Genomic DNA, 57,671 nt, shown 5'->3' on the forward strand with positions numbered 1-57,671 from the left:
GCGACAGCCCTGGGGGTCGCGACGTTGGTATTGGGAGTGTTGCCCGGTGCGGAACCGCCCAGGACCATGGGCGCGGTAACGGGAGGTGGTGCCGCGACGGCCGGGCCTGCGCGCGACGCCGCGAGTTCGGCACGAAGCGAGGCCACCGCGCCCTCAAGCTGCCGGAGCCTTGCCTCCAGATCCGCCTCGCGAGCGGTCTGCGCCTGCGCGGTCGCCGGTATCAGGAAAGCGGCCGCCGCGCCGACCGCGAGACTTCGCGTCATTCCCATATCCGATGTCCTCTCCTGCTCGCCGCCGTCCTTGTATCTTCGACGTGCGTTCGCGGTGCAGGTTGGCGGATGGCGCATTCCCCCTCAACATCGACCATGGTCCTAGTCCCCAGCCGATCGGCGACGCGATATCGAGCGCCGCACGAGGAGAGGTCCGTCATGCCGAAAGAGCTGTATCCCGTTCCCGCCGACTGGGCCGCCCGCGACGCACTCGACGCGCCTGCCCGGGACGCGCTCTACGCCCGTTCGATCGCGGGGCCTGACGACTTCTGGCGCGAGCAGTCTTGCCGCCTGGAATGGATGACGCCCTTTACCGAGGTGAAGGATGTCTCGTTCGACGCGGCGGACTTCCGCATCCGCTGGTTCGCCGACGGGCGGTTAAACGTCGCGGCCAACTGCCTCGACCGTCATCTCGCGACGCGCGGCGACAAGCCGGCCATCATATGGGAAGCCGACGATCCCGCCGAGCCGTCCCGCACGCTGAGCTATGCCCAGCTTCACGCCGAAGTATGCTGTTTCGCCAATGTCCTGAAGAATCAGGGAGTGGCGCGCGGCGATCGGGTGACGCTGTACATGCCGATGATCCCCGAGGCGGCGGTGGCGATGCTGGCCTGTGCGCGGATCGGCGCTGTTCACTCCGTGGTCTTCGGCGGCTTCTCGCCCGACAGCCTGGCGGGGCGGATCAACGACTGTGACAGCCGGATCGTGATCACCGCCGATGAGGGCCCGCGCGGCGGCAAGCGCGTTCCGCTGAAGGGCAATGTCGACCGCGCGCTGGAGGCCTGTCCGGGCGTGGAACGGGTGATCGTCGTGCGGCGGACGGGCGGTGGTGCCACCATGCGCGATGGCCGCGACATCTGGTATCATGAGGCGATGGCCGATGCCGATCCGGTCTGCCCTCCCGAACCGATGGGCGCGGAAGATCCGCTGTTCATCCTCTATACCAGCGGATCGACCGGCACGCCCAAGGGCGTGCTCCATACCACCGGCGGCTATCTGCTCTGGGCTGCCATGACGCACGCGATGGTGTTCGACGCCCGCGACGACGACATGTACTGGTGCGCGGCCGATGTCGGCTGGGTGACCGGGCACAGCTATGTCGTCTATGGCCCGCTCGCCAATGGCATCACCAGCGTGATGTTCGAGGGCGTGCCGACCTGGCCCGACGCGAGCCGCCTGTGGCAGATCGTCGACACCCACCGCGTGACGACATTGTACACCGCGCCCACCGCGATCCGTGCGCTGATGCGTGAAGGGGATGGCTTCGTCACGCGGTCGAGCCGCGCCTCGCTGCGCCTGTTGGGCAGTGTGGGAGAGCCGATCAATCCGGAGGCCTGGGACTGGTATCACCGCGTCGTCGGCGACGGCCGCTGCCCGATCATGGACACCTGGTGGCAGACCGAGACTGGCGGCCACATGATCGCGCCCCTGCCCGGCGCGACGCCGCTGAAGCCGGGATCGGCGACGCTGCCGCTACCCGGCGTCAGGCCCGAACTCGTCGATGCTGAGGGGCAGGTGCTGGACGGTGCGACCGAGGGCAATCTCGTCATCGCCGATAGCTGGCCGGGGCAGATGCGCACCGTCTGGGGTGACCATGATCGCTTCTTTCAGACCTATTTCTCGACCTATCCGGGCAAATATTTCACTGGCGACGGCTGTCGCCGCGACGCCGACGGCTATTACTGGATCACCGGACGCGTCGACGACGTCATCAACGTATCGGGTCACCGCATGGGCACGGCCGAAGTCGAGAGCGCGCTGGTCGCCCACCCCAAGGTGGCCGAGGCGGCGGTGGTCGGGATGCCGCATGCGATCAAGGGACAGGGCATCTATGCCTATGTCACGCTGAAGGTCGGCGAGACCGGCGACGAGGCGCTACGCCATGACCTCGTCGCCTTCGTGCGGCGCGAGATCGGCCCGATCGCCAGCCCCGACGTCGTGCAATTCGCACCCGGCCTGCCCAAGACCCGCTCGGGCAAGATCATGCGCCGTATCCTGCGCAAGATCGCCGAGGGCGACACGAGCAATCTGGGCGATATTTCCACACTCGCCGATCCGTCCGTGGTGGACGAACTGATAGGAAACAGGCCAGACTTGGCGGCATGAGCCGGACTGTCCTGATCGCCGACGACCATCCCCTCTTCCGTCAGGCGTTGCGCCTCGCGGTGGAGGGCGTGATGGCCGACGCGCAGATCGTCGAGGCCGGGACCCTGGAGGACGCCGAACGCGCCGCCATCGCGACGGACGGGCTGTCGCTGATCCTGCTCGACCTCAGGATGCCCGGTGCAATCGGCTGTTCAGGCGTAGCGCTGCTCCACGCATGTCGTCCCGCGACGCCGATCCTGGTCGTCTCCAGCGCCGACCCGGACGGCGCATTCCGCGCCGCGCTGGACTTCGGCGCGGTCGGCTATCTGGGCAAGGACCAGCCGCTGCACGTGATGGAACAGGCGATCGCAGACGCGGTCGCGGGCCATGTCGCGACCTTCACCGATTCCACGAACCCCCGCCAGGACATGGCCGAGCGCATCGCCTCGCTTGCCCCGATGCAGTTGCGCGTCCTGCTCGGCGTGATCGACGGCAAACTGAACAAGCAGATCGCGCATGATCTCGGCATCAACGAAGCGACGGTGAAGGCCCATATGACCGTCGTGATGCGCAAACTGGGTGTCGCCAACCGCACCCAGGCGACCGCCGCCATGCGCGCATTCGGAGCCGGTCTCGATCCCATAGCCTGACCGATCCGCCCATCGCCGACGAGGCAGCCGGTGAACGGGTGATGGCCTTTACAGTCGTCTTAAAGCCCGGTGGTTGCACGGGGATGGGCCGGAAACGGGCTAGGCCGGATCAGTCTGACCCTTCTCCCCTCTGCGCGGGGCAACGGATGAAAGAGATGGCCTGAGCATCGTCTGCTCAATAGCCAATACTGACGGCATTTCCCCATCGTCATCCCAGCCCTCCACGAAACGCTGGCCAATAATGCGATTCATTCGCATAAATTGATTGCACCATCAACACGCACCCCTTAATGAGAATGATAGGCAATAGACAAAGGGGTTAACCATGCTTTTGACGCTGGCCGCATTGGCAGCGCTAGGCGGAGCTGTGCGCGACGAAGATACGAATGACCAACGCGAAGTCGTCGTGACTGCGACGCGCGCGCCCATCCAGGCGCAGGACGCCCCGGTAACCGTTTCGGTCAAGACGGCCGACGAAATCGCCGACGAACTGGCGACGGATATCAAGGATCTGGTCCGCTTCGAACCCGGCATCAGCGTGCGTCGGGCCCCCACCCGCTTCGGCGCGGCGCAAGGTACGACCGGCCGTGCGGGGAACGAAGGGTTCGTCGTACGCGGCATTGGTGGCAACCGCGTCCTGATCCAGGTCGATGGCGTCCGTGTGCCCTATGGCTTCACCTTCGGCGCGCAGGATGTCGGGCGCGGCGACTATGTCGACCTGGGCCTGATCAAGTCGGTCGAGTTCCTGCGCGGCCCTGCCTCGGCCCTGTATGGCAGTGACGGGCTGGCAGGCGCGGTCAGTTTCACGACCAGCGATCCGGTCGACATCCTCGGCACCAAGTCCTTCGGCGGATCGCTGCGCACCCAGTATAGTTCGGCGGACGAGGAATATACCCAGTCGGGCGTGGTCGCGGGACGATCGGGCGCGGTGTCGGCGATGCTGGCCTATACCCGTCGCGATTTTGCCGAACTGAAGAACCGGGGCACGGTGGAAGGGACCGGCATCACCCGGACCGCCCCCAACCCGCAGGACGGTCAGTCCAACGCGCTGATGGGCAAGCTGGTCTGGGATGTCGCCCCCGGCCATCGTCTGCGCGCAACCGGCGAGTATCTCAACAACCGGGTCGCGACCGACGTGCTGACCGGCATCAACACCACGGTGGCGGGGTTGCAGGCGCTGGATACCGGCAAACGCTGGCGCGGTGCGCTTGACTGGACCTATGACGGGGCTGGCCTGATCCAGTTCGCGCGCGCGGCCGTTTATGTCCAGGATGCCGAAAACCGGCAGTTTACCGCCGAGGACCGCCGCACGCTGGCCGACCGCACCCGGCTTAATACGCTGGAAAACCGCGTCTATGGCGGCTCGGGCGAGGTGCGGCTGGGCTTTGTCACCGGCGGGATCACCCACCGACTGGTGACGGGGGCCGATATCAGCGTGCTGCGCCAGCGGGGCCTGCGCGACGGCACCGTGCCCCCGGCGGGCGAAACCTTTCCGACCCGCGCCTTCCCCAGCACCGACTTCACGCTGGCAGGCGCGTTCATCGGCGACGAGATCGGCCTGGGTCCGCTGACGCTGCACCCGGCCGTGCGCTACGACTGGTATCGCCTGTCGCCCGACCGTGATCCACTGCTCCCGCAATTCACCGGCGCGGGCCAGTCGGCCGACCGGGTCAGCCCGCGTATCGGCGCGGTCCTGAAACTGGCCCCGACGGTGCGGCTGTTCGCCAGCTATGCCCGCGGCTTCCGCGCGCCGGAGCCGGGGCAGATCAATCAGTTCTTCTCCAACCTCGCCTTCGGCTATACCTCGGCCCCCAACCCCCATTTGCGGCCCGAAACCAGCGAGGCGATCGAGGCGGGCCTGCGCCTGAACAGTGAGGCGGTCGACATGTCGGCCAGCGTCTTCCGCGCCGATTACCGCGACTTCATCAGCCAGGAGGTGGTGAGCGGCGGCTTCACCCCGGCCAACCCGGCCGTCTTCCAGTTCATCAATCTCGACCGCGCCAAGGTGAAGGGTGCAGAGGCGCGACTGGACGCGCGCGCGGGCAACGGCCTGACCGGGCAACTCGCCATCTCCTATGCCGAGGGCGACCAGATCACCCCGAACCGCACGACCCGGCCGCTGTCGACCGTCGATCCGCTGAAGCTGGTGATGGGCGTGGGCTGGCGTGAGCCGGGGCAAGGCCGGTTCGGCGGACAGATCATCATGACGCACAGCGCGCGCAAGTCGCTCGGCGACACGACGGGCGTGTGTTCCACCGAATGCTTCCGTCCCGCCGCCTTCACGATCCTGGACGCGACCGTCTTTGCCCGGCTGACCCAAGCGCTGACCTTTCGCGCCGGGATCTTCAACCTGACCGACGCCACCTATGCCTGGTGGTCGGACGTGCGCGGCCTGTCCGTGCCCCGTCCCCTCCCCACCGGTGCCGCCGATGTGCCCCCGGTCGCCTTCACCCAGCCGGGCCGCAACGCCAGCGCCTCGCTGACTCTCCGCTTCTGAAGAAAGGCCAGACATCATGAAGAACCGTTCGATGCTGATCGTCGCGGCGCTCGCGCTGCTGCCCGTGCCTGCGCTGGCCGATGGTCCGGTGAAGCAGACCGCCGCCGAGGCCCAGGCCGCCAAGGCCGCCGACCGTGCCGAGATCTTGGCGATGGCGGGCAATTACAAGGTGCGTTTCGACATGCAAGAGACGACACCTTGGGCGGCGGGCTACACACCGCTCGACCGCAAGATTTCCGGCGGGAACGAGGTGGTCCGCGTGATCGAAGATACGCCCGACCATATCGCGCTCCAGCACCTGCTGGTCGTCGAGCATGACGGCAAGACCCATGTCATCAAGCATTGGCGTCAGGACTGGGATTACCAGCCGTCCCGCGTGCTGGTCTATGCGGGCCAGGGCAAATGGGTGTGGGAGGCGGTGCCCGAGCGGATGCGCGCCGGACGCTGGTCGCAGACCGTCTATCAGGTCGATGACAGCCCGCGCTATGCCGGTTGGGGTCAGTTCGAGACGCAGGCCGGTGTTCGTCGGTGGCGCTCCAACTGGACCTGGCGCCCGTTGGCGCGCCGCGATGCCGTACGCCATCCGGTCTATGACCGCTATTACGCGATCAACCGCCACCAGCCGACGCCGACCGGCTGGATTCACTGGCAGGACAATATCAAGATGGGCCTGAAGGACGGCAAGCTTGTGCCGATCGTGCAGGAAATGGTGCTCAACACGTATCAGCGGTTCGACGGCTATGACGTGAAGGCCGCCGACGACTATTGGGCAAAGACGAAGGATTACTGGGCCACCATACGCGCCGCCTGGGCGCGCGTCGCCGACGCCAAGGGTGGCATCGCGATCCCCGAACAGGCCGAAACCGGCACCGTGATCAGCGGCCGCCTGCTGGCGATCGCCGACGACATCCAGGCGGGCAAGACCTCCACCGCCGCCGGAACCGCCGAGGCGACCGCGCTGATCGACCAGCGAACCGGCCCGATCGGCTGAGCAATTCCTTTAGCGCGCATTCCCCGTCTGTCATGCGGCAGGCGGGGGCAAGACGCGTCGGGCGCGCACCGCTCGCTCCCGCAGGGGATGCGGTCGGTTTCGATGGGTCAGGTTTTAAATGGAGCGGGTGAAGGGAATCGAACCCTCGTCGTGAGCTTGGGAAGCTCCTGCTCTACCATTGAGCTACACCCGCGAGCCTACGGCGAACCGTGGTTTGTGGGCTCTAAGCGGACCGGGCGGGGACTGTCAAGCGATCCGCATGGGCGCGTCCGCTGCCATTCTTGTCGAAATCGCCAATCAACGGAAACCGCTTAACGGCCCATAAAGCGTATCCGTTACATAACCGGCAAACCAGGCTGCGAAGTCCCCTGCGGCCTGTGCTCTGGTCCGTCGCCCTCGGAAAACTGGTAAACAGCGCTTAAACCTTTCCCCTGAACCGCCGTGCAATGGCTTGGCCGCCACCGTCTCCCTCGATTTCGAGGAGATCGGCATGGTTTCTTTATCTGTTCGAACGACGACCCAGTCCGCGCTGCTGGCGTTGGCGGCGGCGACGTCGTGCGCCACGGGCGCGCAGGCAAAGGATTTGCCCGGTGGCTTCATCCAGCCGGGTCAGGCGACCGCCGCGCCCAGGGGATTTGTCGAGATGTGCGAGAGTGGGGTGGAGCCCGGCTTCTGCTCTCCGACACGACCCATCGTGGCCGGGGCCGCGCTGATCACGGCGGGCTTGAGCGATCGCGCGACGCGCGATGCGGTTGGTCCGGTCGGTATGGCCGTGCCCGTGCTGTCGATCGTGACTCCTGTGGCGCTTCCCGTCCTGCGTCCGCCACCCGATTGCCTCGACACCCCGACCGACCCGCGGTTGGACGCCTCCCGCGGCCTGACTGCCCCGCTCACGCCCCCCCTCGCCCCGAACGTCGAATGCTCCGCGCGCGCCTTCGCCGAGACCGGCGCGTCGTGGCAGCGCTTTACGCCGCCTGCGCTCGTCGCGGCGGTCGCGTGGCGCAAGGATGGTCCGTCCCTGACGACCGGGTCCCGAGACATGATCGCGCCCAGAACCGTGAACGCGGCCCTTTGGGTGCAAGATGGCCCATGTACGCCGAGTGCCGTAGCGAGCATGTTGCTGTCGGTGACGACGCAGCTCTGCTCCTTCTCCCTGCCCGACGTTCCCCCGCCTGTCGTCCAGCCGCCAACGGCCGAAGCGAAGCCGACCGCGCTCCCCGAATCCGCGTTGAAGGCCCTGTTGAAGCAGGTGAACCATCATGTGAACAGCCGCGTGCGCCAGCGCACCGACGCCGAAATCTATGGCGTGGGCGAGTTGTGGCGGCGCAGCGGCGACGGCAAGGGCGCGGTCGGCGATTGCGAGGACCTGGCGATCGAGAAGCGGGCGGAATTGATCGACGGAGGTTTCCCGCCCGATCGGCTGGCCTTCGCAGTCGTCTATTCGCGCGCATCGGGCTTGCACACGGTGCTGGTCGCACGGACCGATGTCGAGGATGTCGTCCTCGATGGCCGCTCACCCTATGTCGTGGGGTGGACCAAGGCACCGTATAGCTGGCTCAGCGTCCAGTCGATGCACGATCCGATGCTCTGGTATGCGCCCGATCGCGCGCAAACCGCCTGACCGAGGCGAAGGTCCGGACGGCGGACGGATGCACCGCCGCCCGGACCGGTGCCATCAGATGCGGTAATGATCCCTGTACCATCGAGCAAAGCGTCCCAGCCCCTCGTCCAGTCGCACCTGCGGGTCATAGCCCGTCAGCGCGTTCAGCCTGGACACATCGGCATAGGTGGCGGTCACGTCACCAGGCTGCATCGGCTTCATGATCTTCAATGCTTCGCGCCCGATCGCCTTTTCCAGCGTCGCGATCATGTCCATCAGGCCGACCGGATGGCTGCCGCCGATGTTGAACAGCCGGTGATCGCCGCGCGATGGCGGCCGATCGAGCGCACCGACGATCCCGTCGACGATATCGTCGATATAGGTGAAGTCGCGCGCCATCCGGCCACCGCCGAAGACCTCGATCGGCTCGCCGCCCAGGATTTTGCGGGTGAACGAGAAATAGGCCATGTCCGGCCGACCCCAGGGGCCATAGACGGTGAAGAAACGCAGCCCCGTCTGCGGAAAGCCGAACAGCGCGGCATAGGACTGGCTCATCAACTCGCAGGCGCGCTTGGTCGCGGCATAGAGCGAGACGGGCGACACCGATGGTTCGTCCTCGCGAAAGCCCGCCCCGCCCATCGGCTTGTCGCCATAGACCGAGCTGGACGAGGCATAGACCAGATGCCCGAACCCCGGCTGGTGGCGACATGCCTCCAAGACCGCGAGATGCCCGGCGGTGTTGGAGCGTTCATAGGCAAAGGGATTGTCGATGCTGTGACGCACCCCGGCCTGTGCCGCGAGGTGGACGACGCGCGTGATGCCGTGATCGGCGACCAGTGCGCGGACCGCGCCTGCATCGGCGATGTCCATGCGGTGGAAGGAGAACCGATCCTGCCCGGCCAAGGTCGCCAGCCGCGCTTCCTTCAACGCCGGGTCGTAATAGTCGTTGACGATGTCGACGCCGATCACCGTCTCGCCACGCTGAAGCAGACGATGCGCCGTGGCGTGACCGATGAAACCAGCGGCACCGGTGACGAGAATAGGCGTCCCGGCCATGGTCAGCGGACTTTCGTCATCAAAACGCACTTTCCTTCGCGGCACGGCTTCAAAAGGGGGCAGCCCGTCATCCTATCGCGCAAATGCTAAGGAAGGCTTCCCGCCCGTCAGATGCCGCCCTGCGCGACGTGATGCCCCAGCGCCTCGAGCGCGACGGTCAGGTCGTGCAGGCACGCCTCGACCATGGCCGCATCGGGACTGCGCACCACGAAATTGGCGCCGGTGCGACCTTCGCGGAAAAAGGGATAGCTGCCGATCGCGACGCCCTCATGCGACTTTTCGGCCGAGCGGAGCAGTTCGGCGACCTCGCTTTCACCGACCCAGCAACCGATGGTGCCGGATACGACCGGACGCCCGCCCTCCAGCGTACCGGTCAGCGCGTCGAGCATCCCCGCCGTGATGTGCGGCACCCCCGCCATGATGAAGATGTTCGCGATGTGGATGCCCGGCGCGCCCGACACGCGATTGGCGATCAGCGACGCCCCTTCCGGCGTGCGCGCCATCCGCGCCCGCGCCGGGGTCACGCCGCCGCGATCGACGTAATAATGGTCCAGGATCGCCCGCGCCTCGGCGTGCTCGATCACCGGCACGCCCAGCGCCTCGGCAATCGCATCGACGGTGATATCGTCATGCGTCGGACCGATGCCGCCGGTCGTGAAGAGATAGTCGTTGCGTGCCCTGAGCGTATTCACCGCCTCGACGATCGCCTCCGTCCGGTCCGCCACCACACGCACTTCGGCCAGGCGGATACCCTGGACGTTGAGCCAGGTCGCGACCTGCGCGACATTCTTGTCCTGGGTACGGCCCGACAGGATTTCGTCGCCGATCACGACCAGTGCGGCGGTCCAGATACGCTCGGGGGTGGCAGCGGATGTCATGGCGTGGACATAGCCTCGCATAATCGGACACGCCACGCTATATCGCGGCCATGACCGATTATGTGACCGTTTCCGCCGACGCGCCCCAGGGGCGGACCGGCGCGATCAAGCTCTGGGGCCGCGAAGCCTTTGACGGCATGCACAAGGCGGGCCGTCTGGCTGCCGAGACGCTCGACATGCTGGTGCCGCACATGGTGCCCGGCGTGTCGACCGCCGAGATCAACCGGCTGGTCCATGACTTCATCGCCGAGCGTGGCGGGGTCCCGGCGACGCTGGGTTATCGCGGTTACGCGCATTCGACCTGCATCTCGATCAACCATGTTGTCTGCCACGGCATTCCGTCCGACAAGGCCTTGAAGTCGGGCGATATCGTCAATGTCGACGTGACCCCGATCGTCGACGGCTGGCACGGCGATACCAGCCGCATGTACCTGATCGGCGACGTTCCGCTAAAGGCGCGAAAGCTGGTCGAGGTGACCTATGAATGCCTGATGCTGGGCATCGAGCAGGCGCGGCCCGGCAACCATATGGGCGACGTCGCCAACGCCATTCAGCGTCATGCCGAAAAGCATCGCTACGGCGTGGTCCGCGATTTTTGCGGCCACGGCCTGGGCCTGCTGTTCCACGACGCGCCCGAGGTCGTCCATGTCGGCCGCCCCGGCACCGGCCCCGAGTTGAAGCCCGGCATGATCTTCACCATCGAACCGATGATCAACATCGGCCGTCCGGACGTGAAGCTGCTCGACGATGGCTGGACGGCGGTGACTCGCGACCGCTCTCTGTCGGCGCAGTTCGAACATTCGATCGGCATCACCGAAGAGGGTTGCGAGATCTTCACGCTCAGCCCGGCGGGCTTTACACAACCGCCCTACGCCTGAGACCATGGTGCTGGGCGCGATCCGGGTGGCGGCACGCGACCGCGGCCGCCTGGCCGAGGTCATCGCGACGGCGTCGCGCTTCGGCCTCGACGTGCTGCTCGCGCGGTGGGGACTGAACCCGGCACGGCATGACGCCGACGCGCTGCTCTTCGACCTGCCTGCGCGCACGCGCCAGGCCATGGAGGCACTGGGGCCAGTCTGGGTAAAGCTGGGCCAGATCCTGGCGACCCGCGCGGACCTGTTGCCGCCCGACTGGATCGCCGAGCTGGAGCGGCTGCACAGCGAGGCCCCCCGCCTGCCCTTCGACGCGTTGCGCGAACAGGTGGAGGAGGCGCTCGGCGAATCACCCGAAACCGCCTTCGCCCGGTTCGATACCGAGCCGCTGGCCGCCGCCTCGATCGCGCAGGTCCACCGCGCCGCGCTGGCCGACGGCACCGAGGTCGTCCTGAAGATCCGCCGCCCGGGCATCCGTGCGGTCATGCAGGCCGATTTGCGGCTGCTGACCCAGTTGGCGGCGATGGTCGAGGCGACGAATGCCGAGGCTCGCCGATACGGCGTCGTCCGTATGGTGCGCGAGCTTGGCCGCGACATCCTCGAAGAATTGGACTTCACCAATGAGGGGCGGAACGCCGACCGCCTGCGCGAGGATTTCGCCGGCGATCCGCGCGTCATTGTCCCGGCCATTCACTGGGCACAGTCGTCCGAAACGCTGCTGGTCATGGACTTCATCGCGGGCGTGCCGCCGCGCAACGCAGATGATCTGCGCGCGGCCGGAATCGACCCGGCCGCGATCGCGTCGGCGGGTGCGGACATCGTGCTCGACATGACGCTGATCAACGGGCGGTTCCATGGCGATCCGCACCCCGGCAATCTGTTGTGCCTGCCGGGCAATCGCATCGCGATGCTCGACCTGGGGCTGATCGGTCACGTTTCTCCACGACGGCGCGAGGAGGTGATCGCCTTCACCCAATCGATCGCCAATAGCGACCCCGTGCTTTTGGCGGATACGTTGAAGAGCTGGTCGCAAACCGATGATATTGCATCCGAACGTTTTCAGGTCGTCGCCGAGCGGCTGGTCGCCCGACATGGTGGCGGCACGTTGCAACTGGCCGCGATCCTGGGCGATATCTTCCCCATCCTGCGTCAGGAGCGCATCGTCCTGCAGCCCGACATGCTGCTGCTGTTCAAGGCGCTGATCACCATCGACGGCGTGTTGAGCGGTATACAGCCCGATTTCGACCTGTCCGCCGCGCTCCGTCGGGCAAGCGTCCGGATCGTCGAGGCACGGCTGTCACCTGATCGCTGGACGAAGCGTGCGACCGCGCTGGCGTTGGAGCTTGATCGGCTGGGCGACGACCTGCCCCGTCTGATCCGCGCGACGACCCGCAAGCTGGAGAGCGAAAGCCCCGCGGTGTCCACCACCAGCATCGAAGCCGCGATCCGCACGGGCGCAGGCTGGATCGCGGGCGCATTGGCGCTGTCGGGTGTGGCGATCGCGGTCGCGATGCGGCTGGGTTAGAGCTGATCGACATTCAGGCGCTCCGCAAAAATCCTCCCCTGACAGGGGAGAGATCAAATGAATGTCGACTGGCCCTACTCCAGCCTTTTCAACTGCTCGCCCATGCCAAAGGGTCGTCGGCGATAGTCGGACCGCCAATCGACGCCTGCCTGTTCCAACATCTCCGCCTCCATGGCACCATAGACGTAGAACGCATTGCGTTTCTACATTTTTAGACCCTGATCGCGGATAGCCTCGAGGCTTGTCGAAAGGCCTGTCCAATAGTCGCGGCCATGGGCACGCATCGCCGCATCACCTTGGCGGGCGAGCGTCAACTCGGTCCAGCGCGCGACGCCCTCCTGCCCCACCTGAAACTCGTAATAGCGCCGGTCGGCCTCGCTCACCCTGGCCAGCGCCGCGTCGCGTGCGACGACATAGGCCTTGGTCGCCAAGCGCCGGTCGGCGGGCGACTTGGCATGAAGGAACGCCAACCCCGCCTCCCCCATCGTCCGAAACGCTGCCCCGACATTCGGATCGGCATAGGGAAAGGGATGGTTGAGCATCCAGCTGCCATCGCTTCCTTGCGCCAGACCAAGCGCGTCCACGGCCTGCGCATAACCCGGCAGATGCGACTGATAGAGATGGAAGGCCTCGTGGAGAACCGTGGCCTTCCAATAGGCCGGGGTCATTTCCAGCGCCTTGGGATAGCCGATCGCGATCGTCTGCCCGCCGGGAAAGAAATCCGCCGATGCCGCCAGATCCACCGCCATTTGCCGCGCGCGGCTCTGCAAAGCGCATCCGGTCATAGGATCGCGCCCGGCGGGGATGAAGCCCTTGACCATGCCGTGGCAGAACAACGTCTCGCGCTTCGGCCCGATCAGCAGCAGGTCCAGGGAAACCTGCGCGAACCCCGGCCACATCCGATTGCCTGCGCCGCGATAGAGCGTCCGGACCTCACGCAGCATCGCCCGTTCGGGTTTGGGCGGCAGCGAAGCACCCGCCAGAGCCGCGCCCATCATCATCGTCAGGATCATCGCGTCGTCCCCCCGCCTGTCGTCCCGTGCCAATCATGGCGCATCAATCCCAACACCGATAGTGACGAAGCCGCGACACCACGTTAAAGGCGCGGGCCATGACCGAGATCACGCCCCAGATCGTCGCCGACCACGGCCTGTCCGAAGAAGAATATCAGCGCGTCCTGACCGCGCTGGGCCGTGAGCCCAACATGGTGGAGCTCGGCATCTTCTCGGTCATGTGGTCCGAGCATTGCAGCTATAAATCGAGCCGCATCCACCTGAAGAAGCTGCCCACCGAAGGGCCGCAGGTCATCTGCGGTCCCGGCGAGAATGCGGGCGTCATCGATATCGGTGACGGCCAGGCGGCGATCTTCAAGATGGAGAGCCATAACCACCCGTCCTATATCGAACCCTATCAGGGTGCGGCGACGGGCGTCGGCGGCATCCTGCGCGACGTGTTCACCATGGGTGCGCGGCCGGTCGCGAACCTGAACGCGCTACGCTTCGGCCGTCCCGACCATCCCAAGATGCGCCACCTGATCTCCGGCGTGGTCCACGGCATCGGCGGTTACGGCAACTGCGTCGGCGTGCCGACCGTGGGCGGCGAGGTGAATTTCCACCCGGCCTATGACGGCAACATCCTGGTCAATGCGATGACCGTCGGCGTCGCCGATCAGGACAAGATCTTCTATTCGGCCGCCAGCGGCGTCGGCAATCCGATCGTCTATGTCGGCTCGAAGACCGGCCGCGACGGCATCCACGGCGCGACCATGGCCTCGGCCGATTTCGGCGAGGATGCCGACGCCAAGCGCCCGACTGTGCAGGTCGGCGACCCCTTCACCGAGAAGCTGCTGATCGAGGCGTGCCTCGAACTCATGGCCTCGGACGCGATCGTCGCGATCCAGGACATGGGCGCGGCGGGCCTGACCTCTTCGTCGGTCGAGATGGCGTCCAAGGGCGGCGTCGGCATCGAACTGATCATGGACGATGTGCCCCAGCGCGAAGAGGGCATGACCCCTTACGAGATGATGCTGTCGGAGAGCCAGGAGCGGATGCTCATGGTCCTCAAGCCCGGCCGCGAGGACTTCGCCGAGGCGATCTTCCGCAAGTGGGAACTGGACTTCGCCGTCATCGGTCACGTCACCGAGACCGGCCGCATGGTCCTGCGCCACAAGGGCGAGATCGTATGCGACATTCCACTCGGCCCCCTGGCCGACGATGCCCCGCTCTACGACCGCCCGCATGTCCCGACCGAGGTTCCGGCCGCGATCGCTTCGCCCGGTTGCCAGGACCCGGCGGTGGACCTGCTGAAGCTCATGGGATCGCCCGACATCGCCTCGCGCCGGTGGATCTGGGAGCAGTATGACCACATGGTCGGCGGCGACACGGTGCAGCGCCCCGGTGGCGACGCCGCCGTCGTCCGCGTCCACGGCACGCAAAAGGGGCTCGCGATGAGCACCGATTGCACGCCGCGCTATTGCTATGCCGATCCGGTCACCGGCGGCATGCAGGCGGTGGTCGAGACGTGGCGCAACATCACGGCGGTCGGTGCCAAGCCGCTGGCCATCACCAACTGCCTGAACTTCGCCAATCCGCAGCGCCCCGAGATCATGGGCCAGATCGTCGGCTGCCTGGAGGGCATGAGCCTGGCGTGCCGTGCACTCGACTATCCGATCGTGTCGGGCAACGTCTCGCTGTACAACGAATCCAAGGCGACCGGCGGCGGCTCGGCGATCCTGCCCACCCCGGCGATCGGCGGCGTCGGCCTGATGGTCGACTGGTCCAAGTCGGCGACCATCGCCTTCAAGGGCACCGGCGACGTCATCGTCCTGATCGGTAGCCCCAAGGGCGAGATTGGCCAGTCGCTGTGGCTCCGCGAGGTCCATGGGATCGAAGGCCGCGATGCCGGTCCGCCCCCCTCGATCGACCTGGACGCCGAGCGTCGCACCGGCGACCTGGTGCGCGACGCGATCACCGCCGGACACCTGACGGCCGTGCACGACGTGTCCGACGGCGGCATCGCGGTGACTCTCGCCGAGATGGCGCTGGCGGGTAATATCGGGGCACTGGTCCAGTTCCCGGAAACGGGCGAGGCTTGCCGCCAGCTCTTCGCCGAGGATCAGGGTCTGTACATCGCCACGGTCGAGGACACCGCGCTCATGGACTTCCTGGCGAACGCGCATCAGGCGGGCGTCGAAGTCGAGCGGATCGGTCGCACCGCGGGTGCGCGCCTGATCTTCGAGCGCGAGGACGGCGATTTCGTCGTGCCGCTCGACGAACTGCGCCGCGCGCATGAGGGCTTCTTCCCCACGCTGATGGGTGCGGACGCCGCGCTGGCCTGATCCCTTATGCCGGAGCCTCGGCCGGGTGCCGGGGCTCCGCGCAATGGCGTAACACCGCATAGCCGATCCCGGCCGCCAGGATCGACGCGATCAGCACGCCCAGCGACGCCGCTTCGCGCATCTCGCCATCGCCGAACGCCAGCCCCGCGATGAACAGCGAGATGGTAAATCCGATCCCCGCCAGCGCGCCGATGCCGATGACCATCGGCCAGGTGACCCCAACGGGCCGCTGCGCCAGCCCCATCGCGCTCGCCCCCCATGTAAAGCCCAGGAACCCCAGCGGCTTGCCCAGCGCCAGTCCTGCGACCACGCCCAGGACGAGCGGGCTGCCGATCATCGCCAGCAGCTCCGGCGAAAAATGGATGCGCACATTGGACATCGCGAACAGCGGCAACACGACATAGTTGACCCAAGGGGTCAGCAACTCGATCAATCGCCCACTCGCCTCGCGGGTGGCGGATGCCATTTCGTGCAGATAGCCCAGGCGTTCCTCGGTACGGTGGCGCAGTTTTTCTTCCTGCGCGTCGTCCTGCGCCTGCTCGGCGGCATCATATGCATGGCGGAACTGATCGACCCGGTGCTGGACGCGCTCGGCGAAGTCCTGCTGGCCCAGCCGGGGTTTTACCGGCACGGTGAGGCCGATCAGGACGCCCGCGATCGTGGCGTGGATGCCCGACGCCAGAACACCGCCCCAGATGATCACGCCGAACAGGACATAGGGCACGGTCGAAACCCAGCCGATCCGCCGCAAACCGATGATGCCCGCCAGCGCGACCCCCGCGACCAGGATTCCCACCGGGGCGATGGCACCGCTATAGGCGAAGGCGATGATCAGCAGGCCGCCGACATCGTCGACCGCAGCAAAGGCCAGCATCAACGCGCGCAACCCGGCGGGCAGGCTGGTGCCGAACAGCGCAATCAGCGCCAGGCCGAAGGCGGTGTCCGTCGTGATGACGCTGCCCCAACCCGCCGCCCCCGGCGAGCCGCCCGCGACAGCCCAGAACAGCGCGACCGGCACGACCATCCCGCCCAGCGCACCCGCCAGCGGAAACGCCGCCGTCCGCCATTGCGACAGTGGCCCGGCCACCATCTCGCGCTTCACATCGGCGCCGACGATCACGAAGAAGATCGGCAACAGGGCATGGTCGATCCACTCGGCCAGCGCGTGCGATATGTTGCGCGCGCCGAAACCGATCGTGACCGGTGTATCCCAGAACCGCTCATACCCATGTGCCCACGGGCTGTTCGTCATCACCAGCGCCAGGATGGTGGCGAGCAGCAAGGGGCCACCCGTCACCTCGTTGCCCGCAAAGAATGGCTCGAACCGACGAAGAAACGCCGACGCGGCGGGTGAATGATGCGCACGCGCCGAAGCACGGCCCGTGAGGCGAGGTGACAATCCCATGACAGGGCAATGCTTGGCCCCCGCGCCAGTTGCATCGCGGGCGGCAATCGGTAAGTCCCCACCGGCCTGAACGGAGCTTTGCCTTGGCCGACGGTCCCGCCCCCTCCCCGCTGTCCGGCGGCACCCCGCCCGCTAACCGGCTGCTGACGCTCGACGCGCTGCGCGGCGTGGCGGTAATGGCGATCCTGCTCGCCAACCTGCCCGGCTTCGGCTTGCCGGATCCGGCTTATTCCAATCCCCTGGCCTGGGGCAGCGGGCGCACGAGCGACCTGATCGCCTGGGCCTTGACCGAAATCTTTGTCAATGGCCGGATGCGTGGGCTGTTCTCGCTGCTGTTCGGCGCATCGACGCTGTTGATCCTGACCCGCGCCGACGAGGCCGGGCGGAACGGCGCTTCGCTTCACCTGCGCCGCATGGCTGTGCTGTTCGTGTTCGGCATGGCGCACCTGACCTTCATCTGGACCGGCGACATCCTGGCGCATTATGCGTTGGTCGGCGTCATCGCGCTGGCCTTTGTCGGATTGGGCGTCCGGCCACTGGTCTGGACGGCGATCGCGATGGCGGGGCTGTCGATGGCCATGGGCGCGCTGGAATGTATCGGGCTGTTCGAGGCGGCCGCGCGAAATACGCCGCAGAAGCTGGCCCTATGGGACCTCTATCAGGACGCGTTCGGAACGCCGGGGGCGGCGCGCCTGATGCCGGAGGTGCAGGCCATGCGCGGATCATGGGCGACCTCGACCGCCTTTCGTATCGCCAACAACGGCAATCCCCTGATCGACGTTATCCAGATCGGCCCCGATACGCTGAGCGCCATGCTGCTCGGCATGGCGGCGCTGAAATCGGGTTTCCTGACAGGGCATTGGCCCCGCCACATCTATCGACGCTGGGCCGTGGGCGGGCTGTCCGTATCGATCTTGGCCTATGCGGGCATGGCGGCGGCAAGCTGGAGCAGCGGCTTCGACGTTCGGATGGTGGCGCTGGTGGAACTGTGCCTGAACGTGCCGTTCCGACCGATCGGCACGATCGGCTATGCCGCGCTGATCCTCCTGGCCTTGCGTCCCGGCACATGGTGGACGCAGCGGATCGCGGCAGCCGGGCGCATGGCCTTCACCAACTATCTGGGGACCAGCGTCCTGATGACATTGGTCTTCTACGGTCACGGTCTGGGCCAGTTCGCCCGCTGGCCTCGCGCCAGCCTGTATGTGCTGGTGATACCGGTATGGGGGTTGATGCTCCTATGGTCCAAGCCCTGGCTGGACCGGTTCGGACAGGGTCCGCTCGAGCGGATCTGGCGATTGGCCGCCAACGGGATTCAGCGATAATATTTGCAAACGCATCGCAAAAGCCTTGCGACCCACTCTCATTAGCGCTAGACAACCGGTGCCTTTGATGGAGAGCACCTTGGTCGTCTGCGTATGCAATGCCATCCGGGAATCCCAGGTCCGCGACGCGGCCCGTGCCGGTTCCATGACTCCGTGCCAGATGTATCAGGCGCTGGGTCGCCAGCCCAAATGCGGCCAATGCGCCGTGGTCGCACGGGCGATCATCGAAGACGAACGCGCCGCCGCCTGACTTTACCCGTAGGGCGAGCGACCTATCGCCCGGCCCCACTGAACTTGTCGGCCCGGCGTCGGCCGACCAGCAGCCCGCTTTCCAGCCGCGCGCATAGCGCCGCGTAATAATCGGCGAGGAAGCCGTCATCGTCGCCGTCCGATGCCAACCCCGCCTTGCGCCGGATGGCCTTGGCGACCGTGCTTCGGGCCCCCGCATCGCCGCTCCGGATGACGTCCTCCAGCGCCTGCAACTCATAGACACCGTAAAGCGCCAGTGCCGCGTCCGGAAAGACCCGGCGCGGACGGTCGCTGTCGACCAGATCGGGGGCGAGGCCCTGCACGACGGTCTGGACGACCCAGGTCCCCGCCACCAGATCGCCGATCCGCAGCCGGTCGCGGTTGAACAGCGGGAAGAAGAGGAAGATACCGGTCCAGGACAAAGCGAACAGCGTCAGGAACGCATCCGCCGTCCCCGCTGCCGCCTGTTCGCCGAGGAACGAGAGCGGCAGGAAAATCTCGATCTCGCGCATCGCATTGCGCGCCACCACCGCGCCCGCCGTCAGCCGGGCGCCGTCGCGCGCGATCACCCGCAGGCCCATTAGCCGCTTGCCCGGCGTCGCGCCGCGCCCGCCCATCTCGAACAGCACGAAATAGCCGTTGCGCAGGCAGAAGGCACCGATCAGCCACAATATGCCCGCAATGTCGGCGCGGGTCGCCTGGTCGAAGGCGAGCAGCGCCAGCGTCGCGACGACCAGAACGGTGATCATCAGGACCAGATCGATCAGGAACGCCACCGCGCGCGTCCCCCCGCCCCCCAGTTCGAGTTGCAGGTCGACGCCCTCCGGCGTGACGAAACTGCGCCGCAGCGTGTCGGGCGCGTTCCTATTCCGGCGAACGAAGCGCATGCCGCCTCCCGACCCCGTAATAATAGACCAGCCAAGCCACCAGCGCGATGGCTCCGATGGCGACGCGCATCCCATCGCTCGTCACCACCTGCCGCCCGATGCCCTCGAGGATGGCGGCGACGCCGAGCATCAGCACGACGCCGACCACCGCGATGGCCGCGCTTCGGCCAGCGTCGACCAGTGCCGCCATGCGCGTCCGTCGCCCCGGAAAGGCGATCGCGGTGCCGATCCGCATCCCGGCCGCCCCGGATATCATGATCGCGAACATCTCGGTCGTGCCATGGATCGCCAGCCACGCCAGGAAGTTCGGCCCCAGCCCCTTGGCGGAAAACACCGCGATCATCGCGCCCAGCGTCAGCCCGTTGTACAGGATCAGCAGCGCGGTGGGCACGACGAAGGCGAAGCCCAGCGCGAAGGAAAAGATCGCGATCTGCGCATTATGTCCGAACAGGAAGCTGGCAAAGACGCCCAGCCCCTTCTCCCGACTGGTGTAGAGCGTCTGGCGCAACGCCTCCGCCGACGCACCGGGATTGCGCCCCCCCGACAGCCCCTCGGGCACGACGCTGTAGAACCAGCTGGGGTCGGACCGGACCAGCAGGAACGCCGCGACCGCCCCCGCCACGGTCAGCCCAAGCATGACCAAAGTCTCACGCCACAGCGATGCCACCGCACGGGGCCAGCCGTTGGTGAAAAAGCCCAGCAAGTCGCGCCACACCGGGTCCGACACGCCGTAGAGCTGAAAATAGGCGCGTGCACAAAGCTGCTCGAGATAGGCGATCAGCGCGCGATCGAGCGAGGTTTCGCGCGCGACCGACAGCGAGGACAGGGTCGCACGGTACAGCACGGGCAGCGCCAGCAGGTCGTCGTCGGACAGAGCGCGCACCGAACGCTTCTCGATCCGTTGGAGCAGCGTGTCCAGCCGCGCCCATTGCGCCTCATGCGCGGCGCGGAAGCGGCTGGCATTGACCAGCGGCTGGGCGGCATCGACGAACGCGCTCACAACAGGCTCCGACGCTTGAGGTCCACATAACCTTCGACCAGCCGCTCGGCGACCTGATCGTGCGGGCTTTCGATGACGTGCACGCCCAGATGCCTCAGGCGCAGCAGGACAAGCCGCCGATCGCGCAGCAGCGCGCCCGCCGTCACGGCGCGCGTGACATCGGCCGGGGCGACCGGCGCGGCATCGACGAAAGCTTCCAGTTCCTCGTCGCGCAGCACCACGACCAGCACGAGGTGAGTCTTGAGCAGACGCGCGACCGCGCGGACGAGAAAGTCGGCGGAAGTCGGGTCGGTGAATTCGGTGAACAGCACGATCATCGAGCGACGGTTCAGCCGCGCCGCCAGGGTGGTCAGGGCAAAGGTATAGTTGGTCTCGTCGCCGCTATAGTCGATCGCGGCGGCGAGATGCTGTAGCTCGGGGAAGGCGGTCGGACCGCCGATGAACCCGCTGGCGACACGGGGCCGCGAGTCGAAGGCGTGCAGCGCGACCCGGTCGCCGAGCTTCAGGGCCAGCCATCCGGTCAGCAGCGCGGCCGACACCGCCCGGTCCACCCGCGGCACTTCGGCGACCGGGTCCGACATTTGTCGCCCCGCATCGATCGCAAAGACGATCTGGCTGTTGCGCTCGGTCCGATACTCCTTGGCGAACAGCTTGCGGTGCCGGGCCGACTGTTTCCAGTCGATCGCCCGCCGATCCATGCCGGAGCGGAATTCGACCAGCGCGTCGAAATCGCTACCATCACCCCGGTCGCTCTGGGCCAGCAGTCCCTGGACCGCGTGACGCCGAAACACCTGCGCGCCCCGCCGCCGCACCGCCTCGACATCGGGCAGGATCGGCAGCGTATGATCAGTCTCGATCCGCGCTTGATGCCATATCAGCCCCAGAGGCCCGGTCCAGCGCAGCCAGACGGCACCAAGGTGCGCCGTGCCGCGGCGATGCGGCGTCAGCGACAGGCGCGCCACACCCCTGCCCCCCTCCAGCGTCAGGTCGATCCGCCCTTCATCGCCAAGCGTGAGCAACGGATCGCCCGCGACCGCCACCTGCACCGACCCAGGGACGCGCGCACCTTCGACCCGGACCGAAACGGGGATCTCCAGCGGCTCTCCCACCGCCGCCGTGGCAGGCAGGTCGAGCGTGACCTGACCCTGACCACGCCCCAGCAGCGCGTCGGCGATCATCAGCATCACGACCGCCAGCGACCAGCCGAGCCCGGCATACCAGTTGGCCGGGAACAGCATGGCGGCAAGCAGCGCGACCGGAGCTCCGATCGCCGCCGCCACCACCGCCATGCGGGTCGGATAGATCAACGCGGCGCCTCGATCGTCTCGATGATCTGGGCGACCACGTCCTCGATCGCGCCGCCGCCGATCTCAGCGGCGGGCGACAGGATCAGGCGGTGCCGCAGCAGCGCCGGGGCCAGGGTCTTCACATCGTCGGGAATGACGAAGTCGCGCCCGTCCAGCGCCGCCCGCGCCCGTGCCGCGCCCGCCAGCATCGCCCCGGCGCGCGGCGATGCCCCGCTTTCCAGATCGGCCACGCCGCGCGTTCCCCGGATCAGTGCGACGATATAGTCGATGACTTCGTCGACCAGCCGGACGCCCGCCACGGTCGCCACCGCCGCCGCGATCGTCGCGGCATCGGCGCGCACCTCGACGCCCCAGTCGGCCGGGGACATGGCGGTCGGCCGTGCGCCGTGCCCCGCGACGATCCGGCGTTCCTCGTCGGCGGTCGGATAGGGCACGATCTGCTTGAACAGGAAACGGTCGAGCTGTGCTTCGGGCAAGGGATAGACGCCCTGCTGCTCGATCGGGTTCTGGGTCGCCACCACGGTGAACCGGCTGCTCAGGGCCAGGCTGTCGCCATCGATCGTGACCGTCCGCTCCTGCATCGCCTCCAGCAGCGCGGCCTGGGTCTTGGGCGAGGTGCGGTTGATCTCGTCGGCCAGCAGCAGCTCGGTAAAGATCGGCCCTCGCGTCAGGCTGAAGGTCGAGGTCTGGAAGTTGAACAGGTTCGCGCCGATGATGTCGCCGGGCATCAGGTCGGGCGTGAACTGTATCCGGCCGAAATCCAGGCCCAGCGTGTGCGCGAAGCTGTGCGCCAGCAATGTCTTGGCGGTTCCCGGTGGCCCTTCGAGCAGGACATGCCCGCCCGCGAACAGCGCGACCAGCAACAGGTCGACCGTGGCATCGTGGCCGACCACCGCCTTGCCGATCTCGGCGCGGATCGCCTGCCCCAGCGCCTGGACCTCTTGAACCGTCACCGTGTCTTCTCCTGTTGCCATTGGTGCAGCGCCTGGGCGCTGGCGAGCATATCGGCCGGATGCCTGGCCTGCGCCGCCGTGTCGGCCAACGCGGTAAAGGTGCCCCGTCCCTGCATGCGATCGAGATAGGCATCCGCCTCCGCGTCGGTCAGGCGGACGGGCACGCCGAAAATCGTCCGTGCCCGTTCGCGGACCAGCGCGGCGTAGCGCGGGCCCAGCCCACCCTCACGCCCCGCCTTGCGCACGATCATCGCGCTATTGTCGACCAGTGCGGCCTTGCCGAAGGCGATCGCCCGCTCCGGCGGTTGTGGTGCCCCGAAGCGGATCAGCGCCTGCCACCCGACCAGCGCGAGCGCGACGACGATTGCCAGCGTCATCGCCAGGAAGGGCGGCTCGAACGCCAGCTTCAAGGGGCTGCGCCCCACTCCCAGCCCGTTCAGCGACACATCGAAGGCAATGCCCCGCGACCCGTTGTCCCGAACGAAATCGAAGATCGCCAGCCCGGCACGGGCGCGGTCCAGGCGACGGATACCGTGATTGTTCAGCAGGTCGGGATCGGCCAGGATGAAGATGCTGCTGTCACCGACCTGGCCCAGCACGATGCCACCGGCATCGTCGGTGACGATCGGCTGCAGCGCCTTCGACGTCATCACCTGGAGCGGGCGCGGGGCCGCGACGTTGAGCGCATCCGGCGCCCAGCGGACCGCGTGAAGCGGCCGCCCGCCGCTTGCGTGCCGGGATACCGCGATCTCGGTAGCCGGCGCCAGGATGCGCGCCGGGTCGATGGCAGGCAACAGCCCCGCCACCTTGACCCAGCCCGGCCGGTCCTTGTCCGGCAGGGTCAGCCATTTGGGCATGACGAGCAAGGTCGCGCGCCCTTTGCGGGTGGCCATCAGCTTGCTCAGGTCGGTCCAGCCGTGATCCGGCGTCACGACGACCAGATCGTTGGTGGCCCAGTCCGTCTCGGCACGGATGATGCGGGGGTTGCGCCCCGTAGCCCCCGCCAGCGCGACGATGCCGGAAAAGCCGCTGGCGGCGTTCGACAGGGCATGGGTGCCGCCATCATGGCCCGATCGTAGGTCGGGCGCATAGGCCCCCAACAGCATCGAGCCCGCAAAGCCAAGGATGCCGATGACGAGCAACAACGCCACGGTCAGCGGCGAGAACAGGCGCTCATCCGGCCTGACCCTGCCCTTGTCAGTGGCTCGCATCGCGATTTCGCTCATGCCCGCCACCGCTGCGGCAGGGCGAGGTCGGTATAGGCGGCGCGAGCGGCCTGCCAATCCGCCGGGGCGACCGGCCGCCCGCCGAACAGGCTGCACTCGACCAGTCCCGCGATGCTGGCGAACAGCGGCCGGACCGATGCGGGCAGCAGCGTGGCGGACGCCAGTTCCCGACTGGTCAGCGAGGGACGGCGCAGCGCGGGCCGATGACGGGCAATGTCCTCGATCGAATGGAACAGCAGGTAATGGATCGCCTCGGCAAAGCGTCCCTCGGCGGCCAGCGCGTCCGCCGCGCTCAGCCATGCCCGTGCCGGGGCGGCATCGGGCATCCAGACATCGTCATCCCCCATATCCGCCTCGCCCGCCATGCGGCGTCGACGCGCGGGCAAGCGCCATTCGCCGGACCGCAAACGCTCGACGATCATCCAGATCAGCGCCACGGCGATCGCGACGATCAGCGTCCACAGCAGGATGCGCGCATAGGGCGCGTCCGGCATCAGGCCGGTCAGCCAGCGCAGGAAACGGCCCACGGGACGCAGCAGATCGCTCAGCCAGCGCCCTAGCGTCTTCAGCCATTCCGGCGGCTCGGGTGGCTTGGGCTGCCGGGTGAGGGCGAACTGGATCGACGGATCGGCGCGCAACGCGGCGTGCGCCGTGGCGAGACGATCGACCGCTGCCGCCTTGTCCTCCACTGCCGCGATGATCCCCTCCCCGCAACGCAAGCCCATGCCCCGCGCCGGACTGTAGCCGGAACGATCGCCCGCGCAATCGGCTAATCGCCCGCCGCCGCGCCTTCGGATCGGGCTGGACAGCGGGAAGGAGCCTTGCCACGATCGGCCCCGAAACCTGAGGGGGGAAGAATATGGCCAGTCACGCGATCGCCGCCGTGCCACGGCATGGCCTGTCGGTCGGCAACGTCTTCGCGCGCAGCTTCGACATCATGAAGGCCAATCCGATGGCCACCTTGGGTCTGACCTTCGCCCTGATGTCGGTGCCGCAACTGGTGGCGGAACAGCTCATCGATCCCCTCTCCTTGCAGCGGGGCGCCGATATGGGGGCTTATGTCCTGAGCAGCGTCTTTGGCATCGCCGTCGGCCTGCTCTGGCTGATCGCGAGCGGTGCCCTCGTCCATGTCGCCATCGCGCATGACGAGGGTCGACCGGCCGACATCCGCGAGATCGTCCTGCTGGGCGCCAGACGCGCCCTGCCGCTCTTCGCCGTGACATTGCTGCTGGTGATCGGCATCTGGATCGGTTTCGTCCTGCTGGTGATACCGGGCGTCATATTGTCCGTGATGTGGTCGGTCTGCCTTCCCGCCGTCGTCGCCGAGCGCACCGGGATCTCCGGCGCGTTCGGCCGCAGCCGTGCGCTGACCAAGGGCGCGCGCTGGCGGATCCTGGGCATCGGCCTGCTGACGTTCGTCATCTATTTCCTGGTCGCGACCGTGTTCGGCGTCGCCAGCCTGGCGGCCACGGGAACGCTGGGTCTGCTTACGGGCAGCGTGTCGACGCCGGTGGTCCAGAACCCGTCATTCCTGCTGCAACTCGTCCAGGCGATCGCCACGACTGCGGTGACGACCTGGGTCATGCTGGTTGCCGCCGCGCTGTTCATCGAGCTGCGCCACTGGAAGGACGGCCCCGATGACGACCGACTGACCGAGATCTTCGCCTGACCTCGGCAAGGCGGTGGCCCCGGCGCGCGGTTAGAGGTTAATTCACCAGATAAGTCCAGACCTGGTACGTTACCACCCCGGCGGATGCCGGGGTCCAGTTGCGAAGGCTTCATCGATGAAGCGAGCCGGACCATCACAACGGCACCCCCGACTGGACACCGGCCTACGCCGGGGTGGCGCTTCGGATCGGATGGATCAAACTCTAGCGGATCTTCCAGTTCACGATGCCGCGAAGGCCGATGACGACGACACCGGGCGCACGGGCGCGGCCGGACGGGCGGTGGACATATTGGAGATCGGGTTGCAGCGTCAGGAACGATGCGACCCGGTCGCTATAGGTCAGTTCGATCGTCGACTCCGACCGGGCGAGCCGTGGCGCGGCCGGTGGGTTGGCCTGGCGATAGGCGCTGCTGATCCCGGCCGTCGCGAAACCGATCGACAGGCTGGACTGCGGTCGGCCGCGGACGAAGCCGATCCCCGTGACGCCGAACTGCACGCCATCGGCGAAGGGCGTGGTCAGGCCATCGGACAGGCCCGCGCGAAGAAAGCCGGTCCAGTGATCCGGTGCGTCGCCACGCCCCACCAGCTCGCGCTCGATCAGTACATAGAGACCGTGCGACGCGGCCGTATCGGTGGTGGTGGTGATGCCCGGTGGCGTGATGCGTGGCTGCCGATGGCTGTAGGTCCAGCCACCGACGCTGATCGCCGTCCGCCCCTTCAGCCCGATCTCGGCGATCATCATGGCGGACCTGCGTCCGCCATCGTCGGCCACGCCGCGTGGGGCCCGCACGATCGCGGCTTGGGCATAATGACGTCGGCCATCCGTGCGCACCCTCACCGCCAGGTCGGTCTGCGGAAAGATCGACGGGCCATTGGGCCCGGTCGAGGCCAGTTCGGACCCGATGCCAAAGGCCGGTGCGATCAACGGGAAGGCGGCGGCATTGTAATAGAATTCGCTGTTGAGGTCGTACTTGCCGACCAGCACCGATGCCCGGTCGTTCCAGAAGCGTTGTTGGACCCAGGCCTGGTACAGGACCAGGTCGGGGCTCGCGACCTCGATATTGTCGACGCCCTGCAGGGTGCCCGCAATGTCATTGGCCCGCGCGCCCGTATTGCTCAATATGCCGAGATAGGTGGTGGCCCCATGCCAACGAACCGCCCGCTCGAGGTCCAGCGTGGCGATCACATCGGTATTGTCGAGATACCGGACGCCGCGCGCACCCTCCCCCGCCGCCACGGCGACCACGTCCGCCTTGTGGATGAGGTCGATGGTCAGCGGAAGGTCGGTGGCTTCCTGCGCCCCGACAAGCTCGGCACATGACGCGAATGCCAATGCGGCGGCCGTGATGATGCAATGGCGAAACGTCATCGCCCTGTTCCCTGTTGCGATGATGATCGGATGGACGGACTATGCCGATGCCCCGTCCGACCGGTGCGATATCACGTCGAGCACCTGATCGACCGATTTCCTTGCGCGTGATCGCAGGAGCATCGCAGGTCGATCATGATTTACCCCCCGGAAAAATCGAGTGCCCGCGTGCAAGCCGATAACGTCAAGATGACGACAGACACTTAAGATACCGTATCTTGCGCTGCTTCATTACCTTTGCAGCAACCCGCTGACCGAGGCGACAGATATAGGCTGTCGGCCAGGCATGGCGCTGGCCATTTCCTTGACGTCAGGAGCATCTTCGACGGACGAGATGTCGCAACTGGCGAGGTCGCCACTCCCCATCATCAGTCACCATGGAAACTACTGTCGAAAAATTTGTTCGTCCAATCGCCCCGGACCAGACAGGAGCGCCGTCGACTATTCGGAGAGCAGGCGTACCGCGCGCGCCTTCACATGGTCGGCGATCAGCTTGAACGCCGCGCTCATCGGCGACTGGCGGCGCCAGGCGATCGCGATCGAGCGATGCACGCGCCATCCCTTGCCCGTCAGGACCTTCAGCCCCGACGCGCCGCCGATCTCGGAGTGAAGATAGAGGCTGGGCAACAAGGCCAGACCCAACCCGCTCGCCACCATCTGGTGCAGGCTTTCCAGGCTGGTCCCATAATAATCGGGCGCGATGTGCATGCCATATTGCTCGGCGACCTCCGCGGCCTGGCGAGCCAAGTGATGGCGGGGGTCCAGGGTCAGGAGCGCGCTGCCCGTCAGCATCTCCCGGGGCGGGCTGTCGGACGCCTCGATCGGATGGTCGAGCGCCGCCACCAAGTGCAGCGGCTCGCGGAACAACGGCTCGATGGTCAGGTCGTCGCCCGCCATCGGCAGCGGACCCAGGAGGACGTCGATATTCCCGCGTGACAGTTCGAGCAGTTGTTCGTCGGGAATACCTTCGCGAACGTGCAGGCGTAGCTGCGGGGCCATACGGTGCAGCTCGGCGATGATCGGCGACAGCAGATAGGGCCCCAGGGTCGGCGTCGTACCCAAACGCAGCGTACCGCTCAGCATGTTGGCCGATCCGGCCGCCAGCGCGACGATATCGCTCGCATCGCTCAGCATCCGTCGCGCCGTCGCCACGATGCTGCGCCCCACCGGCGTCAGGATCGCCCCGGCGGTGCTCCGCTCGAGCAGCTTGACGCCCAGCCGCTCCTCCAATGTGCGGACCTGCTGGCTCAACGTCGGCTGCGAGACGTGCGCGACCCGCGCGGCCACGGCGAACGATCCGGTGTCGGCGATGGTGACCAGATATTCGAGCTGACGCAGCGTAGGCATGCACCCTCTATAGCCATTGCCTATACCATCGGCATCACTTTTCCGATTGGCACCCGCCATGATATTTCGTTACTTAGGCGTGATAAGGATCAAGCCGATCCGTACCTTTTGCGAGGTGAACGGTTCGGCAAAGGCGTAAAAACGTCGGTTCCTGTCGAACCAAGATACAGAAAAAGGGGCTTGTTTTGGCAGCGGAGCGCTTGGGGTTTCGAGATGCGGTACGGTGGCTGGGCCAGATCATAGGGCCCGACGCGGCCTATGTTCGCCTTGGTATCGTCTATACCACCGCGATCAGTCTGCTCGCGCTAGCGACGCCCGTCTCGGTGCAGTTGTTGATCAACAGCGTGGCGAATACCGCCATGCCCGCCCCGTTATGGGCGCTGTCCGGCATCCTGCTGCTGCTTCTGCTGTTGGTTGCCGGGCTGAGTGCCCTGCGCGTCTGGATCATGGCGGCGTTCGAGCGGCGGCTGTTCGCGCGAGTAGTCGCCGAGGTCACCTTGCGCGCCGTCCATGCCCAGGACCCGTTCTTTGCCGATGGCAATCGCGGTGACCTGTTCAACCGCTATTTCGACCTCGTGGTCGTTCAGAAGTCGGTGCCCAGCCTGGTGATCGGCGCCTTCACGATCGTGCTTCAGGCGGTGATCGGCCTGACCATCACCAGCTTCTATCATCCCGTCTTCCTCGCCTTCAACGTGGTGCTGGTCGCGGCGCTCTTGCTGGTCTGGCTGTTGTGGCGGCGCGGTGCGATCAGCGGAGCGGTTGCGCTGAGCCATGCCAAGCACAAGGCCGCCGGATGGCTGGAGAGCGTCGGTGGCTCGAACGGCTTCTACAAGTCGGCGCGTCACTTGGACTTCGCAATGGACCGGTCGGAGGCGATGACCGCCAATTATGTCGCCACGCACCGCCGCTATTTCCGCTATCAGTTCGCGCAGACCATCGCCTTCCTCCTGATATATGCCTTTGCCAGCGCCGGGTTGCTGCTGCTGGGCGGGATGCTGATCCTGCGCGGCCAGCTGTCGCTAGGCCAGCTGGTCGCGGCCGAGCTGATCCTGTCGGGCGTATTCTACGGCATTTCGCAATTCGGCTGGTATCTCGACACCTTCTACGATCTGGTCGCCAGTTCCGAGGAATTGTCGCTGCTGTTCGCCATTCCGCAGGAAACGCAGGTGCGCGGCGACAACGGCCCGCGCGACGGCTCGGTCAAGATGACCGACATCGTCTTCGGTGACGCCCGCTACACGATGAGCCTGGCCGCCGGAGAGCATCTGGTCGCCGTCGCCGAACCGGGGGCGGAGCGCCGCCTGGCCATGCTGTTGAAGCGGCATGCCTTGCCCGATCGCGGCTTGATCCGCATCGGCGGCGGCGATCTGGGTTCGTTCGACATGTACCGCCTTCGCTCGGAAGTCACGGTGCTCGACCGGTCGACGATCGTCGAGGTCACGATCCGCGAATATCTGCGCCTGGCCTCCACCGACCTGGACGATGTGGCGATGGAGGCGCTGACGACGGTCGGGCTGGAGCGCCGCCTGGCCAGCCTGCCCCAGGGGCTGGATACGCCGCTCGGATCGACCGGCTATCCGCTGAGCGTGGGCGAGACGATGGCGCTCAAACTCGCCAATGCGCTGCTCGTCCGGCCCAAGCTGTTGCTGCTGGGCCAGTTGTTCGACCTGCTACCGCCGGAGCGGCTGCTGGCCGCGCTTCATATTCTGAAGGAGCACGGCACCACCGTCCTGCTGTGCACCGGACGGCCGGAGGACGTGACCCTGGACGGCTATCTCTATCTGGGCCTGACCGAACAGCACCGCTGCGACACGCTCGAGGCGCTTCAGAATGCCTGCAACCGGAAGGACGCCGATGTCGCATCCGCCTGAACATCTTGCGCATTTCCGCACCCTTGCCGCGCTTCGCCCGCCGCGCACCACGGTCGCCATCGCCTGGATCCTGCTGGTCGGGATCGCCGCGGCCATCTTCATCCTGTTCTTCGTGCCCTGGTTGCAGACCGCGCAGGGCCGTGGACAGGTCGTGTCGCTCGATCCCGAGGACCGCGCGCAGGAGGTGACCGCGCTGGTGCCCGGTCGGGTCGAGCGCTGGTATGTGCATGACGGCCAGCACGTGAACCGCGGCGATCCCATCGCGCGCATCGTCGACCTGGACCCCAATCTTCTGTCGCGCCTGGCCGCCGAACGCGCGCAGGTGATGGCCGAAATCACCTCCGTTCAGCAATCGCGGGCGGTGGCGCAGATCGACGTCAACCGCACCCGCCAGCTCTTCTCCGAAGGACTGGCCTCGCGCCGCGACTTCGAACAGGCGCAGATCAAGGTCGCGGACTCCGGCGCCAAGCTGGCGGAATCGCGGGCCAAGCTGAACCGGATTGAGGTGCAACTGAACCGCCAGTCGGCGCAGCTGGTGCAGGCACCGCGCGCCGGGCGGATCCAGAACCTGACGGCAACCGCCGGGGGTGCGCTGGTTTCTGCCGGAACGGTGCTGGCGGTCGTCGCGCCCGAACAGGTTCAGCGCGCGGTCGAGCTGATGATCGACGGTCGCGACGTGCCCTTGTTGCGGCCCGGCCGCCGCGTCCGGCTGGAGTTCGAGGGATGGCCCGCGATCCAGTTCAGCGGCTGGCCCTCGATCGCCTATGGCTTCTTCGATGGTCGCGTCCGCACGATCGACCCCAATGCCAATGCGCAGGGGCTGTTCCGCATCCTGGTCGAACCCATGCCCGGCAAGCCCGCCTGGCCCGAACGCCGCTTCGTCCGGCTGGGCGGCAAGGTACAGGGTTGGGTCCAGGGTGAGACCGTGACCGTCGGCTACGAGCTCTGGCGGCAGCTGAACGACTTCCCGCTGGAATTCGGCCAGACCAAGACCGACAAGGATGGCAAGGACGCGGGCGCGAAGGACGACGACAAGAAGATCGCGGCCAAGGCAGGCAAGCCGAAATGATCCGTATCGCCCTCACCGCCTCCGTGCTGGCCCTGGCGCCAATGCTTGCCGCCCCTGCCCTGGGTCAGCATATTCGCGCCAATCCCGCGCCCGCACCCGTCGCCGTCCCGAGTTCGGCGCCACTGACGCTGGACGAGGTGCTGCAATCCTCGGCTCGCGCCGCCCCGCAGATCGTCGAGGCGCTCGCCAAGGTCCGCGCGGCCGAGGGGCGTGCCGTCACGGCCAGCGGCGCATTCGATACTGTGTTCGAGGCCGATGGCCGGTCGCGCGCACTGGGCTATTATGACGGGACCGTCGCCTCCGCCCGCGCCACCCGGCCGCTGACCGACAATGGCGGCTATCTCTATGGCGGCTACCGCGTCAGCCGCGGCGGCTTTCCGGTGTATGAGGATGAGAATTACACCAACCGCCTGGGCGAGGTGAAGGTCGGCGCGCTCTATTCGCTGCTCCGCGACCGGCTGATCGACGAACGCCGCACCCGCCGTACGCTGGCGGCCGGTGACATCGACATTGCCCAGTTCGAACGCCAGGCGGTCGCGATCGGTGTGCAGCGGCGCGCGATCGACGCCTATCAGAACTGGGTCGCGGCGGGTCTGCGCCTGCGCGCCTATCGCGACCTGCTGCAACTGTCGGAAAGTCGGCGAAGCGGGCTGGCGCGGCAGGTTCAGCTGGGCGCCCGGCCCGATATCCTGCTGGCGGAAAACGACCAGAACCTGGTCCGCCGCCGCGCGCTGGTCGTCCGGGCCGAGGGAGATTTTCAGGCGGCGGCCAATGCCCTGTCGCTCTATTACCGCGATGCCGCTGGCGAGCCAGTGCTGGTGACGCCCGAGCGCCTGCCCGTCGATGCTGGCGCGCTGGTGGGAGTGGCGGCCTCCGCGCGCGGCGATTTCGAGCGGCGACGGCCCGATCTCCAGATGCTGTTGGCACGGATCGACCAGGGCTCGGCACGGCTGGCGCTGGCGCAGAACGACCTGCGACCTCGCCTGGATTTGCGGGGCGAGATGGGCAAGGATGTCGGCCCGGTGGGCCTGGGCGGCCTGACGCGCACGCCACTGGAAGCTGCGGTGGGTTTCCGTTTCTCGCTGCCGTTGCAGAACCGGGCCGCCAAGGGCCGCGTCGCTGAAGCACGCGCCGAGATGGATGCGCTGGCGGCACGCAGCCGGTTCCTGCGCGACCAGATCACCGTCGAGGTCGAAGGCATTACGATCGGCGTCGGCGCTGCTGAAAAGCTGGCCATGATCGCCGAGCAGGAGCGCCAGCTTGCCGAGCGGCTGGCCGTGGCCGAACGGCGGCGGTTCGAACTGGGTTCGAGCGACTTCTTCCTGGTCAATCAGCGCGAGGAAACCGCGAACGACGCGCGGGTGCGCCTGATCGATGCGCAGGCCCGGATCGCCGGGGCGCGTGCCGAACTGGCGGCAGCCACCGCCGACCGCGAGGCGCTGGGCCTGGAGCCCTGAGCCAGGGCTCCGGTCGAAAGGAACGACCACGATGGCAAAGCGTCCTGTGTTCGGCAGGAGGTGCAAGGCGTGGTTCCTCGAGATACGGCAAGGTTGCGCGGACCGCTGACGACCCCCGATGGCCGATACATCGTCGTGCGCGGTCGCCTGTGGCGCAGGAGCAATCCGGCGCTCGGCCCCGATGTGCGTCAAAGGCTGGTCGACGAACTGATGCAGGCGCGCCGCGCCGTCCATGCTGCTTTGAAGACCGATGACGCAGCAGGCCTTCGCCGGGCCCGGGACGGCGTGAACGCCGCCAAGACGGCGCTGGGGGAACGGGGGCCGGTCTGGTGGACGGACGGCGCGCCCGATCTCAACCGGCATATGGCGCGCAACACCGACTATGCCGATTGGTACGCGCATCAGGAGGATCGGCCGTGAACGTCTTTCTCGATTTCGAGGCCTCGTCGCTGGCCGACAGGAGCTATCCGATCGAGGTGGCGTGGGTGTTCGAGGATGCGCGTTCGGAGAGCCATCTGATCGCGCCCGCCCCCGACTGGACCGACTGGAACCCGGATGCCGAGCGAATCCACGGCATCGCACGCGAAACCCTGATCCGTGAGGGCGTTGCGCATGATGTCGTCGCGGCACGGATGGTCGAGCAATTGACCGGCCATTCGCTATTCGCCAGCGCACCGTCCTGGGACGGCAAGTGGCTGAGCGCCTTGCTCCGCGCGGCGGGTCTTCCGCGCCATACGTTACACCTGAAAGACACCGATATCGCGCTGCGTGAAACGGCCGAGGGGATCCTGCGCGGCGTCGTTCCGCCGGATCGGCTGGAGGCCATCGTAAAGGATCTGATGGCCCAAGCCAATGCGACCAAGGACAATGCCCCGGCCCACCGCGCGCTGGCCGATGCCCGCGAGGAGCGCAGCGTCTGGCAGAGGCTGCGCGATGCGGCAACCGCCCTGGCGGAGGCAAGCGAAGAGGCGACGCCAGCCGCCCCCTGACCCGCTTCAGGCGGAGGCGACCAGCTCGCCCAGCCGAACCGGCGCGAAGCCATGAACATCGACGCCAACGTCGAACTGGCGCGGCATGGGTTTCAGGCGACCATGGCTGTGCCCATGAAGATTGATCGCTCCCTTGTGCTGGCCGTTCCAGCTGCGGAACGGATAATGGCACAGGATCAGACGGCGATCCTCCAGCGTGATCTCGGCGTAGTCCTGCACCGTCGCCCAGCCCGTGGCAGCGACCGTGGCGTCCGGATCGTTGTTGCCACGCAGGAGATGCTTGATGCCATTGAGCTGTTGGAGCAAGGCTGGAACGTCGCCTGCCCGCCGCGCGACATCGCCAAGATGCCATACCTCGTCATCCGGCGCGACCGTCGCGTTCCAGCGTTCGATCAACACCGCGTCCATCTCCACCACGCTGGCGAACGGACGCTTCTGAATGTTGATGGTCCGGTGATCGCCGAAATGGGTGTCGGCGGTGAAGAATATCGTCATGTCCAGTATAGTATCTGCGCGGACGGCAGGACCGTCGCGATCCGCTCCTCGAAGAAACCGCGCAGGTCCCGCATCGTCGCTGCGTCATAGACCTGTTTTTCCGAGCCGAACTTGGTCCGTTTGGTCGTGCGCCTCTCCATTCCCATGTCGAGCGACGATCCCGGATACCAGCTGTCCAGCACCGCCTTCGACCCCGGCGTGAAGCGATGCGTGATGAGCTCGATCGTCAGGTCGAGCCCCGGCACCCCGCCCAGCGCCGCCGCCGCCTCGTCCAGCAGCGTGGCATAGGCCGAACGCCATCCCGTCGCCGCGATGATCGGCGCGATGGTCAGGCCGATGGGATACCCGGCCATAGCCATCCGCCGCAACGCCGCCAGCCGCGCGGCGACTGGTGCCGTCCCGCCCTCGAAGCGCGCGAACCGGGAAGGGTTGATCGAGGCGCGCATCCGGGTCCGCCCGTGATGCGCGATGTCCAGCAGCGGCGCGACCTGCGCGAACTTGGTGGTGAACCGCAACTGCACCGGCGCTTCCCATTGTCCGAACCACGCGACCATCGCCGATAGCGAACCGGTCAGAGGCTCGAGCGCCAGGGGATCGGTGTAGCACGACGCCTCGAACGTCGTTCCCTCGTGGCGGCGCGCCCGGTTGCGCGACGTCACCGCGCCCGTGCCGAGATAGGATGGCAGGCCCGCCAGTATCTCGTCGAGATTGGCATAGACCCGTGTAATCGGTGGCCCCTTCAGCGACCCCGCCAGATAGCAGTAACTGCAATGCGCCGGGCATCCCTCGGCCAGGTCGACCCGCCAATCCGCACTGGGCGCGATCGGTTGAAGCCGTCGTTTCGACGGCGGCGCGACGACGACCGCCAGCGTCGACTTGGCGGCGACATAGGCCCGGCGGGGATCGTCGGGCAGGTCGAGCGCCAGGCGATCGCCGGGCAACGCCACCACCTCGACGCCGCGTGCGGCGGCGCGCTCGACGATCAAGCGTCCATGCGCGAAACCCAAGGCCGACCGCGTGACCAGCAATCGCCTGGGCAGCCAGTCGGCACGGTCCGGGGTGGAGATGTCCTGCGCATTGGCCATCAGGGCGAAACGGCTGGTCCGCGCGAACGGTCCATGCCGCCCTTGGCATTGGGCATACCAGGGCTCGGGCGGCCGCGTCCCGCCCCGTCCCTACAGCCCGGCGCGTTCGATCATCGTGGCGATCTCGACCGGCATCGCCTCTTCGCCCTTGGGCAGCAGCCGGTTCAGCGCCGTCTGCACCCGCTTGCGCGCCACCTGATACGCCTTGTGGCGGATCAGGCGGGTCGCATTGGTCCGCCAGGACGTGCTCTCGCCCAGCAGTACCTCCCACTTGGCCTCTTCCGCTTCCAGGATCGACAAAGCGAGCCGCAGGCCGTCGCGACGGCCGCGCGCATAGTCGTCGGAGGTGTTGGCGCGTTCCATCGTGGGGGCAGACTGGCTCCGAACACCGGCCTTGGCAAGGCGGCCCCCACCTGGCGGTGCGTCAGTTGCCCTCGGCATCGACCATGAAGGCAACGGGCTTGCCCCGCGACAAAGGCTCCCAACCGGCCGACAATGCCGAGCGGATGCAGCGCGATATCGTCGCATCGTCGAGCTGGAGCCGCCCGCGCGGCAACCCCTTCAACAGGCGCTTGGGCGCTGGAAACTCCACCCACGCCTCACGCTTGGCGTCGCGCTGGGACACCGCGATCGCCATGCCCCGCCACCCTTCGTCATCGGACAAATGGGGTTCCCGCTGGAGGCGCCAGTCATAGGTGACGCCATCGACATCGACGCTGCCGGTCGTGCTGTTGGATTTCGACATGGCACCGCCCCTAGCACGCCAGTCGCGAGAGACCCAGATTGATGACGATCGGCTTCCGGACGGAGACGCGGAGAATCACGCGTGAAGACCGACAATCCTCGTCGTCCCCCAGCCCGTAGCGGACGGCTGGAACGTGTTCGGCATCAACTCCGCGTGATCGCCGCGTGGATCGGCAACAATGCCGCCCCCAGGGCCGCGCCCGCGCCGCCTAGCCGCGAGATCGTGACGGCACGGTGCCCGACATCGCTCTCGATGCCATGCTCTCCCCAGATGATGTCGCGGCGGTTCAGCCGCTCGGCCAGGCCCTGCATGATCGCCGCGGGCAAGGGGCTCATCAGCCGGATCGCACCCGGTTCGAGCCAGGCGATCGCCGAGTTGATCGTCGCCACCAGCTGATCGGCGGCGCGGTCCAGCCAGCGGTCGATGACCGCTTGATATCCGGCAATGGTCCCGGCGAAATTGGCGAGGGACTCCACGCCGCATCCGGCCGCGCGCAGCGTCGCGATGAGGTCCAGCGTCGTCGGGCGGGGCCGGTCGCCGGGATAGAACATGCCGATCTCTCCCGCACCGCCCGCCTCGCCACGCATCAGCCGTCCTTCGTGGATGATGCCAGCGCCGATGCCGTGGCCGAGCAGGATCACGATCGCCGTGGTACAGCGCCCGATCAGCCCGCCCAGATAATATTCCGCCAGCGCCGCCGCGGTCGCATCATTCTCGATCCAGATCGGCAGTTGCAGCGTCTGCTCGAAGATTTCGCGCAACGGCGCGTTCTTCCATCCCGGCAGGTTGCGGACGATGCTCCAGCGATTGCCGTCGCGCGACAGGGCCGGTCCGGGTGCGCTGAAACCCACGCCGTAGAGGCGTCGCCCCAGCAGGCGATGTTCGAGCGTCAGGTCATGGATGCGCCGGTCGACATGGCGCGCAAAGCCCGCCGGATCGGTCAGTTCGATCGTCTCGGAGGTGAGTGCGATGACGCCACCGGCATAATCGACGACCGCGATCTCCAATATCCCGGCATAAAGCGCCAGGCCAAAGGCATAGCCCCCCGCCGCCGAGATCCGCAGCGGCACCGTCGGCCGGCCGCGCCCCGGCGGAGCCTCCGACGTCATCTCCTCGATCAGACCCTGCCCGATCAGCGACTTGGTCAGCCGGGTTGCGGCGCTATTGCTGATCTGCAGCGCCGCCGCCAGGGTCGAGCGCGGCTGCGCGCCATGCGTCCGCAACTGCCAGAGCAGGCGCTTCTCTTCGTCCAACAGGCTGAGCGCGGGGTATTTCATGCGGCCCGACCGGTACCCCCTGACGACCCGGAACGCGATTAATTTTCATAGAAATAATTAAATCCGTCACATCAGCCGCCCATCCGCCCCGTCGATCGAACGACATTCAGGGGGACAGACTTCATGACACGGCATCATCTCGCCGCCGGTACGGCACTGGCCGCGCTTTCCATCCTGGCGGCTCCCGTCCACGCACAGACAGCCAGGCCGACCACGACCGGCACAGCCGCCCCCAGCGCCCCCGCCACGCCTGCAACCGACCCCGCACAGACTGCCGACAATGGCGGAACCGACATCATCGTCACCGGCTCGGCCCGGGCACAGCGCCGCTTCGACGTGTCCTATGCCGTCAACTCGCTGTCGCAGGCCGATGTGCAGAAGATCGCGCCGAAGAGCTTTGCCGATCTGCTCGGCACCGTGCCGGGTATCCAGGTCGAGGCGACCGGCGGCGAGGTGCAGAACATCACCCGTGTGCGCGGTATCCCCACCGACCGCGGCTATCTGATCTTCCAGCAGGACGGCCTGCCGCTCTATCACGAGATCGACGGCGTGTTCTTCAACTCCGGCGAAGGCATGAACCGGTACGACCTGATGACCGAGCGGGTCGAAATCGTACGCGGTGGCCCGGCACCGATCTATGCCAGCAGCGCGGCGGCAATCGCCAACAACATCACCGTGTCGGGCGGCCCGGTCGCGCGCGGCAAGGCGCAGCTGACGCTCGGCGACACCGGCCTCTACCGGCTCGATGCGATGCAGTCGGGGCCGATCGGCGACAACACCTATTTCGCGGTCGGCGGCTTCCTGCGCCAGCATGACGGCTATCGCTATGGCGGCTTCCCCAGCGACAAGGGCGGGCAGATCCGCGCCAACCTGAAGCACGATCTGGACAACGGCTTCGTCAAGGTTTCGGCCGAATATGTGAACGACCACAATGTCTTCTACCTGCCGATCCCGATTGCGGATCCGCGCAATCCCACCGTGTCGCTCAATCCCTATATCGATTACTTCGCCGGCACGCTGAATTCGCCGTCGCTGCGCAACGTCAACATCAAATATCGTGATGGCGCGGGCGTGTTGCAGGGCATGCAGCGCGACCTGTCCAATGGCCGCCACATGCGCCTGTTCAACGCAGCGGTGGATTATGAAGCGGATTTCGACGGTTGGAAGGTGTCCGCCAAGTTCGGCGGGACCAAGGGCAAGTCGAGCTTCGACGCCTTTTATTCGACAACGAACCCGGCGGACGCCAACAGCTTCGCCGCCAGTTACCTGACCGCCGCGCGCAATGCCTTCGGCGCCAATGTCGCACGCCTCGGCTATGCCTTTGCTGGCACCAACGGCGCATCGGTCTATGATCCCTCGACGGCGTCGGGCCTGGTCATGTCGGGCCAATATCGCGCATCGGAATCGGATTTCTATTCGGTGCAGGGCGACGTCAGCGTCACCCGCCAGTTCACGACCGGCCTTGGCGATCATGACGTGCGCGTCGGCGTCTACAGCGCGTTCTACGGCAATACGCTGCTCCAGGCCTATCAAGACATGCTGATCGAGGTGCGCAGCCAGCCGCGCACGCTCGACCTCGTCGCCTATTCGGCGACCGGGCAGGTGCTGGGTTCGGTGACCCAGAACGGCGTGCTCCGCTATACCACCACGCTCAACAAGGGTGCGGGCGATGCGCAGATGATCGCCTTCTACGCCAACGACACCTGGGACATCACGCGCGGCCTGCGCGTCGATGCGGGCATCCGCACCGAGCGGTACAGCTACAAGGGTTTTGCCTCGCCGACGACGCAGGCGAACCTGGGTGACGCGACGACGCTGGCCGATGACAGCACCCGCGCCTTTACCGGGCAGGTCCTCGACCAGCGGTTGAAGCCCGATGCGACCAACTGGACGGTGGGGGTCAACTATGACCTGACCAGCCATTTCGGTGCCTATGGCCGCATCTCCAACCTCGAAGTACCGCCCCAGCTCGGCGTGGTGACCAGCATCAACCCGGCGATCGTCAAGACCAAGGCGCGCCAGTATGAGGTCGGCCTGAAGGCCAGCTTCGGCCCGCATTATCTCTATGCGACGGGCTTCTATACGAAGTTCAATCCGTTCAACGCTTCGTTCGCGGCATTCAACCCGGTGACCGGCCGCAACGACCAGACGCTGCCGTTCATCGGCGAGGCTTCGGTAACGGGTATCGAAGTCGACGGTCGCGTCGCACCGGTCCGCTGGTTCTCACTCGACGGGTCGATCACCTGGCAGGACCCCGAATATGCCAATCTTCAGAACACATCGGGCGCCGACCCGCGCGCGGTGAACGGCAACCAGATCATCCGCGAGGCGAAGTTCTTCGCCAATCTGCGCCCCAGCGTCGACTTCGACCTGGGTGAGCAGCGGCTGTCGGTGTTCGGACGGTTCGAATGGGTCGGCCGCCGCTATGTCGACCTGTTCAACCGCACCGCGATGCCGGGATATCAGACGGTGGGCGCGGGCGCGGCGCTCGACTGGGGCGCGTGGCGCCTGCAGGTCGTCGGCGACAATCTGTTCAACGCGCATGGCCTGACCGAGGGCAATACCCGCACCGACCAGTTCGCCGGTCAGGGCACGTCCGAGGCGATCTATGGCCGCCCGCTGTTCGGACGCAACTTCCGCCTTATCGCCAGCCGCAGCTGGTGATGCGGACCATGGCATCCGCCGCCGTGCTGGCGCTGACGGCGCTCGCCGCCCCGGCGCTGGCGCAGGACGTGCCGGACCGGGTGATGGCCGCCCTGTCCGCCCGCCTGTTCCCGATGCTCGACGCCGCCGGACATGATCCGGCGGTCATCGCGCGGATGTCCGGGAACCCAGAAATGAAGCATGTCCTGACCGCCCGGAAAAACCGCCGGGCGAGTTGCGGCACCGACCCCACCTGCCGGGCCCAGGCGATGCTCTGGAGCCCGCAGGAGGCCGAGGTGTTTCGCCGGGCGGTCGCGGGTGAAACGACGCTCCCCGTCGCCGATGACGGTCCCGCGGCGCAGGCCGACCGTGAGATTGCGGGCATCAACATGATCGTGCGTACCTATGCACTGGACGGCGTGCCCACGACCGCGATCGACGGGCCCGGCACGCTATCACCGCAGGATCGGCAGTCGCGCCTCCAGGCCGCCGACTGGCTTGCCGCGACACCCCGAACCGGGTCGGTACAGGGTTTAGATCCCAGCATCGACTATGCCCTGGCCCTGCTCGACGTCAGCGACCGGACCGATGCGATCGGCCATGAACCGCCGACTGGCGGCGCGAATGCGGCGGCGGCCGCGCGCGCCAGCGGGCTGGACTGGCGGCGCTACCGCTACGGCGCGATGATCGTCACCGGCGTCGGCCCCGAGATCGAGGGCGAGCCGCTGAGCCCGTTCGGCAAATACCATCTCCGCCTCGCCGCCCGCCGCTTTGCGCAAGGGGACATCGCCTTCATCCTGGTCAGCGGTGGACGCGCCCATCCGCGCGCGACGCCGTTCACCGAAGCGGACGAGATGCGCAAGGCCCTGATCGAACGGTACGGCATTCCGGCCGAGGCGATCATCGGCGAGCCCTATGCCCGCCACACCACCACCAACCTACGCAACGCCAGCCGATTGCTCGCGCGGTTCGGCATGCCCGGCGATGCCGAGACGCTGATCGTCTGCAACCCGGTGCAGAGCAGCTATATCGAAAACGCCAGCTTCGCCGAACGCAACATGGCGGAGCTGGGCTATCAGCCCGGCCGGGTCGTCCGCCGCGTCTCGCCGACCGAGCTGGTCTTCCGCCCGTCACGCTCGTCCGATCGGGTCGATCCGCGCGATCCCCTCGACCCTTGAGCCCCCTAACGAAAGGACCCGGCATGCGTCGTTTCATCCTGGCCGCCGCCATCATCCTATGCCCCGCCGCCGCCCAGGCCTGGGGCGGGACGGCCCATGCCGTGATCGACCGGGCGGCGATCGCGGCCATCCCCGCCGACGGCCCGGTCTTCCTGCGCCGTCATGCCGATTACATCGCCGCCTCCGCCGCGCTCCCCGACACCTGGCGCGGCGATGCGGAGGGTTTTTCCAAGATCGAGGAGGACCCCAATCACGGCTGGTTCCGCGAGCAGTTCGCGTTCCTGAAGCCCATCCCCCGTTCGCGATACGAATTCATCCTCGCCCTCTACAAACGGTATGAGGTCATCAAGGACAGCGATCCCGCGACCGCCGCGCGGACCAATGTGCGCTGGACCGGCACCCTGCCCTATGCCGCGATGGAGGCGTATGATCGGCTGATAGTGTGTATGCGCGCGGTCCGGTCGGCGCAGGCGCGGGGCGTCGATGGCTCGGTGCCTGAGCAGCATTGCGCATTCCAGGCGATCCGGCTGGGCCACTATATCGGCGACGGGTCGCAACCGCTGCACGATTCGGTCAACTCCGATGGCTGGCGCGGTCCCAATCCGAATGGCTATACCCGCGACCGCAGCATCCATGGCCGGTTCGAGAGCGGCTTCGTCGACGCCATCGGCCTTACCCCGGCGGATATCATGCCACGGATCGGCCCCCTCGCGCACCGGGACGGCGACATGTTCGACGCCGTGCTCCGTTTCCTAAACCAGTCGGGCGATCGGATGGAGACGGTGTACCGGCTCGAGAAGCGCGACGGCTTTCGCAACACCGCCGACCCGGACGTGCGTGCGCTGGTCTATGAGCGGACGGCGGCGGGAGCGGCGATGCTGCGCGACATGCTCTGCCGCGCCTGGGCGGAGAGCGCTTCGCCACCCGCCAAGGTAACGCCGTCGCCCCTGGATTTCACCAATCCGCGCTTCAATCCGGAGACTGGCTCGGCCACGCCCTGACGCCGCGTCAGGGCGCGCAGCAGGCTGGCATGGCGGCCATGGTCGAGCGTGAAGCGACGCAGGAGCAGCATCGCCAGCAATGCCCCGGCGAGCGGCACACCGAGCCCCAGCGTCACCATGCCGACGCGCACCCCCTGGGCCTGGGGAACGCCGGGTACATAACCAAGCAGGTTCAGCACCCCGCCGATCATGGCGGTCGACGCCGCCCCGCTAGCCTTCACCAGCACGAGGTAGAAGGCGAACAGGCCGGTTTCGAAGCGCCGCCCGTGCCGCCACTCGACGACGTCCACGGCATCCGCCAGCAGCCCCCAGGGCAGCATGAAGACGCTGGCGAAGCCGAAGCCGATAAGGGCGGCGCAGGCGATCTGGCCCGCCGGCCAGTCGAGGCAGGCCGCGAAGAGCATCAACCCCAGCGCGCTGACCGCATGTCCGGCCCGCAGCAGCCGTGCCTTGCCGAAACGCTGGCCAAGGGCCGTCCAGGTCAGCACGCCGCCGAACTGCCCCACGGTCAAGGCAGTCAGCAACAACGTTACCGCAGCAGGCCCGGCAGCGACATAGCTTCCCAGGTAGATCAGCATCCGACCGAAGCATGGCATGGCAAAGCCGGTGAGCAGCGCCAGCGCCGCCATGCCGAGGACCATCGGGTCGCGCAGCGGAACGCCGATGCCGTCTCCGCGCAATGCGCTGCGCCCGGCATGGCCGTCCCGCCCGCCCGACGCCCATGCGCACAGCACCATGGTCAGCGCGAACGCAAAGCCGACCGCGATCCCCGTCCCCGCCAAGGCATCGAAATGCCGCGTCCGCCCCGCCTGCTGCACCATCGGCGTCAAAAGGGTCGCGACGACCAGCGCGCTCGCGGTGCTGAAGAACAGGCGGTATCCCGACACCCGCCCGCGCGCACGGCTGTCGCGACTGACCTGCGCCATCAACGCATTATGCGGCACGTCGACCACCGCATAGGCGCTGCGAAAGACGAGGATGGCGATCGCCAGCACCCCTATTCGCTGCACGCCCAGGGCGGGCATCGCATAGATCAGCGCAAAGGCGATCCCGCATGGCAGCGCCGCGACGGCCACCGTCCAGCGATAGCCCCGACCCGCCGCGCGGCAATACAGGACGAGCCGCGCCGCCAGCAGGTCGAAGACCAGATCCCCCAGTGCCGCGAACAGCAGCATGGCCGCCGCCTTCGACCCGCTCAGCCCCAACACATCGGTCAGGAAGTAGAGGATCGTCAGGTCCGCCCCGCCGAACACCAGCGCCTTGCCGAAATTACCGGACGAATAGGCGATCATCCGCCCCTCGGCCGCGATCGTCGGGTTCGGGCTAGGCGGCGTGAGAGTCATGGAAAAGCTGGAAACTTGCTCGCTGTTGCCGCTGGAGCCACCGCCGCTACCCGGCGTTCATGTCATCTTGGCGACAGCGGCTTTGCCGTCCTCGCGTGATATTTGCCAGACAGTCCGCCATGACCGGCAAGCGAAGCTATGGCCCACCAGACTTTTGCTAGGGTTTAATTCCTATCGAATTGATAGATGATCTCCATCGAAGGAGATTCGCGATGACGATCTGGCTGGGCGCCCCTGTTGCCGACTTCCTCCGGATCGCGTCGATAGACCGCCTCGGATCATGCCACGGTCCGGACCGCGACAGCGCTGCGCTGCGCCACCTGCTCGCACGTGAGCAAGCCCTATGAGCCGGGCAAGCGAGACGATCGAATGGCCGACCATGCTGGTCGCCGCGCCGATCTATGCCGGATGGCTGGCACTCACCTTCTGGCATGCGGCACTGCCGATCCCGCTGATCGTCATGGCGGGCGGCTGGCTGATCGCCTGGCACGGCTCGCTCCAGCACGAGACGATCCATGGCCATCCGACGCGCTGGCATGCCGTGAACATGGCGATCGGCGCGGTGCCTCTGTCGCTCTGGCTACCCTATGGCCTCTATCGCGACAGTCATATGGCCCATCACCGGAGCTCCCACATCACCGATCCGCTCGAAGACCCGGAGTCGCGCTATGTCGCGACGGGGCGTGGGCCACGCCATATCGCGGCGAAGGCCCAGTCGACCTTGCTCGGGCGATTGCTGATCGGCCCGCCGATTGCGGTCGCCCTGCTGGCCGTCGATGAATGGCGGCGGCTGCATCGCTCGCCCGGACGGGTCCTGCGTGACTGGCTTCCACATCTGGCGCTGGTCGTGCCGCTTGTCGCGTGGCTCGAATGGACGGGGTTCGGGGTGCTGCGCTATGTCCTGCTGGTGGTATATCCTGGCCTCTCGCTGACGTTGCTGCGGTCCTTTGCCGAGCACCGCGCCGACCTGCCAGGACCTAGCCGCGCCGCGACGGTCGAACATGCCGGGCCGCTCGGGCTGTTGTATCTGAACAATCATCTGCACACGGCGCATCACGACCGCCCCGATCTGGCTTGGTATCGCCTGCCGGCGCACCAGCGGCATCACCATGCCCGGCTTTCCCAGCAGGCGGGGCGGGCCCATCGCAGCTATGCCGAGATCGTCCGCCGGTTTGCGCTTACGCCGCACGACACGCTGGTTCATCCCGATCGTGGCGGGCGATGACGGCCCCTTTCGTCGCCTCGCTCGGCATGTACGACCATCCGGGCCAGCGTGCCGCCAATGATGCGCTCTGGGCGGCGATCGCCGAGCATTTGCGGCGGCAGGGCATCGCTGCTCCCCCAGCCCTTGATCGCGGTCGATCGGTCGAAGCGATCTGGCGCGACCCTGCGCTGCTGTTTGCGCAATGCTGCGGCTATCCGCTCGTTGCCGATACCGAACTGGCGCTGCGCGTAGTCGCGGTCCCGCATTATGCGGTGCCAAACTGCCCGCCGGGCCGTCATTTCAGCCGCATCCTTGTCCGCGCCGACGATCCGGCGGCCACGCTGGCGGCATTTGTCGGTCGAACGGTGGCGATCAACGCGCCCCTGTCCAACACCGGCGCCAATCTGCTCCGGGCGGCCGTGGCGCAGGTGGCACCGCCCGATGACTTTTTCGGCGCGACCATCACGACCGGGTCGCACCGCGCGAGCATCGACGCGGTGGCGAGCGGGCGGGCCGATATCGCAGCGATCGATGCAGTGACCCATGCCGTGATCGCACGGGACGAGCCGAGCGCGCTGGCCGGACTGCGTGAGCTGGCGATGACGCCGCTTGCGCCGAACCTGCCCTTCGTCACGGCATGGGCGACGCCTCCATCGGTCGTCACGGCCCTGCGCCGTGCACTCGATACCGTCATGCGCGACCCTGCCTTGGCAAAAGCGCGCGCCGCGCTGTTCCTGACCGCCGTGGAGCCCGCAAGCGTCCATCGATACGTCGCGCTGCGCCGATTAGCCCGTTAGGTCGGTGCCGCCCAGACCGGATGGCGACCCAGGCGCGGTTCCGTTTAATTGACCGCCAGCTTGGTGCCGAGAAGCACGAGGCGATCGCCGGTTATCCCGAACTCATGGGGCACGCCGGCGGGCAGGAGCAGAACGTCGCCGGGACGCAGCGGGCGCGTCGTGCCGCCTTGGATGCGGTCACCCTCCACCAGATCGGCGCGGCGCGTGACCGGCGCGACCAGGGTGCCGCCCGAAACCAGCGTTCCCGCGCCTTCCAGCACGACGGCATATTCCGCCTCCGCCGGATGGACGGCGGGTCGACCCGGTTTTTTCCAGATTTCGATCGCGACGACGCGCTGTCCGTCGCGGAGCAGTGGACGCCATGCAAAGCCCTGGCCCGGCTTCATATCTGCCAGCATCGCCGCCACCTGCCCGCGAATCTCCGCCGCGCTCGCCAGATCGGTTTGCGCTATCGCCCCGATTGGCAAAATGGCTCCGGCGATCAGCGCCGACGCCCGGACGATTGCCATTTTCCTGATCGAAATCATCATCTTGGATCCCCTTCCTGTGTGGGGATCGTTGTTGCACCCGCTGGCCCGACCGGCAACCGATCAGCCGCTTGAAGGCGCGCGTTCCGTCCGCCGCCAATCGCGATAGCCCATGATCGCCAGCCCGATCATCACCGCATAGAGCCCGGCGGTCGGCATCAGCCCCTTGAACACGAACATCGCGACATAGACGATATCGACCGCGATCCAGAGCAGCCAATTCTCGCGGTGCCGCCGCGCCGTCCAATATTGCGCGACCAGGCTGAAGCTGCTCAGCGTGGCGTCCAGCCAGGGCAGCGCCGCATCGGTATGGCGGCTGGTGAACCACCCGATCGCCAATGCCCCCAGCGCGCCCAGGCCCAGCCCCGCCAGTGCCTTTCGGCGGGACAGCGGCATCACGACGACGGTGCCGCTGTCCGCCCTGCCGCGGCTCCAGACGATCCAGCCATAGAGGATGCCGAGGCCGAACACCGCCTGCAACGCCATGTCGGCATAGAGCCGCACGTCGAGGAACAGCTTGAAGTAGAGCGCACAGGCGACGAGGTTCAGCGGCCAGCAGAACATGTTCCGCCGTGCCGTCAGCCAGATCGCGAGGAAGCTGATCGCGACCGCTGCGATTTCCAGTCCCGACATTACACCCCCTGCCCCGCGCGCAACCGCGCAAGGAAGTCCTGTCCCGCCACCGACCGGAACCAGTCGGCATGGCCCAGCAGATACCCCTCCCAGGCCAACTGCGCCGCGTCCGGATCTCCGGCTATCCCGGCGAAATAGTCGATCTCGGACAAGGCAAATTCGATATGCACCAGCGGCAGTAGTCGGACGACCGCCTCCATCATGGCCGCGTCCATGGGGCCGACCATTTCATAGCCCGCGATCAGCGCCAGCGCGGCCCCTGGGTCGGCAATACGATCGTCCCGCCCTTCCCCCAAGGCCAGCCAGGCAAAGGCGGTCCGCTCGATCGCGGTCGCCAGATCGTGCACCGCGCAGGTCCGGTCGGCCAGGCCGAAATCGAACACGGTCTCGACCGTGCCGTCCTTTGCCCAGAGCAGATTGGAGGGATGCCAGTCATTATGCGTCCATAGCGGCTTCTGACCGGCCAGGACCCGCGCAAGCCCGTTGCCCGATGCGGCGAACAGCGCGGCCAGTTGCCGACGCCATGGCCGATCGGCCAGAAACCCCGACAATGCGGGGCGCGCGCGGACATAGGCTTCGGCCGCCGGCATCGGATCGGTCGCGGGCAGGATGGTGAAGCTGGCGATCAAGGGCTGCACTTTTCGCGTCGGCGCGGCATAGCCGGACGACGCGCGGTGCAGTTGCGCGAGCGCCCGCCCCGCCGCCCGCGCATGGTCATGGGATCGGAACGGCGTCCAGGACTGGCAATCCCGATACAGATCCTCCCCGGCCGCCCGGCCGTGCAATTCATAGGTCCACGCCCCCAGCGTGACCGCGCTCGCCTCCTCTTGCGTTCGCCACAGCTCGGGCACGGGCATTCCGCCTGCCGCGAGATGGGCGATGAAGCCGTGCTCCTCCGCCAACCCGGCAACGCCGCGCACCCGGCGGTCATGCCGTTTCAGCAGGAATGCGCCGCCGCTCGACTGGATCAGGGTGGCCGCGGAAAAGGGCCGCGGCGAGTGCCAGCGCAACGCTTCGATCGTCCCCGCCCCCGGAAAACAGTCGAGCGCTGCCGCCGCTTCGTCAGGCGTGATGGCAGGCCAGACCGGCTCCTCCATCGCCAACCCCATGCCGTGGACACGGTGCGTGCCGGCAGGATCGCCCGACCCGCCCATGATCAGAAGGCGCGGGACAGGGTGGCGACGACAGCCGCGCCGCCGCCGATGTAATAGGACGGCGCATTGCCCGTGATGACCGTGCCGCCGCGCCCGACCGTATCGCGCGCATTGGTCGTGACGGCCTGCACGCCCGCCAGGATATGCGGATCGGTGACGTTGATCCCGTTCAGCCGCAGATCGGTGCGCTTGCCGTCCAGCCAGTCAGCCAGATGGACACCGATCGACAGGTCCAGCGTCGCATAACCCTTTATACTCTCGTCGTTCGTAAATGTCGCATATTGGCGACCGACATATTTGCCCGCGATGCTGCCGAACAGGTGCCCGTCGTCATAGGTGCCGCCGCCGCCAAGCTGGAGCGTCGGGCTGGACACCGCGCGCTTGCCCCGCGTCGGCAGGAAGTCCGCGCCGACCGGCAGATCGTCGTCGATCCGCGCCCGCAGATACTCGCCCGAGACATAGAGGCTGACACCCTTGGCCGGGCGATAGTCGATCTCGCCATCGACACCGTGTGAGGTCTGCCCCCCGGCGTTCAGCGTCGAGTTGACCAGCGCACCGCCATTGTCGACCACCGTCGCCAGCTGGCGGTTGCGGAACTTATAGTGGAAACCCGTCACCGAGGCGGAGAGATTGGGGCCGATATAGCGATAGCCGACCTCCTGCGAGACCGAATACTCGTTCTTCAGCCGATCGGTCCCCTGCGTCGAGATCGCCCCCTCATAATAGCTGTTGTAGAGGGTAAACTCGTTGGGCGTGCGGAAATGGGTGGCGATATTGGCGAACAGTTGCTGCCGGTCGTCGATTGCATAACGGACGGCGGCCTGCGGCAAGGGGACGAAGCTGTTGCGGCGCACCCGGTCCTGCGGGCCCGGCAGGAAGTTGCGGCCGTTGCGCAGCAGGTTGACGCCCTTGAACCCGATATCGACGGTCAGACGCGGGGTCAGCGCGATGCTGTCCGCGACAAAGACGCTTTTCGTCACCGTGACGGTCCGCTGGTTCTCATAGGCGAGCAGGCGGCCATCGGCGGTGCGGATCGCCCGGCTGGGATAGCCCCAGGGGTCGGCCGGACGGCCATCGGACCCGACCGCGCCGTAAGTCTGCGTCACGCGGTCGGTGCCATAGTCGAACCACAGCCCGGCGGTCAGCCGGTGGACGCCCGCCTGCAAGGTCAGCCTGGCGACCTGGCCCGCGCGCATCTGATCGCCGGTATAGTTGCCCAGCACGGTGGCCACGCCATTCACGGCCCCTGGCAATGCGATAGGATCGGCGAGTTGCTGGGTGCCCAGGAAATTGCCGGTGGTCGCCAGCTGGGTGCCATAGGGCGAATTGCCATAGCCGAACTGGAGATAGGTCGTGGTGTCGAGCCTCAGCCGGTCGTTCAGGACCAGATGGATCGGTGCCGAGGCATAGAGGTTGCGGAACGGCGCGCGGTACAATTCCCAGTACTGGGTATTTCCCGGCGTATAGGCCGCGTCATAGTTGAACTTGCGCCCCTGCGCCTTCCAGTCGGCCAGGGTCGGGCTGGGGTAGCTGGAGGAATTGGCGTCGTTGTACGACAACGCCAGGCTGGCGCGGTTGCCATTCCCCCATTCGCGCAGCAACTTCGCGTCGACATGCTGGCGCGTATCGAACCCGGCCCCGCGCCAGTTGTCGGCACGGGTGTTCGAATAGGACAGGAACGCCTTCAGCCCGCTATTCCCGATCGTCCCCGTATCGACCCGCGCAAAGACGCGTCGCATGGCGAAGGACCCGAGCGAGAGATCGGCGAGGACCGCGCGCGTCGCCTTGGGATCGTCGAGCGACAGGGACAGCAGACCGCCCGCCCCCACCACCGTCGGTGCATCGATATCCACTGACCCTGGTGCGAGCGCGATCCGGCGCAGATTTTCGGTATCGGCGAATTGCGACGGATAGGCATAATAATAGCCGATATCGTTCTGCGGCGCGCCCTCCATCACCACGGCGATCTGATCCTGGCCCAGGCCCCGCAGCGTCAGGCTCGAACTGGTCGACAGGCCATAGGGGTCGCTGGAGGCGAGGTTCGCCCCCGGCAGCAGGTTCACGAGCTGGAAGGCGTTCAGCGTCGGCGCCTGCTTGACGATGAAGTCCGGGCCCACCTCGCTCACCGCCCGGGGCTCGGTCTGGTCGGGCAACAGGCCTTCGGGATCGCGGTGGCCAATCACGCGGATATCGGCGGGGCTTTGCGGAGCCTGCTGGGCCGAGGCGGCGCTGGGCAGGACCACCCATGCGGCCGACAGCATCAAAAGGCCATTGCGGATCGTCATGGAATCGCGCGAATTCACAACCGGCATCGTCTCTTACGTCCACTTCACACGGAGGGACGACGGACGAGCCACCAACCCTCCCTACGCCGGTACAAACCGGATCAGGTTCAGCGGGTCATGGGCTGCTGCCCACCTCTCAACCGCGCATCAGCGGCCCCCCGGGGATGGGGCCGTCTAGGCGCTTCTGGCCGGGGTGCAAATGGTTATCGTAACACAGCCACCACCCCGCATTGGGCCGGATCGATTTTTCTTCCTTCCCCCTTCCCTGGGATACCCTTGCGAAACTGATCCCTTCCACCCCGGCGGGCGCCAGGGTGGGCGATGTTTTTGAGCAACGTCCCGACTTTTGCAGCGACAACTTCTGGGGAGCCGAGGTGGACGAGGCCGGTGAATTGGGCTGTGCGTCGGTCGTAGCGGGTGACGAAGTGGCGGAAATGCTTAAACCACTGCACCTCACGCAACTCGCTCCGCGCCTCACCAGCAATGTTTTGTTACTTTCCGGCGCCATCGACGTTGAAGCGGCATTGTCCGCCCCGAAGGTCCGAACCGTTCATGCCCAAGCCCGCCGATCGCAATGCCATGCTGGAAGCCCGACGTACGTTGAAGATGGCGCAATCTCCCCATGCCTATGTGCGCGGCAATACCGCGAAATTCTACGAATGGCTGGCGGCGTCGCCGGTGTCGCGGCGGGTGCCGACGGGCCCGGCGATCTGGATCTGCGGTGATTGCCATCTCGGCAATCTGGGGCCCATCGCCAATGGCCAGGGCTCGGTGGAAATCCAGATTCGCGACCTCGATCAGGCGGTCATCGGCAATCCTGCGCATGACCTGATCCGGCTGGGCCTGTCCCTGGCCACGGCGGCACGCGGCTCCGACCTGCCTGGCGTTGTCACGATGCGCATGATGGAAGAGATGATCGACGGCTATGCCGCCGCCATCCACGACCCGACCAGCGGCGTCCCCGGCGTGGAGTCGGACATCGTCCGCAGTGTCGAGCGAGCGGCGCTGGGGCGGCGGTGGCGTCATTTGGCGAAGGAACGGCTCGATGCCGTCGAACCCCGCATCCCGCTCGGCAAGAAATTCTGGGAGCTGTCAGCGGAAGAACGCGAGGCGCTGACCACCCTGTTCGCCGACGAGCATGTCGGCGCGATGATCCTGTCGCTGCAAGGCAAGCCGCAGGATCGCGAGGTACGGCTGGTCGATGCCGCCTATTGGATGAAGGGGTGCAGTTCGCTCGGCCTGCTGCGCTATGCCGCGATCGTGGCGCTCAAGACGCGCAAGGGCCGTTGGAGTTACGCGCTGGTCGACTTGAAGGAAGCGACCACGCCCATCGCGCCCGCCGCCCCCGGCGCAGACATGCCCGACGACGATGCGGAGCGCGTCGTCGCCGCGGCCCGTCACCTGTCACCCTATCTCGGCTCGCGCATGATGCCGGTGCGGATGCTCGACCGATCGCTCTTCATCCGCGAGCTTACCCCTCAGGACCTGAAGCTAGAGGTCGACCAGTTCAACCACGGTGAAGCGGTTAGGGCCGCCCGTCATCTGGCCTTCGTCGTCGGCACCGCCCATGCACGCCAGATGGATGCCGCCACCCGATCCGAGTGGTTGGCCATATTGGAGGCCGACCGGCGCGGCACGCTCGATACGCCGTCATGGCTGTGGGAGAACATCGTGTCGCTGTCCGGCAGCCATGAGGCGGGATATCTCGATCACTGCCGGAGGTACGCGCTGGCCGCTTAGGGGCCGCATCCGTGTCGGGATTTCCGGCAGCATCAGCCAGCCGGCTTTTCGCGTAAAAGCTGAGCGTACCGACACGGCTGCAATACCCAATGCGAAGGAACGCCCCGACATATCATCTCGTCTGGCCCGTGTCCGGGATCGACAGCAGAAAGCATGTTCCCTCTTCCCGATCGGGGACATGGCGAACGGCGATCCCCATGCGAGTGGCGAGTGTCGCGACCATGAACAAACCCATACCGGTACCGGCCTTGATACCCCGATCGGGCACCCGACCTCGGGAGAATTTCTTGAAGAGCCCCTTCGCCGTGACATCGTCGATGCCTGGCCCCTGATCGCGGACAGACACGACCAGCCGATCGTCGTCTCGCGCCACGGTAACCGTCACCACGCCCCCAAGCGGGGTATAGCGGACAGCGTTGTTCATCAGATTGTCCAGGGTCTGGCCGAAAGCCCCGTCATTGAGCCGTGCGAGCAGCGGTTCGTCGCCGAGATCCATCGTCAGGCGCACATCGACGGAGGTGACGAGCGGCGCCGCCCGCCGCGCCGATAAGATGGCCATGCACCGACTTGGTTACGATCACCGTGGATCACTCAAGGGCCAGATCCAGCGTTGCATTGCCGTTGCTGCCACACCCTATGATGACGGCCGTCCGGTCGGAACGCCAGGATCCGTCCTCCAGCCCGGCATGCCGCACAGCCTCGTCCGCCGCGATTACGGCGAAGCTCGAGAACGAGTCCAGCCGTCCAAGGTGACGCAGGTTTCGCTCCGGCATGGCGGCCTCCACGACCGCCTTCTCGATCCAGGCCGCCACCCCGGTCATGCCCGTGCCGTCCGCTATATTCCCCATATCGCTTTCGATCTCGCGGATGGCACTTTCGCCGTTCAGGGCGCGTCGCCAGTTCGTCTCGAAGTCGTTGCCCAGACCCGAGATCGCCCCCATGCCCGTGAAGACGACCCGTCGCGTCATGAAGCCAGCCGGGTCAGAACGATGTCGATCAATTCGCCAAGCGTCGCTTCGCGTGGAATATCGTCGGGTTCGATTACGACGCCGAGCTTTTCCTCGATCGAAAAAATGGCGCTTGCCAAGTCGATCGAGCTGATGTCCAACTCGGAAAGCTTCGTATCTTCGCGCAGTTTTTCCTCATCGAGACCGGATTCTTCTGCAACAATCTCCAAGATATCCTGCCGACCAACCGACATAAGCTTTGCCACCCCTTATCTTCAATAAATGCATCTGGGATACATATTTTGAACGGCGTAGCATGCTCGACGCAGAGCACTGTAGGTCGGCGACCTACAGACGATGGCCGCGAAGAAAGAACGGCTCGTGACGGCTGCCGCACGACCGCCCGGCCCCTTCACGGGACGGCGTCATACCCCCCTTCCCGGCGATGACGCGGGCCATTACCGTCATTTCCTGTCGGGCACCGGCATCACAAGCCGGTCTTCACGACCGCGGCACGACCCTCATGACGTCATCGATCAGAGTCTCGATCCCGTCGCCGCGCGCCATGGCCTGATAATTGACGATGACCCGGTGCCGCAGAACAGGACGCGCGACGGCCGCGATATCATCGCAGCTGACCGCGAAGCGATCGTCCAGCAAGCATTGGACCTTGGCCGCGAGGATCAGGCTCTGGATGCCACGGGGGGACGCGCCCAGCGCGACGCCGCGTTGGACCGACTCCGGTGCGTAGGCACTGCCCGGCTGGGTCGCCATGACGAGGCGGATGGCATAGCTTTTGGCGACTTCGGGCACCGGCACCTGTCGCACGACGTCGCGCAGCCGACATAGCGTCGCGGCGTCCGTCACGGGAGCAATCGCCACGCCCTCACCGCCCGTCGTGCGGTCGATGATGGCGTGATACTCCGCCTCGGTCGGATATCCGACGAGCAGCTTGAACAGGAAACGATCGAGCTGTGCCTCGGGCAGCGGGTAGGTGCCTTCCTGATCGACCGGATTCTGGGTCGCCATCACGCAAAACGGCTCGGGCATCTTCAGCGTACGGCGGCCAACGGTCACCTGCCGTTCCTGCATCACCTCCAGCAGCGCCGACTGGGTCTTCGGCGTCGCGCGATTGATCTCATCGGCCAGCACCAGATTGGCGACGATCGGCCCCTGCTGGAAGGTCAACTCGTGACCGCCGCCTTCCGCCTCGGTCAGCATGGTGGTGCCGATGATGTCGGCGGGCATCATGTCGGGGGTGAACTGGATACGGGAGAATGGCAGGTCGACCGCGCGGCTGATCGAGTTGATCAGCATCGTCTTGCCCAGCCCAGGCACCCCTTCGAGCAGGACATGCCCCCCCGCCATCAGCGCGGTCAGGACGCCATCGATCACGTCCCGCTGTCCCACCATCATCCGTCCGACCTGATCGCGGATGGCACGGAACACCGCTCGAAACTCGTCCGCCTGTTCGCGCGCGACCTGGGCCTGATCGATCATCTGCATGGATAAGGGGCTCAAATGAGAGAGACAGGCCCAAGGGGTGACACACCCGGCTTGCACCAGCCTTGCATGTCAGTCGCCTTCGACCAGTTGATAACCGACGCCGCGCACCGACAAGATCTTCACCGCACCGGTCTTGGTCGCCAGCGCCTTGCGAAGACGCGAGATGATCGATTCCAGCGAATTGCCGTTGACGAACTTGTCATAGCCATAGACGCGCGTCTCCAGCGTCTCTCGCCGGACTAGCACGCCGTCGCGCATCATCAATGCGGCCAGCACCAGCGCCTCCGACCGCCGGAGCGACATGGGCGCATCGTTGACGAAAAAGCCACCGCCTTCGACATCGTGCAGGATCGGCCCGAAACGGCGCATCTCGCGTGTCTTGTGCAAGTCATGACGAAGCGCGACGCGGATGCGCGCCACGAGTTCGCGCGGCTCGAACGGCTTGGCGATATAGTCATGCGCGCCCAGTTCCAGCCCCGTCACCTTGTCGTCGATCCCGGCAAGCGCGGACAAAAGCAGGAAACGCTGCGGCCGCTTCTTCGCCTCGGCATAGCCGATCAGCGAAACGCCGTCTCCGTCAGGCAACAAGCGGTCGAGCAGGACCAGGTCGAAGTCGTTGTCCAGCAGCGCGTCCTGCGCCACGGCCAGCGTATCGGCACGATCGACGACGAAACCCTGCCGCTCCAGGTAAGCGGTCAGGGTTTCGGCAACGTCGCCGTCATCTTCAACAAGCAGTAATCTCATCGCGGACAACCTACACGACATCGCCGTGTCAGGCGAGGTCGGCGGCATTTCACGGCCACCGACCTCCCTAGCATCAGAAGGACATCCGTGCGGTCAGCACGACGGAACGCCCTTCGATGTTATAGCGCGCCGTATCGTAGGGCAGGCTGTCGACGACCGTGAACGGCGCCGCCGCCTTGAAGATGTTGCGGCCCACCAGTTGCAGGTTCAACCGCTTGTTCACGACCCATGACACCGACGCATCGACGGTGGTAAGCGGCGCCACGGGAGTGACGAGCTTGGGCGCCTGTTGGGTCCCCGCCGCATAATAACCCGCATAATCATTGAGATAGCTTGGCGTGTGATAGACGAACAGGTTGGTGCTGACCGGGCCCGAATTCCACTGCAGCGACCCGACGATCTTGTACCGATCGACACCCAGGATCCGGCCGCGCTGATCGATGCGCTGTGCGTCGGTCAGCCCCGTCGTCTCCGCCACCATATTGTCGACATAGACGATCTTGGGCTGGAACGTCCCGATCGCGGTCGAGAACAGGTAGCTCGCCTCATAGGTCATCGATTCGTAATTCGAACCGATGATGTTGTACCGCATGGCATTGTACTGCGTGATCTTGCCGTTCGCGGCGCGCGGATAGAACATCGGCAGCTGCAGGATCTGCGCATAGGGCAGAAAATATCCCAGGTCCGTGAGCGTCGCGAACTGATTTCGGATAAGGTTTCGGTTATAGGTCACCGCCAGGTTCAGGCCCGACAGGAACCCGTTGGGTTGCCATGTCGCGCTATAGATTTGTTGGCGCGACGTTTCCGGCCGCAAATTGGGGTTTGGCCCGAGATAAACCGGAACATAGTAGCGGTTGGTGGTGCGAGGGGCGCAGTCGGTCGTGCACTTGTACAACGGATCGTCGGAGATCGTAGTCGTAGAGATTTGCGTACCGGTCAGTGCGTAAAGCTGCGTCGCGGGTGGTGCCTTGAAACCCCGGGTGAACCTTGCCCGGATGCTGATCGTGGGGGTCGGCGACCACAACATGCCCCAGGCCGGGGTGGTGCGCCCGAATTCGTTCTTGCCATAGATGATCTGACCGCCCTGATCGACGGGCTTCCCCCCGACCGTCCCGATCGGCCCCGTGCTGCTGGTTATGTCCCGGCGCAGCGCGATGTTGAAAAGCAATTGCTTGACGAGCGGCAGGTCATAGCCACGCCCCAGGATCGGCAAGTTGATCTCACCGAAGAACGCACGGCGCTCGCTCGTCGGATTGTTGCCCGCGGTCTGCGCGATATAGGTGCTGTTTACGCCGGTGCGAGAATATTCGGCCCCGGCGGCATAGCTGACCGCCCCGGCAGGCAGCTTGAACAGTTCGCCGTTCACCCGCGCCTCGAGATTGTCGAGCGAACTGCCGAGGTCGTCGACGATGTTGGGAAAGAGGAACCTGGTGATGCTCGCCCCGCCACCATTGGTCGTGCTCTTCCAGGGGTTGAACGCAATGTTAGGATCGCTGCTGGTCAACGCCTGACATTGCTGATCAAACGCGGCCTTGTAGCCCGCCCGCTGATTCACGGGGATGCGGTTGTTGGCCAACAGGAAGTTGTAGCAGGAATAGCCCGTCGGCGACGTCGCGTCCTTCTGGAAACTGACCAGATTGCCCAGTTGCGTGCCCGAACCCTCTGCCGAACTCTTCGACTTGGTGTAGATCAGTTGCAGCTTGGCCGCCTTGCCGAAGTCATAGCTGACGCCGCCGTTGACGTTCCAGTTCCGAACCGTGTTGCGGACGGTGCCGGGCGACAGCGTACCGTCGCTGATCTCACTCTGCGGGAAATAGTAGACCGTGGTGGCGTACGCGAAATTCCCGAGGGTGAATGCCGGGAAAGGACTATAATACTGCCCCGGCGCCAGGGGTACGCCGATGCCGCCAAAGGCCGCATTCTGCTGGGTATTCTGTGACCAAGTGTAGAGGCCGGTCGCGAACACGCGCAGGCGATCGGTGATTTTCTGATCGAAATTCAGCGTACCGCTGACCGTGCGCGTGCGCGGCCCTGCGAATTCGGGCACATAGTCGCGGCTGGCGCTGAGACCGGTCGTGATCAAATCCGACTGTTTCGGGGCACCGGTGAAACCCGGCGGAACCGTCAGGCCATTTTGGATGAACGTTCCCGTCTTGGGATCATACACCCCCGGCAATGACACCGTCCCAGGCTGAGTCCCGGCATTGAACGTCCGCTTGTCATAGGCGGTATTGCCGCCGAAAAAGGGCGCGTAGTTGTTGGTGACATAGCCGGTCCGGGCATTGATGATGGGATTGACACGGCCGAACTCCACACTGGCGGCCAGGCTGCCGCTTCCCCAGGCGCGACCGCTATACAGGCTGATCCGGGTGTCGTCGGCCCCGGAACTCGTCTGCTTGCGCGTGGCCGAAATGGTGGTGCCGACGTAATTCTTCTTCAGGATGAAGTTGATGACACCGCCCATCGCGTCGGCGCCGTAAATCGCCG

General features: G+C 66.3%; 51 protein-coding genes, 1 tRNA gene, 1 pseudogene and 1 riboswitch (2 of these 54 running past the window's edge). Of the genes and pseudogenes, 23 read left to right on the top strand and 30 right to left on the bottom strand.

The genetic code is table 11. The features are described 5' to 3' along the window. On the bottom strand, positions 1–263 hold the 5' end (the start) of the coding sequence (locus tag U1703_RS01795) for a DcaP family trimeric outer membrane transporter (RefSeq protein ID WP_332784334.1). Its footprint begins 1,162 nt before the window's first position; only the first 263 of its 1,425 coding nucleotides appear in the window; the start codon lies at positions 261–263; the stop codon falls past the left edge of the window. Positions 264–428: 165 nt separating this feature from the next. On the opposite strand from U1703_RS01795, the gene acs reads away from it, so the two are divergent. The 4 genes from acs to U1703_RS01815 all read left to right on the top strand — a co-directional run bounded on the left by acs (position 429) and on the right by U1703_RS01815 (position 6,492). After that, the gene (gene acs / locus U1703_RS01800; protein ID WP_332784335.1) at positions 429–2,375 is read left to right on the top strand and encodes an acetate--CoA ligase; all 1,947 of its coding nucleotides are present in this window, start codon (positions 429–431) and stop codon (positions 2,373–2,375) included. Continuing rightward, positions 2,372–3,004 (top strand): response regulator, encoded by a 633-nt coding sequence (locus U1703_RS01805; protein ID WP_332784336.1) that lies wholly within the window; start codon positions 2,372–2,374, stop codon positions 3,002–3,004. Before acs ends, U1703_RS01805 begins: the two co-directional genes overlap by 4 nt. A 325-nt stretch (positions 3,005–3,329) precedes the next feature. Continuing rightward, positions 3,330–5,501 carry a TonB-dependent hemoglobin/transferrin/lactoferrin family receptor gene (locus tag U1703_RS01810; protein ID WP_332784337.1) on the top strand — a complete coding sequence of 724 codons (2,172 nt, stop codon included), beginning with the start codon at positions 3,330–3,332 and terminating at the stop codon, positions 5,499–5,501. A 16-nt stretch (positions 5,502–5,517) separates the two neighbouring features. After that, complete coding sequence (locus U1703_RS01815; RefSeq protein ID WP_332784338.1) at positions 5,518–6,492, top strand: DUF6607 family protein; 975 nt, start codon at positions 5,518–5,520, stop codon at positions 6,490–6,492. 119 nt (positions 6,493–6,611) lie between these two features. On the opposite strand, the gene U1703_RS01820 is transcribed toward U1703_RS01815, so the two are convergent. Next, positions 6,612–6,685 (bottom strand) — tRNA-Gly (locus U1703_RS01820). A gap of 297 nt (positions 6,686–6,982) precedes the next feature. Here U1703_RS01820 and U1703_RS01825 point away from each other — a divergent pair. Continuing rightward, on the top strand, positions 6,983–8,113 hold the full coding sequence (locus tag U1703_RS01825; RefSeq protein WP_332784339.1) for a transglutaminase-like cysteine peptidase: 1,131 nt from the start codon (positions 6,983–6,985) through the stop codon (positions 8,111–8,113). Positions 8,114–8,167: 54 nt separating this feature from the next. Here the strand turns inward: U1703_RS01825 and U1703_RS01830 are convergent, their stop codons facing one another. Next, positions 8,168–9,148, bottom strand: coding sequence for an SDR family NAD(P)-dependent oxidoreductase (locus tag U1703_RS01830; RefSeq protein WP_332784340.1), 981 nt, complete (start codon positions 9,146–9,148; stop codon positions 8,168–8,170). A 107-nt stretch (positions 9,149–9,255) separates the two neighbouring features. Next, positions 9,256–10,026: a competence/damage-inducible protein A gene (locus tag U1703_RS01835; protein ID WP_332784341.1), complete on the bottom strand. Its 771-nt coding sequence runs from the start codon at positions 10,024–10,026 to the stop codon at positions 9,256–9,258. A gap of 50 nt (positions 10,027–10,076) precedes the next feature. Between U1703_RS01835 and map the strand changes: the two genes are divergently transcribed. Next, complete coding sequence (map, locus tag U1703_RS01840) at positions 10,077–10,904, top strand: type I methionyl aminopeptidase (protein WP_332784342.1); 828 nt, start codon at positions 10,077–10,079, stop codon at positions 10,902–10,904. A gap of 7 nt (positions 10,905–10,911) precedes the next feature. After that, a complete protein-coding gene (locus U1703_RS01845) occupies positions 10,912–12,423 on the top strand; it encodes an ABC1 kinase family protein (RefSeq protein WP_332784343.1) in 1,512 nt (503 codons plus the stop codon). Between the two features lie 203 nt (positions 12,424–12,626). Here the strand turns inward: U1703_RS01845 and U1703_RS01850 are convergent, their stop codons facing one another. Further along, positions 12,627–13,436: a hypothetical protein gene (locus U1703_RS01850; protein ID WP_332784344.1), complete on the bottom strand. Its 810-nt coding sequence runs from the start codon at positions 13,434–13,436 to the stop codon at positions 12,627–12,629. A 98-nt stretch (positions 13,437–13,534) separates the two neighbouring features. Between U1703_RS01850 and purL the strand changes: the two genes are divergently transcribed. Continuing rightward, complete coding sequence (gene purL, locus U1703_RS01855; RefSeq protein ID WP_332784345.1) at positions 13,535–15,760, top strand: phosphoribosylformylglycinamidine synthase subunit PurL; 2,226 nt, start codon at positions 13,535–13,537, stop codon at positions 15,758–15,760. A 4-nt stretch (positions 15,761–15,764) separates the two neighbouring features. Here purL and nhaA read toward each other — a convergent pair whose 3' ends face one another. Beyond that, positions 15,765–17,165, bottom strand: coding sequence for a Na+/H+ antiporter NhaA (gene nhaA, locus U1703_RS01860; RefSeq protein WP_332784346.1), 1,401 nt, complete (start codon positions 17,163–17,165; stop codon positions 15,765–15,767). 83 nt (positions 17,166–17,248) lie between these two features. Here nhaA and U1703_RS01865 point away from each other — a divergent pair, with 83 nt between their 5' ends. After that, positions 17,249–18,487, top strand: coding sequence for a DUF418 domain-containing protein (locus tag U1703_RS01865; RefSeq protein ID WP_332784347.1), 1,239 nt, complete (start codon positions 17,249–17,251; stop codon positions 18,485–18,487). A 79-nt stretch (positions 18,488–18,566) separates the two neighbouring features. Continuing rightward, the gene (locus U1703_RS01870) at positions 18,567–18,737 is read left to right on the top strand and encodes a (2Fe-2S)-binding protein (protein WP_320451257.1); all 171 of its coding nucleotides are present in this window, start codon (positions 18,567–18,569) and stop codon (positions 18,735–18,737) included. Between the two features lie 22 nt (positions 18,738–18,759). On the opposite strand, the gene U1703_RS01875 is transcribed toward U1703_RS01870, so the two are convergent. From U1703_RS01875 to U1703_RS01900, 6 genes are read right to left on the bottom strand one after another with little or no spacing between them, the layout of a single operon-like run. After that, positions 18,760–19,623 (bottom strand): RDD family protein, encoded by an 864-nt coding sequence (locus U1703_RS01875; protein WP_332784348.1) that lies wholly within the window; start codon positions 19,621–19,623, stop codon positions 18,760–18,762. After that, entirely contained in the window at positions 19,601–20,623 is a 1,023-nt protein-coding gene (locus tag U1703_RS01880; protein ID WP_332784349.1) for a stage II sporulation protein M, read from the bottom strand. Before U1703_RS01880 ends, U1703_RS01875 begins: the two co-directional genes overlap by 23 nt. Beyond that, positions 20,620–21,930 (bottom strand): DUF58 domain-containing protein, encoded by a 1,311-nt coding sequence (locus U1703_RS01885; RefSeq protein WP_332784350.1) that lies wholly within the window; start codon positions 21,928–21,930, stop codon positions 20,620–20,622. The genes U1703_RS01880 and U1703_RS01885 overlap by 4 nt, the downstream gene beginning before the upstream one ends. Then, the gene (locus tag U1703_RS01890; protein ID WP_332784351.1) at positions 21,927–22,883 is read right to left on the bottom strand and encodes an AAA family ATPase; all 957 of its coding nucleotides are present in this window, start codon (positions 22,881–22,883) and stop codon (positions 21,927–21,929) included. The genes U1703_RS01885 and U1703_RS01890 overlap by 4 nt, the downstream gene beginning before the upstream one ends. Further along, on the bottom strand, positions 22,880–24,094 hold the full coding sequence (locus U1703_RS01895; RefSeq protein ID WP_332784352.1) for a hypothetical protein: 1,215 nt from the start codon (positions 24,092–24,094) through the stop codon (positions 22,880–22,882). Before U1703_RS01895 ends, U1703_RS01890 begins: the two co-directional genes overlap by 4 nt. A gap of 11 nt (positions 24,095–24,105) precedes the next feature. Beyond that, positions 24,106–24,834, bottom strand: coding sequence for a DUF4129 domain-containing protein (locus tag U1703_RS01900; protein ID WP_332784353.1), 729 nt, complete (start codon positions 24,832–24,834; stop codon positions 24,106–24,108). A 134-nt stretch (positions 24,835–24,968) separates the two neighbouring features. On the opposite strand from U1703_RS01900, the gene U1703_RS01905 reads away from it, so the two are divergent. Further along, positions 24,969–25,778 (top strand): DUF7847 domain-containing protein, encoded by an 810-nt coding sequence (locus U1703_RS01905; RefSeq protein ID WP_332784354.1) that lies wholly within the window; start codon positions 24,969–24,971, stop codon positions 25,776–25,778. 202 nt (positions 25,779–25,980) lie between these two features. Here the strand turns inward: U1703_RS01905 and U1703_RS01910 are convergent, their stop codons facing one another. Both U1703_RS01910 and U1703_RS01915 read right to left on the bottom strand, forming a co-directional pair. Then, positions 25,981–27,147, bottom strand: coding sequence for a carbohydrate porin (locus U1703_RS01910; RefSeq protein WP_332784355.1), 1,167 nt, complete (start codon positions 27,145–27,147; stop codon positions 25,981–25,983). Between the two features lie 441 nt (positions 27,148–27,588). Beyond that, positions 27,589–28,494, bottom strand: coding sequence for a LysR family transcriptional regulator (locus U1703_RS01915; RefSeq protein WP_332784356.1), 906 nt, complete (start codon positions 28,492–28,494; stop codon positions 27,589–27,591). A 185-nt stretch (positions 28,495–28,679) separates the two neighbouring features. Here U1703_RS01915 and U1703_RS01920 point away from each other — a divergent pair, with 185 nt between their 5' ends. From U1703_RS01920 to U1703_RS01940, 5 genes are all read left to right on the top strand, one after another. Continuing rightward, on the top strand, positions 28,680–30,365 hold the full coding sequence (locus U1703_RS01920) for an ATP-binding cassette domain-containing protein (protein ID WP_320450877.1): 1,686 nt from the start codon (positions 28,680–28,682) through the stop codon (positions 30,363–30,365). Further along, positions 30,349–31,434, top strand: coding sequence for an efflux RND transporter periplasmic adaptor subunit (locus U1703_RS01925; protein WP_332784357.1), 1,086 nt, complete (start codon positions 30,349–30,351; stop codon positions 31,432–31,434). Before U1703_RS01920 ends, U1703_RS01925 begins: the two co-directional genes overlap by 17 nt. After that, the gene (locus U1703_RS01930) at positions 31,431–32,891 is read left to right on the top strand and encodes a TolC family protein (protein WP_332784358.1); all 1,461 of its coding nucleotides are present in this window, start codon (positions 31,431–31,433) and stop codon (positions 32,889–32,891) included. Before U1703_RS01925 ends, U1703_RS01930 begins: the two co-directional genes overlap by 4 nt. A 69-nt stretch (positions 32,892–32,960) precedes the next feature. Next, positions 32,961–33,311 (top strand): hypothetical protein, encoded by a 351-nt coding sequence (locus tag U1703_RS01935; RefSeq protein WP_332784359.1) that lies wholly within the window; start codon positions 32,961–32,963, stop codon positions 33,309–33,311. Then, positions 33,308–33,880: a 3'-5' exonuclease gene (locus U1703_RS01940; protein ID WP_332784360.1), complete on the top strand. Its 573-nt coding sequence runs from the start codon at positions 33,308–33,310 to the stop codon at positions 33,878–33,880. Before U1703_RS01935 ends, U1703_RS01940 begins: the two co-directional genes overlap by 4 nt. Before the next feature lie 6 nt (positions 33,881–33,886). Here the strand turns inward: U1703_RS01940 and U1703_RS01945 are convergent, their stop codons facing one another. From U1703_RS01945 to U1703_RS01965, 5 genes are all read right to left on the bottom strand, one after another. Continuing rightward, positions 33,887–34,375, bottom strand: coding sequence for a metallophosphoesterase family protein (locus U1703_RS01945; protein ID WP_320450872.1), 489 nt, complete (start codon positions 34,373–34,375; stop codon positions 33,887–33,889). Beyond that, complete coding sequence (locus tag U1703_RS01950; RefSeq protein ID WP_332784361.1) at positions 34,372–35,460, bottom strand: SPL family radical SAM protein; 1,089 nt, start codon at positions 35,458–35,460, stop codon at positions 34,372–34,374. The genes U1703_RS01945 and U1703_RS01950 overlap by 4 nt, the downstream gene beginning before the upstream one ends. 90 nt (positions 35,461–35,550) lie before the next feature. Further along, positions 35,551–35,823 carry a hypothetical protein gene (locus U1703_RS01955; RefSeq protein WP_332784362.1) on the bottom strand — a complete coding sequence of 91 codons (273 nt, stop codon included), beginning with the start codon at positions 35,821–35,823 and terminating at the stop codon, positions 35,551–35,553. Positions 35,824–35,884: 61 nt separating this feature from the next. Beyond that, positions 35,885–36,205 (bottom strand): hypothetical protein, encoded by a 321-nt coding sequence (locus U1703_RS01960; RefSeq protein ID WP_320450869.1) that lies wholly within the window; start codon positions 36,203–36,205, stop codon positions 35,885–35,887. Positions 36,206–36,348: 143 nt separating this feature from the next. Next, complete coding sequence (locus U1703_RS01965; protein ID WP_332784363.1) at positions 36,349–37,482, bottom strand: ROK family transcriptional regulator; 1,134 nt, start codon at positions 37,480–37,482, stop codon at positions 36,349–36,351. Between the two features lie 123 nt (positions 37,483–37,605). Here U1703_RS01965 and U1703_RS01970 point away from each other — a divergent pair, with 123 nt between their 5' ends. From U1703_RS01970 to U1703_RS01980, 3 genes are read left to right on the top strand one after another with little or no spacing between them, the layout of a single operon-like run. Then, positions 37,606–40,146, top strand: a complete 2,541-nt coding sequence (locus tag U1703_RS01970; RefSeq protein ID WP_332784364.1) for a TonB-dependent receptor — start codon at positions 37,606–37,608, stop codon at positions 40,144–40,146. Between the two features lie 8 nt (positions 40,147–40,154). Beyond that, entirely contained in the window at positions 40,155–41,303 is a 1,149-nt protein-coding gene (locus U1703_RS01975; protein ID WP_332784365.1) for a YdcF family protein, read from the top strand. 23 nt (positions 41,304–41,326) lie between these two features. Next, positions 41,327–42,304 (top strand): phospholipase C/P1 nuclease family protein, encoded by a 978-nt coding sequence (locus U1703_RS01980; protein WP_332784366.1) that lies wholly within the window; start codon positions 41,327–41,329, stop codon positions 42,302–42,304. Positions 42,305–42,357: 53 nt separating this feature from the next. Here the strand turns inward: U1703_RS01980 and U1703_RS01985 are convergent. After that, a pseudogene (locus U1703_RS01985) lies at positions 42,358–43,647 on the bottom strand (MFS transporter); the annotation flags it as partial. Between the two features lie 212 nt (positions 43,648–43,859). Here U1703_RS01985 and U1703_RS01990 point away from each other — a divergent pair. From U1703_RS01990 to U1703_RS02000, 3 genes are read left to right on the top strand one after another with little or no spacing between them, the layout of a single operon-like run. Beyond that, positions 43,860–43,994: a hypothetical protein gene (locus U1703_RS01990; RefSeq protein ID WP_332784367.1), complete on the top strand. Its 135-nt coding sequence runs from the start codon at positions 43,860–43,862 to the stop codon at positions 43,992–43,994. Beyond that, positions 43,991–44,872, top strand: a complete 882-nt coding sequence (locus U1703_RS01995) for a fatty acid desaturase (protein ID WP_332784368.1) — start codon at positions 43,991–43,993, stop codon at positions 44,870–44,872. Before U1703_RS01990 ends, U1703_RS01995 begins: the two co-directional genes overlap by 4 nt. Further along, on the top strand, positions 44,869–45,648 hold the full coding sequence (locus U1703_RS02000; RefSeq protein WP_332784369.1) for a phosphate/phosphite/phosphonate ABC transporter substrate-binding protein: 780 nt from the start codon (positions 44,869–44,871) through the stop codon (positions 45,646–45,648). Before U1703_RS01995 ends, U1703_RS02000 begins: the two co-directional genes overlap by 4 nt. A gap of 44 nt (positions 45,649–45,692) precedes the next feature. Here U1703_RS02000 and U1703_RS02005 read toward each other — a convergent pair whose 3' ends face one another. The 4 genes from U1703_RS02005 to U1703_RS02020 are packed head-to-tail and all read right to left on the bottom strand — an operon-like array spanning position 45,693 to position 50,247. After that, positions 45,693–46,178, bottom strand: a complete 486-nt coding sequence (locus U1703_RS02005) for a cupin domain-containing protein (protein WP_332784370.1) — start codon at positions 46,176–46,178, stop codon at positions 45,693–45,695. Positions 46,179–46,238: 60 nt separating this feature from the next. Beyond that, entirely contained in the window at positions 46,239–46,808 is a 570-nt protein-coding gene (pnuC, locus tag U1703_RS02010; protein ID WP_332784371.1) for a nicotinamide riboside transporter PnuC, read from the bottom strand. Continuing rightward, on the bottom strand, positions 46,808–47,917 hold the full coding sequence (locus U1703_RS02015; protein ID WP_332784372.1) for a phosphotransferase enzyme family protein: 1,110 nt from the start codon (positions 47,915–47,917) through the stop codon (positions 46,808–46,810). The genes pnuC and U1703_RS02015 overlap by 1 nt, the downstream gene beginning before the upstream one ends. Before the next feature lie 47 nt (positions 47,918–47,964). After that, complete coding sequence (locus U1703_RS02020; protein WP_332784373.1) at positions 47,965–50,247, bottom strand: TonB-dependent receptor; 2,283 nt, start codon at positions 50,245–50,247, stop codon at positions 47,965–47,967. 61 nt (positions 50,248–50,308) lie between these two features. After that, positions 50,309–50,418, bottom strand: a riboswitch (TPP riboswitch). Between the two features lie 381 nt (positions 50,419–50,799). Between U1703_RS02020 and U1703_RS02025 the strand changes: the two genes are divergently transcribed. Then, positions 50,800–51,987, top strand: coding sequence for a DUF2252 family protein (locus U1703_RS02025; protein ID WP_332784374.1), 1,188 nt, complete (start codon positions 50,800–50,802; stop codon positions 51,985–51,987). 112 nt (positions 51,988–52,099) lie between these two features. On the opposite strand, the gene U1703_RS02030 is transcribed toward U1703_RS02025, so the two are convergent. The 6 genes from U1703_RS02030 to U1703_RS02055 all read right to left on the bottom strand — a co-directional run. Continuing rightward, positions 52,100–52,546, bottom strand: a complete 447-nt coding sequence (locus U1703_RS02030) for a sensor histidine kinase (protein WP_332784375.1) — start codon at positions 52,544–52,546, stop codon at positions 52,100–52,102. Between the two features lie 28 nt (positions 52,547–52,574). Then, positions 52,575–52,955 carry a beta-ketoacyl synthase N-terminal-like domain-containing protein gene (locus tag U1703_RS02035; RefSeq protein WP_332784376.1) on the bottom strand — a complete coding sequence of 127 codons (381 nt, stop codon included), beginning with the start codon at positions 52,953–52,955 and terminating at the stop codon, positions 52,575–52,577. Beyond that, on the bottom strand, positions 52,952–53,200 hold the full coding sequence (locus U1703_RS02040; protein ID WP_332784377.1) for an acyl carrier protein: 249 nt from the start codon (positions 53,198–53,200) through the stop codon (positions 52,952–52,954). The genes U1703_RS02035 and U1703_RS02040 overlap by 4 nt, the downstream gene beginning before the upstream one ends. Positions 53,201–53,435: 235 nt before the next feature. Continuing rightward, positions 53,436–54,440 (bottom strand): AAA family ATPase, encoded by a 1,005-nt coding sequence (locus U1703_RS02045; protein WP_332784378.1) that lies wholly within the window; start codon positions 54,438–54,440, stop codon positions 53,436–53,438. Between the two features lie 69 nt (positions 54,441–54,509). Beyond that, positions 54,510–55,184, bottom strand: a complete 675-nt coding sequence (locus tag U1703_RS02050; protein ID WP_320450854.1) for a response regulator transcription factor — start codon at positions 55,182–55,184, stop codon at positions 54,510–54,512. Positions 55,185–55,257: 73 nt separating this feature from the next. Further along, on the bottom strand, positions 55,258–57,671 hold the 3' portion of the coding sequence (locus U1703_RS02055) for a TonB-dependent receptor plug domain-containing protein (protein WP_332784379.1). It continues 697 nt past the right edge of the window; 2,414 of the gene's 3,111 nt are visible here — the last part of the coding sequence; its start codon lies off the right edge, out of view; the stop codon is at positions 55,258–55,260.

Origin of the sequence: Sphingomonas flavida (assembly GCF_036663655.1) — a bacterium.
In the GTDB taxonomy this organism is placed as follows: domain Bacteria; phylum Pseudomonadota; class Alphaproteobacteria; order Sphingomonadales; family Sphingomonadaceae; genus Sphingomonas.

Excerpts from the sequence above, each read along its gene's own strand:
- U1703_RS01815 (WP_332784338.1), top strand. The coding sequence starts at position 5,518 with ATGAAGAACCGTTCGATGCTGATCGTCGCGGCGCTCGCGCTGCTGCCC.
- U1703_RS01835 (WP_332784341.1), bottom strand. The coding sequence starts at position 10,026 with ATGACATCCGCTGCCACCCCCGAGCGTATCTGGACCGCCGCACTGGTC.
- U1703_RS01830 (WP_332784340.1), bottom strand. The coding sequence starts at position 9,148 with ATGGCCGGGACGCCTATTCTCGTCACCGGTGCCGCTGGTTTCATCGGT.
- U1703_RS01875 (WP_332784348.1), bottom strand. The coding sequence starts at position 19,623 with ATGCGCTTCGTTCGCCGGAATAGGAACGCGCCCGACACGCTGCGGCGC.
- U1703_RS01900 (WP_332784353.1), bottom strand. The coding sequence starts at position 24,834 with ATGGGCTTGCGTTGCGGGGAGGGGATCATCGCGGCAGTGGAGGACAAG.
- U1703_RS01960 (WP_320450869.1), bottom strand. The coding sequence starts at position 36,205 with ATGTCGAAATCCAACAGCACGACCGGCAGCGTCGATGTCGATGGCGTC.
- U1703_RS01825 (WP_332784339.1), top strand. The coding sequence starts at position 6,983 with ATGGTTTCTTTATCTGTTCGAACGACGACCCAGTCCGCGCTGCTGGCG.
- U1703_RS02045 (WP_332784378.1), bottom strand. The coding sequence starts at position 54,440 with ATGCAGATGATCGATCAGGCCCAGGTCGCGCGCGAACAGGCGGACGAG.
- U1703_RS01805 (WP_332784336.1), top strand. The coding sequence starts at position 2,372 with ATGAGCCGGACTGTCCTGATCGCCGACGACCATCCCCTCTTCCGTCAG.
- U1703_RS02030 (WP_332784375.1), bottom strand. The coding sequence starts at position 52,546 with ATGGCCATCTTATCGGCGCGGCGGGCGGCGCCGCTCGTCACCTCCGTC.
- U1703_RS01990 (WP_332784367.1), top strand. The coding sequence starts at position 43,860 with ATGACGATCTGGCTGGGCGCCCCTGTTGCCGACTTCCTCCGGATCGCG.
- U1703_RS01980 (WP_332784366.1), top strand. The coding sequence starts at position 41,327 with ATGCGTCGTTTCATCCTGGCCGCCGCCATCATCCTATGCCCCGCCGCC.
- U1703_RS01965 (WP_332784363.1), bottom strand. The coding sequence starts at position 37,482 with ATGAAATACCCCGCGCTCAGCCTGTTGGACGAAGAGAAGCGCCTGCTC.
- U1703_RS01910 (WP_332784355.1), bottom strand. The coding sequence starts at position 27,147 with ATGACGTTTCGCCATTGCATCATCACGGCCGCCGCATTGGCATTCGCG.
- U1703_RS01995 (WP_332784368.1), top strand. The coding sequence starts at position 43,991 with ATGAGCCGGGCAAGCGAGACGATCGAATGGCCGACCATGCTGGTCGCC.
- U1703_RS01895 (WP_332784352.1), bottom strand. The coding sequence starts at position 24,094 with ATGCGAGCCACTGACAAGGGCAGGGTCAGGCCGGATGAGCGCCTGTTC.
- U1703_RS01975 (WP_332784365.1), top strand. The coding sequence starts at position 40,155 with ATGGCATCCGCCGCCGTGCTGGCGCTGACGGCGCTCGCCGCCCCGGCG.
- U1703_RS02020 (WP_332784373.1), bottom strand. The coding sequence starts at position 50,247 with ATGACGATCCGCAATGGCCTTTTGATGCTGTCGGCCGCATGGGTGGTC.
- U1703_RS02035 (WP_332784376.1), bottom strand. The coding sequence starts at position 52,955 with ATGACGCGACGGGTCGTCTTCACGGGCATGGGGGCGATCTCGGGTCTG.
- U1703_RS02050 (WP_320450854.1), bottom strand. The coding sequence starts at position 55,184 with ATGAGATTACTGCTTGTTGAAGATGACGGCGACGTTGCCGAAACCCTG.
- U1703_RS02025 (WP_332784374.1), top strand. The coding sequence starts at position 50,800 with ATGCCCAAGCCCGCCGATCGCAATGCCATGCTGGAAGCCCGACGTACG.
- U1703_RS01945 (WP_320450872.1), bottom strand. The coding sequence starts at position 34,375 with ATGACGATATTCTTCACCGCCGACACCCATTTCGGCGATCACCGGACC.
- U1703_RS02005 (WP_332784370.1), bottom strand. The coding sequence starts at position 46,178 with ATGATGATTTCGATCAGGAAAATGGCAATCGTCCGGGCGTCGGCGCTG.
- U1703_RS01930 (WP_332784358.1), top strand. The coding sequence starts at position 31,431 with ATGATCCGTATCGCCCTCACCGCCTCCGTGCTGGCCCTGGCGCCAATG.
- U1703_RS01925 (WP_332784357.1), top strand. The coding sequence starts at position 30,349 with ATGTCGCATCCGCCTGAACATCTTGCGCATTTCCGCACCCTTGCCGCG.
- pnuC (WP_332784371.1), bottom strand. The coding sequence starts at position 46,808 with ATGTCGGGACTGGAAATCGCAGCGGTCGCGATCAGCTTCCTCGCGATC.
- map (WP_332784342.1), top strand. The coding sequence starts at position 10,077 with ATGACCGATTATGTGACCGTTTCCGCCGACGCGCCCCAGGGGCGGACC.
- U1703_RS01850 (WP_332784344.1), bottom strand. The coding sequence starts at position 13,436 with ATGATCCTGACGATGATGATGGGCGCGGCTCTGGCGGGTGCTTCGCTG.
- U1703_RS01905 (WP_332784354.1), top strand. The coding sequence starts at position 24,969 with ATGGCCAGTCACGCGATCGCCGCCGTGCCACGGCATGGCCTGTCGGTC.
- U1703_RS02000 (WP_332784369.1), top strand. The coding sequence starts at position 44,869 with ATGACGGCCCCTTTCGTCGCCTCGCTCGGCATGTACGACCATCCGGGC.
- purL (WP_332784345.1), top strand. The coding sequence starts at position 13,535 with ATGACCGAGATCACGCCCCAGATCGTCGCCGACCACGGCCTGTCCGAA.
- U1703_RS01950 (WP_332784361.1), bottom strand. The coding sequence starts at position 35,460 with ATGGCCAATGCGCAGGACATCTCCACCCCGGACCGTGCCGACTGGCTG.
- U1703_RS02015 (WP_332784372.1), bottom strand. The coding sequence starts at position 47,917 with ATGGGGTTGGCGATGGAGGAGCCGGTCTGGCCTGCCATCACGCCTGAC.
- U1703_RS01915 (WP_332784356.1), bottom strand. The coding sequence starts at position 28,494 with ATGCCTACGCTGCGTCAGCTCGAATATCTGGTCACCATCGCCGACACC.
- U1703_RS01810 (WP_332784337.1), top strand. The coding sequence starts at position 3,330 with ATGCTTTTGACGCTGGCCGCATTGGCAGCGCTAGGCGGAGCTGTGCGC.
- U1703_RS01955 (WP_332784362.1), bottom strand. The coding sequence starts at position 35,823 with ATGGAACGCGCCAACACCTCCGACGACTATGCGCGCGGCCGTCGCGAC.
- acs (WP_332784335.1), top strand. The coding sequence starts at position 429 with ATGCCGAAAGAGCTGTATCCCGTTCCCGCCGACTGGGCCGCCCGCGAC.
- nhaA (WP_332784346.1), bottom strand. The coding sequence starts at position 17,165 with ATGGGATTGTCACCTCGCCTCACGGGCCGTGCTTCGGCGCGTGCGCAT.
- U1703_RS01970 (WP_332784364.1), top strand. The coding sequence starts at position 37,606 with ATGACACGGCATCATCTCGCCGCCGGTACGGCACTGGCCGCGCTTTCC.